This is a genomic window from Mycobacterium sp. IDUB_28, assembly GCF_055419285.1.
The window spans coordinates 115344-172309 of the sequence record NZ_JBVAXK010000010.1; the positions used below are offsets into that span (position 1 = coordinate 115344).

A 56966-nucleotide genomic window follows, 5' to 3' on the forward strand; every position below is an offset into this window, starting at 1 on the left:
GCACGACCGCGGCTGCCGACGAACTCGCGTAGGTGTACATGGCCAGGGCGTCTTGCGCCCACATCTGGGCGTAAATCGCCTCGGTGGCCGCGATCGCCGGTGTGTTCTGTCCCAAGAAATTTGTCGCCACCAGCACCGCCAGCAAGCTGCGGTTGGCGGCGATCTCTGGTGGGGGCACCGTCGAGGCGAACGCCGCCTCGTAGGCCGCGGTTGCCGTTCGTGCTTGGACGGCCGACTGCTCCGCCCGCGCAGCGGTGGCGCTCAGCCATTCCACATAAGACCCGGCCGCTGTTTGCATCGCCGCGGACGACGGACCCGACCAAGTCCCCTCGGCAAGTTCGGACACCACCGACTGATATCCGCTGGCCGCCGTATACAGCTCGTCGGCCAAGATGCCCCAGGCCTGCGCGGCGGCCAGCATCGGCCCCGGTCCCGGACCGGTATACATCCGACCGGAGTTGATCTCCGGCGGATAGATCCCGAAATCCATGACTAAGCAACCTCTTTCAGAAGACAACGTGTCCGACAAACGGCGTGGGCGTTTCACCGACCAAGCAGACGGTTCTTCTGCTCGGTGTATTCCTCGTCGGTCAAAATCCCGTCGTCGCGGAGCTTGGTGAATTCGCGGAGTTCCGCGGCCACGCCGGTCACCACCGCGCGTGAATTCTCCTGCGGCGCCTTATCTTTGTCGCCGGTGGCCGCGCTGTCGGCGCTGACCGCCCCGGCACCGGCCCGCGCCGCCGCACGTGCACCCCGCACCGCCTTTTTGGCGCCGGTGCCCACCACTCCGGCCATGGCCCGCCCGGCCATCCCCGCCAGCGCCATGTTACTGAGCGTGCTGCCGAGGCCGGCTTCTGCGGCTGGGACCGCAGTGGCGCTGACCGCGGCCCCCGGCAGCGCCGGCAGCGTGTAGGCGATGGGGCGCACCGCGGGGGTGGCAACGGTCCAGCTCGGTGGCACGGATAAGGCGCCGACGGAGCTGGCCTCGCCCAGACCAGCCTCGATGCTCGGCGCCGGCACCGTGCCCTCCGGCAAGTTGAGTAGCGGCGCCGGGAACGGCTTCACCGGGGCCGGTTCAGTGCCCGGAAACGGCTCCTCGCCCGCCCATCCGCTAATGATCTCGTCGGTGTGAATACCAGTCTCGGCGCCGATGATGGACACCGGCAGGCCAATCACTCCGATCACACCGGACGGTACGCCGATAAGAAAGGTCGCCAAAGCCGCTGCGATACCAAACGATATGGTGAACAGGTCGGCCAGCGTGCTCAGCGAGTCCACCGGGACCGCGGCGCCCGCTGCCGCGGGCGCCGCGGCTGCGCTCTGCAGCGCGCTGGGCACTGCGGAGAAGGCTTGCTGGATAACGCTTTGCGCGATGCCGGTAGTCTGACCGGCCACGGCCTGGTTGGCCAAACCGCTCGGGTTGGTGTTTTGCTGCGGTGGGTTGAACGGCGTCAGTGCCGTCGCCGAGGCAGACGAGGCTGCATAGCCGTACATCGCCGCGGCGTCCTGGGCCCACATCTCTGCGTAGTGAGCTTCGGTGGCCGCGATCGCCGGGGTGTTTCTTCCGAACACATTGGTCGCGACCAGAGTCATCAGCTGACTGCGGTTAGCCGCCACGATCGTTGGCGGAACCGTCGCCAAAAACGCGCTTTGGTAGGCTGCGGCAGCGGATTTGGCTTGAGCGCCGGTCTCTTCGGCCTGGGCGGCGGTGGCTCGCAACCACGCCACATACGATGCTGCCGCAGCGCTCATCGCCGCCGACGCCGGCCCCAACCAGGGACCAGCGGTCAATCCCGATACCACCGCCTGGTAGGCATTCGCCGCCGACTGCAGGTCGGCGGCGAGCACATCCCACGCCTCGGCCGCGGCCAACAACGGTCCTGACCCGACACCGGTATACATACGGGCCGAGTTGAGCTCTGGCGGATAGCTCGCGAAATCCATCTCGTTGCTCCTTATAATGCAGTGCGGTCGTGTTGAGGAACGGCACCGCTTGTGCTACTGCGACCCGAATTTGCGGCGCTGAACCGCCGCGGCGCTACGTGGTTATGTGTCAGTGGCGGCGCCGCGACCGCCCCCGTGCCAACCCCCGGTAGCACCCGGCAGCGAACAAGCCGCTCCTTGTTTGACGTGACCCTCCGATGCACCCCGGCTGAGCCGCATACTGCTGCGGGGGGGATAGGCCACCGGTAGCGCCTGGGGCTGCTGGACCGCATCAAACTTCGCGTCGGACTTCGAAAGTTGCTCGGGCTCGCTGCCGCCGCATTCAACGCGTTGATCGACCGTTACTTCATGCCGCTGCACCGGCACGCGCGACACACAGCGCCGACACAGCAGCACCGACACCCCGATCACCGTTGCCCCGCGCTCATCCATGAGCCCTCCCTGCATCAGCGGCAACCACCCCTGCCGTCGGTGAATTATAGTAGCATGCGCATGTGTGAATCTGAATGGGTTCCGTAGTGGCCGTGTTTTTCCTCGGCACGGGCGGGTTGCTGGGATGGCGGACACTTCATGTCCGCCCACGGGCCGTTTCAGCTGTCCATTGACAGACGACGACGCCGCGCTTCGGCTTGTTCCTTCGCCAAAGACGGCGCGCGCCACCCCCAATCGTCGCCAACAGCAGGCTGGTTTTGTGGTGTGTCAGCGCGCTGCTGTGGACATGGCATTCAGGTGATCGACGCGACCATCACTGTGTCGTTGTCATAGTTCGGTACGCGGACTGGCAGGGCGAGGCGCCACGGCAGGCCGAGAACCGCCAGCAGCCGCGATTTCAAGTAGTCGGTGTGTTAGCCGGGGTCGCAACGACTCCGAATGCCGCGTGGTTGCGGGGCGGGCCTCCCGACTCCTATCCATGGCGGTATTGCAATATACTTATGTTAAGATCAAACGCAGATAAGACGACTTCAGTGTCAACGAGGACCGAACAGGAGGGGTATTGATGCTTCCGCAGGCGCTAGTGGCCAAGGCGGCAGGAACGGTGTTCACCGGGCTGGTGGGTGTGGGCGCCTATGAGGTGCTGCGAAAGGCGGCAGGAAAGGCTCCTGTGCGTCGAACCGCGGTAGCGGTAACCGAACTGGGTCTGAGGGGAACCCGACGCGCCGAGGTGGCAGCGGAGTCGGCGCGGCTCAAAATTGGCGATGTGGTCGCCGAGGCCCGTGAACGCATCGGTGAGGAAGTGCCACCGCCGGCTGCCGCCGAGGTCCACGACCACGATCACTGACCGCTGACATGACTGTTGCCATCAACGCTGTGGAGGTCGTCTCGGACGCTGCAGGACGAATGCGGCTCCTCGTTCCTTGGGTCCGCTCCAATTCGCGCCGTGCGGTCGCGGTCGAAGATGCTGTGAACAAGCAGACTGGTGTGCGGGTGGTGCACGCATACCCGCACACCGGGTCTGTGGTCGTGTGGTACTCGCCGAAACGTTGCGATCGCTCGGCCATCGTGGCGGCTATCGCAGAGGCTCGTGAGGTGGCGGCTGAGCTGATTCCTGCGCGCACACCTCGCTCGGCCGACATCCGTAACGCCGAGGTGCTGCGCCTGGTGATCGGAGGGGTTGCGCTGGCGCTGCTCGGTGTGCGCCGCTACGTGTTTCGGCGACCGCCGCTGCTGGGCCCGTCTGGTCAGTTGATTGCCACTGGCGCAACGGTGTTTATGGGTTATCCGTTCTTTCGCGGCGCGCTGCGCGCTCTGCGTTCCGGTCGCGCTGGCACCGACTCGTTGGTGACGGTGGCCACGGTGGCCAGCCTGGTGTTGCGGGAGAACGTGGTCGCCCTGACCGTGTTGTGGTTGCTTAACATCGGTGAGTATCTGCAGGACCTGACTTTGCGGCGCACCCGCCGCGCCATCGCCGATCTGCTGCGCGGTACCGCCGACACCGCGTGGATTCGGCTAGACGACGGTAGCGAGGTGCAGGTGCCTATCGATACGCTGCAGATCGGGGACCAGGTCGTGGTTCACGATCATGTGGCGATACCTGTCGACGGCGAAGTGGTCGACGGCGACGCAGCTGTCGACCAGTCGGCGATTACCGGGGAAACGCTGCCGGTCAGTATGGAGGTCGGGTCCCGCGTGCATGCCGGATCGGTGGTGGTACGCGGTCGACTGGTAGTGCGCGCCAGCGCTGTCGGCAACGAAACCACGATCGGGCGCATTATCGCCCGCGTCGAAGAGGCGCAGCTCGATCGGGCGCCGATACAAACGGTCGGTGAGAACTTCTCGCGCCGCTTTGTCCCTATTTCGTTCATCGTGTCCGCGGCCACCTTGGTGCTCACTGGCGATGTTCGCCGCGCGATGACGATGCTGTTAATCGCGTGTCCGTGCGCGGTGGGATTGTCCACCCCGACCGCGATCAGCGCCGCGATCGGCAACGGGGCGCGCCGCGGCATCCTGATCAAGGGCGGTTCCCACCTGGAACAAGCCGGCCGGGTGGACGCCGTCGTGTTCGACAAAACCGGGACTCTGACCGTTGGGCGCCCCATCGTCACCAACGTCGTTGCGCTGCACAAAGACTGGCAGCCCGAAGAGGTTCTGGCCTACGCGGCCAGCTCAGAAATCCATTCTCGTCATCCGCTGGCCGAAGCGGTGATTCGCTCGACCACAGAACGCCACATCACCATTCCCCCGCATGAGCAATGTGAGGTGCTGGTGGGTCTGGGCATGCGGACCTGGGCCGATGGTCGGATTTTGCTGTTGGGAAGCCCGTCGCTGTTACGCGCCGAAAAAGTGCGGGTTTCCAAGAAGGCGACGGATTGGGTGACCAAACTCCGCGGCCAAGCCGAAACTCCACTGCTGCTGGCCGTGGATGGCAAGCTGGTGGGTCTGATCAGCCTGCGCGACGAAGTTCGGCCCGAGGCCGCCGAAGTCGTGCAGAAGTTGCGGGCCAATGGAATCCGGCGCATCGTCATGCTCACCGGCGATCATCCCGAGACCGCCGAGGTGGTCGCTCGAGAGATGGGTATCGAAGAGTGGCGCGCCGAGGTGCTGCCGGAAGACAAACTTCAGGCGGTGCGTCAACTTCAGGACGAAGGCTACGTCGTGGGGATGGTCGGCGACGGCGTCAATGACGCCCCGGCACTGGCTACTGCCGACATCGGGATTGCAATGGGACTTGCGGGCACCGACGTTGCGGTCGAAACAGCCGACATCGCACTGGCCAACGACAACTTGCAGCGCCTGCTCGACGTACCGGATCTGGGCGCACGCGCGGTCAAAGTGATCCGGCAGAACTATGGCATGTCCATCGCCGTCAACTCCACGGGTCTGTTGATGGGTGCTGCGGGTGCGCTATCACCTGTGCTCGCCGCGATACTGCACAACGCGTCGTCGGTGGCGGTAGTCACTAACAGCTCCCGGCTAATCCGCTACCGCTTGGCCAACGGGCAATCACCGAACGGTACTGGGCTCCCGTCGACGACACCTGCAGACATCGACAGCAGGGACTTGATGCCATCCGCTGCTGGTGAATGAAACGAAACTGCGTTCCGATCGATTGCTGGCTGCTCTCAGGACGAAGCCTCGATCATCGAGATGGGCGCAGCCGAGGAAGTTGCGCAGCCGCCGGTGCTGAGGGCCGATCCGCGAACACGCACGAGTTTCACCAATGCAATGAAGAGCGGCCGCAAGGCCTGGGTGGTTTCGGAGCTCCGGGCCGCGATTAGGGTCCCGTGTCGTGACTGATGTGGATATCCCCTCGCAATTACGAAACGACACAGCCCAATCGTAATGAGGTTTTTCGCGCACTACGCGGTGGTGGAGCGATGTGTTGGACCATGGGGGTCTTCACAATGCGCAGAGGCTTCGTGTGCGCCGGGCTCGCCGTACTCGGATCGCCGATAATCAAGCTGCAACGTACTGTGCGAAATGCCGTGCTGGTGGGACAGTAAGTGCGCAAGGTCGACCCGGGTGGTGTGGCAATCCTGGCCGTCAGCGACGATCACGTGTGCGGATAGGGCCGGTTGCCCAGAGGTGATTTCCCAGATGTGCAAGTCGTGGACCTCCACCACTGAATCGTGTGCAGCCATCGCTTGACCGATCGCGGCCGGCTCCACCCCCTGGGGAGCGGCCTCCAGGAAGATAAGGCTGGCCGCACGCACCAACCCCACTCCGGCCCTGATCATCAGGGCCACCACGATCAGCGTCGCGATCGCATCGGCTCGCGCGAACCCGGTGAAAACAATCACCACGCCGGCCACCGCAGTAGCGATGAATGCGAATAAGTCGTTGAGTATGTGCTGAAAAGCGCCTTCGACATTGAGGCTGGACCGGTCAGCTCGACTGATCATCCACGTCGCAGCCACGTTGACAACCGCCCCGGCCAGCGCGGTGATCAGCACCAGCACGCCGGTGACGGGCGGCGGATCGATCAGGCGACCGATTGCCTCGTAAGTCAGCCACGCCGCCAGCACCAGCAACGTCACCCCGTTGGCCTGTGCCGAGAGGATCTCGACGCGCTTCCAGCCGTAGGTCATCCGCCCCGCCGCCGGCCGCACCGCCAGCCGAATCGCCCACAACGCCAACGCAATCGAGGCCGCGTCGGTGAGCATGTGCGCCGCATCCGAGATCAACGCCAATGACCCGGCGAGTACCCCGACGATCACTTCGCCCAGCATGAACGTCGTAATCACCGCCAACGCTGCGCCCAGCCATCGCCGGTCAGCATCCGCCGAGGTGTGCCCATGTGCATGGCTGTGGCCGGCGCTCACGGCCGTGCCCTTTTCGACCAGACCATCTCCATAAGTTATGCGTACATTGCGATATATGCAATACCCCGGTAGCGATCGGCTGCACGCGCAGGACCGTGCCGTGCAAGCGCCGAGAGCCAACGCTTATCGTGCCCCGGTAAGTCCTCCCACTACGTGAGGCACAGGCCACCGGAATTGGCCTGCGGCGGTGGTACGCGCAATGCCTCGTCGCGCATCTGCCTGCCTGCCGATGAGGAAGATCTAAGCCGCGGCTCGACCCAGCCTGCACTTGCAACGCCGAGCTTCGAACCAAACTCCGAGCCAGCACCGACGGCCGATGAAAACGAGCCGCGTAGGGTTGGCCGCCGCGCCTTCATTGCTATATAGACGACCGTTAGTATGCCAGCATGGGCACGCGGCGGGTGGACTCTTGCGACCTGGTGTGCCTGAATTTGCATGATGCAGAGTCCATTCGAACGTCACTGCCCGGGTCGGGCCCGTGTCAACGGGCCGCATCCCAGGCGCGGGCCTTCGGTGACCCCACCCGGTTGACGATCGCGACGGCGCTACTGCGTGGCGACGAGTTGTGCGTGTGCGATCTGGCGTGGGTGGTCGGACAGGCACAAGGCTTAGTGTCCTATCACCTTCGCCAACTCAAGACCGCTGAGCTCGTGTCCTCCCGTCGGCAACGGCAGTTGGCGATGTATCGGCTCACCGAGCGCGGCCGCACATTGATTCAGGCGTTGGTCGGTGCCGACGCCGCTGCGCTCGACACGGAGTGAGCATGTGTGACACCTGCTGCGGCCCTTAGACCCCCCCGCCCGCGACCGCAATCAGGACCTTAGGCGAGTCTGGTAACTTCGCGAACTGCGACTCGCGGCGCTGCCCTCCTCCGTCTGACTTGGGGCGGCGTCGGCCCAATTAGGCGCGTCAGTCGCTGGAGGGTCATCTAGGGCAAGCCGTGGATTTTGCGAGCGGTTGCAGCGGCGGGCCTCGCGAGTGGTACGCCACGTCTTTGGACTTGACCGTCGGAGCAGTGCTCGACTGAGCTGCCCAGTGGCCACCTGTAGCGGGCAACACCGCGCGGTCGTGCCGCCCTCGGCCCGGCAAGGGGACTCCGTTTGTTCGATCGCCGCACGCTCGTCCCTGGCTTGACCTCACGCGGTCGGGATTTTGAGCAGGATTTCCGCAATCACCTCCTTATTCGAGCGATGTTTGCCCGGTTCGTCCCTACAAGCCTTTTGAGCGGTCTAGCATGACCGGAATCGGACCCCGGTGTTACGCGTTTGAGCCATTTCATCATCGCGAAAGCATCGTGGATAACTGGGATTATCCGTGTGCCCAGGCAACGGGGAAATTCTGACTCCCTGATTACAGCAGCCCCTGCATCAGTTTCGTTGCAGCACAGTGGGATTCGAGATGGAGTGTCCGTTGAGGCATAAATGAGCGACCGCGATCGAGGAAGTGCATTCGGGTCGCACAAGCCGGGATATCTGCCATTCGCAGTCGTTTCATCACAGTGACGGTCCGGCGCGGCCGCGGCAGCAACGGTCAGCTGTGTGGCGGCAAACCGACTTCGGAGGGCTTGCGCGTGGTAAGTCCTTTCCAGGCGGGATGGCGCAGGCGTCCGGGGAATTCGCGGTATTCGACCAGACCCACCAGCGAGGGCCGCACCCAGTGGGCGTGGCCCGACAGCGCATGGCCGGGTGGGCACGAAAGTGGTGGAGTGCGAGTTTCGATCTGCTGCAGCTGCGCGTAGATGGCTCGGTTGGCTGGCCGGCTCAGTCCGGAGCTGACCGCCCCGCAGTACAACAGTCGCCCGTCGGTGTCGTGGGCAGCGAGGAGCAACGCGCCGATCGGGTTCGCGCGGCCGTCGACCCAGCCGGCGACGACAAGCGGGGCTTTGCGTCGGATGACGGTCTTGATCCAGGAGCGAGACCGCCGCCCGGGCTGGTAGGTCGATGCCGCGCGTTTGCACACCACACCTTCGAGCGCCAGATCCGTTGTGGCGTCGAACAATAAGCGCCCGTCGAGGCCATGCCAGCACGGCGGTACGACGACGGTGCCATCGCGGGGCAATCTGAGGCCCTCGAGCGCTTCGCGTCGTTGCACGTAGGGCAGGCCGGTCAGATCTGTTCCGTCCAAGTGCAAGATGTCAAAGAGCAGGTAGCGCGCCGGCACCGTCGTGCGCAGCCGAGGGTCCGGTCGGGTGACGCGCAGGCGACGCTGCAGTCTGCTGAAGTCTGGTCGCCCGTCGTGGGCTAGCGCCACGATCTCGCCATCGAGGATCGCGGTGTGTCCGCCCATTGCGGTGTGTAGGCCGGCGAGAACATCGGGGAAGCGTGCGGCCAAGGTGTTTCCGGGGCGGCTCACGATCTCGATGTCGTGGCCGTGGATGCGGGTCAGGGCCCGGGCGCCGTCCCATTTGGCCTCGACGATCCAATCCGGTCCGCTGGACGGCGGGCCCGGCGTGGCCAGCATGGGCCCTGGCGGCAGGGCGGGAAGGACGATGCTCACCCTGCCAGTCTGCTCCCCTCTCGATCCGGGCGCCTGCAGAGGTGCAGCGACGCAACGCTTAGCGTCTCTGGGCGGGGCTGGGTGCGTCCCTGCACAGTAAAGCCGCTGAAAGCGGCCCCTCCGCGGGATTGACTGGTGGTGACGGGGCCATCGAGTGTGCGCTGGTTTCGCCAGTGCCGCGCCGTGCGCACCGTCTGCAGTTCGTCCGCGACCTGCAGTTGTGGGATCTGCTGCCCGTTGAGGGGAGCATCTCCGTTGGCCCAGACGGCCGGGTGCGGCATCAATCCTGGGGCTGTGCCGGTATGTGCGCGATCGGCGGTGGCGTGAGGCGCCTTGCCGTTCGCGCGTGTGTCTCGGCTCTCCGCCACGGGACGGCCGATCGAAGAGACCCGGTCCGATCGGCACGTTACGGGTTACGAAGATTGCGCCGTGCGCGTGTGGCCGGCGAGAGCGGCCCGGTGGGGGCGTCGGCGGATTGCTTGAGGAACTGACTTTGATCGGCGAAAGGGCTTTGGGTACGCCGGTCTAGGCGCTAAGCGATTCGCCGGGTAGGGGGGTCGCTAGGAGGTCCGCAACGGTCGATTCGAAGAGTGCGGCGACGTTGACGCCACGGAATTGGGCGAGGCGGGTCAGCTTTTGGTGGTCCTCGGGGCGCAGTCGCAGGCCGACCATTTTGGTGCGTTGCCGCGTTTCGGTGCCTTTGCGGGTGTGGGCGCGTCGTTCGGTGTGTAATGCCACGACTGTTCCTCTCAACAACCGGGTGGTGGGCTCGACCACCGTAATGGCGCTAGCTGTTGCCGTTAGTTTATGGCATCGATGTCGTTATTAGCGACATTGGCGGCCTGTGGCGGATCGTGATGCCGTTAATATGCCATTAGTTAACGGCATTGTGTTGTAATGGGACGATACGCTCGCGAGCGCGAATCGAGGCGATGGCAGAGCTCAAGCAGGTGCCTGACGGTGTGGAGACCACGCCGTCAGGTCCGCATGTGTCGTTGCGGGAGGCCGCGGCGGCATTGAATAAGGACCCCCGCACGCTGATCCGGGCCATTACCGCCGGGGAATTGCGCGGCGGCGCGATCCCCCGTCCGGAACGGCTGCGCTGGTATGTCTACCGTGATCAGCTACCCGGTGAAGCCGGGCCCTCCCCTACCCCCGCGTCGAGCACAGAAGTTGATGACTTGCGTGCCCGGCTGGTGACCCAGGTGGAGGTCAACCGGCTGTTGATCGCGGCGCAGCAGAACATGCTGGCCGGAGAAAGCACCGCGGAGCGCTATCGCGCGGTGGCGCAGAATTATCTGGATGCCCTCGCCCAGTTTGTGACGCCGGGGCATTTGGGTCAGTTGGCCGATCAACTCTGATCGCCCCCCGCATACAGTCCGCTGACCGATCGACGGGATGCGGAGCGCCGCGGCCGCAGCCTAGAGCAGTGCGCGGAGCTGCTTCATCCCCTCGTCACCGAGGTAGTTGCGTAGGGCGTCGACGAGTAAGTCGGGGCGGCTGTCGAATTGGGCTAAGGCGGCAGTGAGTGCCCGCGACTTCGGGGGGCCGGGTCGAGGTGCGGGGACATCGGTGTCGTTGTTCTGCTTGGCTAGGGCTGCGCGCCAGCGTGCGACTTGTTGTTCGCGCGGGACCTGCGCCAGGGCGCGGGCCTCGCGGATGGCGAGTTCGCCCCGACGCAGCGCGGTTTGGAGTTGAGGGTCAAGTTTGAGCAGGGCGCGCCGCTGCGATACCCAGCCTTCGGTGCGGTGTAGCCGCTGTGCGGCCGTGACGGCGCGCCCGCATTCGGCAACGAGTGCCTCCACGGCGCGCGCCTCTTCGATGACGTCGAAGTCTTCGCGGTCGACGTTCTCGGTAATGGCCGCGGCGACCAGGGTAATGCGGTCGCGCGCGAGAGCGTCGTTGACGACGATGTCGAGGTCGGTGCGGCCGTATTTGTGTGCTGCGGCCAGACGCCGGCAGCCGTTGATGACCACGAAGCGGGTGGCGATGGCGTCGTCGGGGTATAGAGCGCGGTAGGCGGCGGCGGTGACGACCACCGCCGGTTGCAGTTGCAGGTCGGCGATCGAGGCGAGGTTGGTCAGGTCGCCGACGTCTTCGCGCGGGTTGCGGGGGTTGGCGGTCAGATCCGCCAGCGCGACGCTGCGCGCCGGCGCCTCGCTCGCCGGTGGACGGTCGACGGGCGAGTTGTCGCCGACGTCGCCGGCCAGTTCGGCCAGGCTGGTGCGTCGTCCGCGTGGGGCCATCAGCGTCCTCCCCCGATGTTGAGTTCGAGTGCGAAGCGGTAGAAGTCTTCGCGTGCTTGCAGCGCCACGCGGTTAGTCGGGTATTCCGTGACCACCTGCCCGTCGGCGCTGGCCCGGGAGTGCAGTTTGTAGTGGCGGATAACAGTATTGGCCAGCGGCCATCCGTTGCGTTTGATGAATTCTTTGGTCTCGTTGAGGTCGTAGTGGCCGTCGCGCGGGTCCCAGTTGTTGATGACCACGGTGTAGGGCAGGCCTCGTGGTCTAACGACCTTGTTGATGGTTCGGGCCGTCGGATCGAAGGAGAGCGGTTCGGTCTCGATCGGGATGATGACCTGGTCGGCGACGTCGAGCACGGCGCGTAGGGCGTCTGCGGCGGGCCCCCTGCCGAGCGGGTCGGCGGTGGTGCCGGCGCCGGCGTCGAGGTCGATCCAGCCGGGGGTGTCGATGTAGACGTGCTTGATGGTCGGCAGCTCTTTGATGCGCGCTAGTCCGGCGAGGTCGTCGTGGGCCTGCACGATGTGAAACGGCAGGTCGTCGATTCGTGATGCCCACCAGACGGCTGAGCCTTGGGGGTCTACTGAGATGGCGGCGACCGGCGAGCTAGCGTCCGGATCATCGCGGTGATTGAGGACGTCAGCGGTCACGGCGGCCAGGTTGACCGCGATGGTGCTTTTGCCGACGCCGCCTTTCTGGTTCAAAAGGACGTGCACAGCCATCGAATGGCCTTCCGTATGCTTCCCCCGCACAGCGGGGTACTTCGGATGGGTCGCCATGATGCTAGTGGCACCGCCGCGATCTGGGCTGTCGGACACGCGGCCGGCGAGCGAGCATACGCACATCGCATGCAATTCCGCGCCCTCTCCCCCGGCGCTTCGCTGTCTCAAGGCAGAAACGAGCCGTTGGATCTTTACCGCGGTAAAGATCGGGCAAGTTCCGTCGCACCCGTCCGCCTGGCACGCTCACGCGATCTGGTTGGAATTCGGCTCTGACCTCGGCGCCTCGCGTCCCCCGCCAGCGTCGTCCGGTGATTGTGTGATCTGGCGACGCCGTCACGCGGTCATCGAGGCATCCGCACACCCGGCCGATGCGGTGACGGTGCGATCGGGTGAGTCGGTCACCGCGTCACGTGGTTATCGAGTAACGCGGAGATCTGGTGGCGGTGCGACTGAGTGATTCCCTGATCCGTTGATCGCATCACGGGATCGCCGGATCACGTGGTGCTGCGGTGTTTGGGCAACGGGGTCACTATGCGACCAGATCACAGGGTGCGGCGATGATCAGGTCACCGCGTGTTCGTGTGATCGGAACACGGGGTCGCGACGTCGCGGCATCACAGGATCACCAGTTGATTCGATCGCGGGGCGATGTCGTGAGCAGATCACCTGATCACTTCATCATTGCGTCACGGTGACACTACGCAACCCGGTGTTGCAAACACAGAATCGCTCACTTACTGCGTTGCTGCATCACCGAGTCACCGCAACACGCCGCGACCGCATCGCGCGAACACCCGGCGACCCCGTGTTGTAATCACAGGTGTGACGAATGGGACTTAAGGGGTCAAAGTGAAAGCCGATGTCATTGCTATTGCCAACCACAAAGGTGGGGTCGGGAAGTCGTTTACCGCGGTCAGCCTCGCGGCCGGGTTGGCGCACGGTGGTTGGCGCACTCTGTTAGTGGATTGCGATGCTCAGGCCAATTCCACGTCCATGTTCGATCCGGATGACGACGTGGATCTGGATCTGTATGACCTGATCGCCCAGCGGGCGCCGATCGCCGAGGTGATACGCAAGACGCGCATTCCCAACCTGGAGTTGATACCAGCCACGTTAGCGGTGGCCAAGCTCGACCAGGAACTCGTCATGATGCACCGCCGCGAGTACCAGATGGCGATGCGGTTGCAGCCGGTGTTCGACGACTATGACGCGATCGTCCTAGATCTGTCCCCGAACCTGGGGCAGCTGGTGATTTCGGCGCTGAATGCGGCCGACTGGCTCATCGTGCCGACCGACGCCAGTAAATGGGGCAGAAGAGGCGTGCACATGTTCTTGGAGTGGGCCGCCTCGCTGCGCGAACACGAGGTGTTGTCCGCAGAGCTGCTCGGCGTGTTATTGACCAAGTACGAGCCCGCGACATTGATCAGCCGCGAGACGTTAACCGCGTTAGGCGAAGACGGCTTGCCGATGTTCGATGCCCTGATCCCTAAGCGCACCGCGGCGGAGCGGATGGTCAGCGGGGGATTCGTGCTCGGCGACGCCGAGGCCGACCCTGATCTGGCCCAGGCATACGCCGCGTTCACCGTGGATGTGATGAAACGTGTCAATGAGGGCCGCGCCAAGCGAGGGAGACACCATGGGTAAAAAGACCTCCGAAGTCGTGATGGGCATGCTCTCTGATGCCGGTTCAGCCACGCGTCCCCCTGCGGTGGTGGCTGCACCCGCATCGCCCGCGCAGGCTCCGGTGCAACCCCCGGCGACCGTGCCGGCCCGCCCGGCTCCACCAGCGAATGCTCGCGTGGTTCGCTCGCGAGCCCCGGAACCGGCCGTCTCCGAACCGGACGCTCTGGGGGCTCCCCGCACATTGCGGTTGCGGTCCGAGGCCGCCGGCCACCTGCGGGCGGCGTGGTTGGAGGCCAAGCGCGACGATGTGTTGCTGACCGCGCAGGACTTCGCCTCCAACCTCGTCGAAGAGGCGCTGGCCGCTCGGCAGCGTCGCCGCCGCACGGCTTCTTCCGCCTAAGCATTTTCCACCGGCACCCCCCTTTCTTTCCGGCGCCCTGCACGTCGGTGGCGCAATCAGTCCGGGCAGCACCCGCTTCTTTACCGCGGTAAAGGAGCGGTTCGCGTCCTTATCTCGTCGTCTAGTTGTCCAGCCCTGCCGGAGTCAGGGTGGGGCAGCCCGCACCCTGGGGAGTCTCCCGGGGACGCGGATCCGGCTGCATTGATCTAGTTCGGGGCGCCGCGCGCATGGCCGGCGAGGATGCGCGCGCCGACGAGTTCAGCGAGCAGTTCAAGGGAGTGACCTTCGTCGTCGAGGGTGGGGGGCCCGGTGGCCAGGACAGCGCTGAGGTATTCCTGGCGATGCCGGTCATAGGGATCGGCGAGCACGCTGACTGGTGCCGTGTCCCCGATGTCATCGGGCGGGTTGCGCAGCTCTTCGCGCAGGGTGAGCCAGTCATGCCAGCTCTGCCGTTCGCGGCGGTGGCGGGCGATCCGCTGGGTTCGCAGGGCGTGGAGCTGGTGCGCGGCACCGATCTGATCCAGTGTCACCGTTCCGGGCCCCAGGCTTCCGCGACCGCGTGCGATGAGTCCCGCGGTAACCAAGGCCCCCAGGCTGGCGTATCCGGTGCTGGGGGAGACGTGGGCGGCCGCGAAGACGTCGCGGGGATCGGTGAGCCCTCGGTGGACGATCAGTTCGTAGATGCGTCGGTGCCGGTGACCGATGACTTTCCACGCCAGGTGGACATCTTCGATGCGGGCCGCGGCGATGGCCTCAGGGGCCCGATCCAGGCAGTGCTGCTGGGTCAGGGCATAGAAGTCAGGTTGGCGTCCTTGGGCAACCCGGGTACGGACCAGCGGTGACCCGGGTTGATCGCGGGTCTCGCGCAGGAATTGCCAGACCATTGTCTCGCTGAGCAGGCCGGTGGCGATCGAGAGCGAGCGGCCGCCCACTCCGACCACCGGGACCCCGTTGATGACCTCTCCGGTGCGCACGGCGTGCACGGCCAGCGCCTGATAGACCGCTGCTCCGATCCAGCGGTAGGGGTGAGCCGGGTAGTTCTGCTCCACCCAGGCCACGGCGTTGGTGAGCCACTGCCGGTGCAGGAGCGGTCCACGGGTGCCCCCCCGTGTGTGTAGTTCGTATTCTTGTGCACCGGCTGGTCGGAAATACTGGGCGTTGTCGGCCGCCCACTGTAAAGCCTTCGCGAAGTCGCGGCGCAGCGCGGTCTCGGCGCTGCGCTGATAGCGGGCATAGGCGCGGGCCAGCCCGCTACTCCAGGGGCGGCCCGGGGCGATGAGTGCGCGGATGGTGGTCAGGGTGTATCCGTGCAGGACTGCGTGGGCGAGCACGGACTGGCGGGCTTCGGAGTGGCTGCGCCAGGTGGTGTCTGTGGGCAGCACACCGGTGGTGGCATAGGCGGTGATTCGGGCCGGCAGATCTCCACTGCGGGTGTAGTCGGGCCGTAGCCGGGTGTCCTCGCCGCTACCGGTCAACGCGTCGCCGTCGGGGGCTGAGGAGGTGCGCGCCGACGGGGGCGGGGTCGACGCGCTCAGCGCGCCGAGCAGGACGTTGAGCCGGGGTAGCAGGGCCGGATGGGACCGTCGCGTGAGGGTGTCCACGGCGGTGTCCAGGGGGCCGTCGAGGATGCGGTGGCCTCCTTCGCGGCAGGCGGACCCGGGTACCGTGATGCATCCGGTCTTCGGGTTGGTCATCGGGGTCTTGTCGAGGCTGGGCAGCCGCGCTTCTAGGAGCCGCAACAGTGGGCTGAGCTCCTCGGCGGTCGCGGCGGTGCCGACCGCCAGCGGCACCAGCAGGTGCCGACCGCCGCTGGTGGAGCGATCGCTGATGGCGATGCCGCCGCAGTCGGTGATCCACCTCAACGCGCGCGTGAAGTCGGCGTCCACCGTGTGTTGCCCGTGGCGTTTGGTGTCGAAGTCCAGCACCAGGTACTGGGCTCGTCCGCGCAGGTAGAGCGGCACCGCGGCGGGGAGTCGGGGTAGTCGGGTGCTCAGCGCGGCGGTGCGATCGAATTTGGCGGTGTCGGGGTTGCAGACCCGTACGGTGGGGCGCGCCGCGATGAGATGGGCCAGCGCTTTCCAGACGACCGCAGGGGTGGCGGCAGGCGCGGCGGCGAGGGCTGTCATCGCGGGCTAGCGGGTAACGGGCTGCGCGGCGCCCTGGCACCGATGCAGCCGGCCGCGGGTGTCGAGGTAAACCCAGTGGTGTTGGCGCCACAGCAGCGCGACGGTGCTGGTGCAGCTGCGGGGGTCGACGATGTAACCGAGGTCCAGAGCTGTGGGGGTGGCGGTGTGCTCGATCAATTCAATGCAGTTGCGGCAGGCGGCCAATGCGTCTGCGGGGCTGCCCAGCGGCGTGCGTGACGCGGCGCGGCGGCGCGCAAAGATCGCCGACTGCTGATAGGTGCAGGCCGGCGCCATAATTTCGCAGTGCCCGGCGGCCCGGGCGGTGATCAGCGCGGCTAGCTGCGGTGGGGGAGCGCTGGTGCACAATGTGCCGACTCGGCGGTAGCGCGCGGGGCCGGGCGCTCGCGGCGACGGTCGCACCGGCGGGGTTTTTTGCGGTGGCGCGGTTTGCAGCGCCGTCGGCTCCTCTGTGGGGTTTTGACAGCCCAGCAGGTGTTTTTTGGCGGTGAAGTCACCGTTGATCCAGACGCCGGCCCACATGCCGTAGTCGGGGCGCTCGCGGTGGGCGGCCTGCGCGCACGCCTGGAGGCCCGGGCAAGTTAGGCAAAGCCGTCGGGTGAGGCCCGTACGGGTGGGGTCAAGCCAGTCGACAGGATGTCGCTGACAGGGAGTTAACGGCACCAAAATGCCAGTCTTGTGATTCACGAAGGCGTCCTCTATCGTGAAACCAGCCCGCTAGGCATGGTTTCTGAGTTCAGAGGCCAGAACCGGAGTCGCTAGCTCCGGGGCAGGTGTCCCCGCTTCGGCGGGGATTTCTGCGTTTGGGCCTGTATGCGGTTGTGCAATCTCGCGGCGCCCGCGAGCTCGGGCTGGGTTCGGGGGATGCGCTCCTGATTGTCGGGTCGGCTGTGTACTTGTGGGACAAGAGTGACACGAGTGCGCGGTTGAACCGCGCACGACACGCCGCGCGGTTCAACCGCGGCGTACTGCTGTGTGGCTTCGGCCAATCGTCGGCGTTGTCCTTAAGTCCGGCCGTCGATGCCGTTGGTGGAGCCGGTTCTCACACCGTAAGCGCGCCGCACCCGCCCCGACCACATCCGCGCCCGACAAATATTTCTAGCCACCGAGGGGGACCGCAGCGGTGCCGTCGTCAGCGTTCTGGGTCGGCGGCGGCCCGGCTGATTTCTTGCGACTCCCACCCGTACCTGCCGTGCTGGGCGATGCCGCCTGCGGGAGGAACGTCGGTGAATTGGTGTGCCTCGCCCGTCGCTTTGGGGTCGATCCCGGCGGTAGCGTTTTTTGCAGTGAGTGCTCGGGTTGTGTGATCGGCGGAAGTAGGGGAATCGGTGGGATTTCTGGAGGAACTAGAGGATCTTCTCCGCCCGGTTCTTGCTGGCGTCGACGCAATTTTCGGCGGCGACGACGATCGGCGGCCGCCACGTGAGCGGGCCCGGGATGTAGTGCCCCCAGCGCCGTGGCAGGGCGGGCCCCCGCGCGTTGTAGGGCCGTCTTGGAGTGGCTTGCATTCAGGCGCGGATCAGGCCGGGGGCACCTACCGCCAAACTAGCGGCGAGGTAGCGGCTACCGATGAGAAATTGGCCGAGCTGCTCAAAGAGATCTTCACTACCAACGACGAAACACGGGCTCGGGTCGGTGAGCTGGTCGCGGGCATCCAGGCTGCTCACCAGCAGATCATGACCGACCCGACGATGTCGAAAGACCCGCAGGCGCTGTCCTTGTTCAACACGATGCTGGATCACAATTTGGCGGAGATCCAGCGCCTGCTCAACAGTTCCAAGGTGGACAGCAAGAGGCAGGCCGAATTGCTGGCCGCGCTGAGCACTGAATACCGCGAGAGCAGTGGCGAGCATCACAAAGGCCCCGCCGATGCCGCCGGGTCCGGTGGCGCCGGGTCCGGCGGCGGTGGGTCCGGTGGCGGCGGAGATGGTGGCGGGGCTGGCGGCGGAGGCGGTGGTGTAGACCCAGGCGCCGGCGCCACCGGCGGGGTGACTGATCCTCTGGCGGGAATGGGTGGATTGCCCGCGATGACGGGTGATCCGACCTCAATGCTGGGTCCGGCCCTGGGGGCATTGGGTTCATTGCCCGGGATGTTGGGCAATGCAGGGGGTTCCTTGCCGATGGATGCGCTGGGTGCGTTGGCACCGCTGACCGGCGCAATGGGCAGCCACGGCGCAGGCGGTGAGGGGTTCAACGACGGCGAGGCCCGTGAGCGCGGTAAGCCTGCTGATTTCGTCGATGACCGTCATGGTCGCGACGAGTCGTCCGAGGCCGCAGAGGGCCGCGGCAAAGGCGACAGCGAAGCCAAGCCCGACCCCGCGGCTGCGGGCAGCGCGGGTGCGCAGCCGGTGGCCGCACAACCCGCTGCCGCGGCGGCCGCACCGGCCAGCGCACCGGGCGGGGATGCGAGCCTGGTGGTGCAAATGCCTGATGGCACGCCGGTGACCACGACCTCGGCCCAGCACGCCGCGGCGGTGCGGGCGGTACTCAACGGGGCTTCGGTGACGGATGCGTGGAAGCCGTATGCGCAGCTACCGCCTCCGGGGACGCCGGTCACCGTGCCGGTCGATCCCAGCCACCTGGTGCCCGGTCAGATCGCGCAGTGCAAGAGCCGCGAACCGATCATCTTCATGGGGAATGGCAAAATTTGGCTCGATGGCCAGCTTCAGCCGCAAAGCGCACTGCCCGCCGCGGAATTCCTGGGGTGGGAGGACCCGGCCCAATTCGGCGCGACCGCGCACGTCCCCGCAGCGGCGGCGCCGAGTAGTGTGTCGCCGCCGACTGTTGCCGCAGGCGCCTAGATGCATGTCGACGGAGCGGGGACCACGGTGATAAACGAGGTCGTCGAGTGGTCCCGCGATGGTGCGCTGATGGTCAAGATCGCCGACGTGTCGGGCCTTGATGTGCAGGTCCAGCTGGAGCCGGCGGTGGCGTCGTGGCCGGCTGAGGTGCTGGCGGATCGCATTGCGCGGCTGCACCGGTTGGCGCTGATGCAACTGCGCGCCCAGGTGGGGGTGCGCAGCGGTGAGGAGTCCGGCGCACAATGGTCGGTGACCGCGGGCTTTCCGAGTCTGGCCGAAGTGCAGCAGTACCGGCAAACTATCGATTTTTGAGTGTTCGCGGCCCGGACATGGGGCGGTGCGGCGCTTTATGGTTGATGAATACGCAGTTCAGAGCTCGGGAGGCAAGTTTCAGTGGCCAAGAACGTGTCGGTGAATTTCGACGAGTGGGACCAGCACGCGCAGTGGTGGGAGGGCGAAGCTCCCCGGGTACGGGAAATGCTGGACGCCTCCCCGGAAACCTTGGAGCGGGCCCGCTCGATGTTTGGGCGGATCGGTTCGTCGACGGTGGGGGCGGCGTTGCAGGAGGTGCTCCAGGCCCGCGCGCAGGCCGGCCACGCGCTGGGCCGCTACTGCGAGGATGTGGCCGGGCACATCCGCAGCAGCCTCGCCACGTACCGCGACGCTGAGGAGCACAACCAGCGCACGCTGAGCACCTAACCGAGGCTTTTCAGCGGTGGCGAACTCGGTACGGGTAGACACACCGGCGCTCACCGGCGCGGCCGGGCAGGCCTGTGCGGTCGCGCACGCGGCGGTCCCGCACGCTGACCAGGTGCAGCCGTGCGCGCCTGATCATGTATCGGTGGCCGCCAGTTTCCGGTTCAGTGCCGCGGTCAGCCTGGCTCGGCGCTACACCGCGATCGCCAACGCGCTGGCCCAGCGTTACGGGGTGATGGTGCAGACCAGCGCCGCGGACTTCGACGATCAGGAGGCGGTATCGGCGGCGACTTTGAGTGCCGGTGGCGGCGGGGCGATACCGGCACGCACACCGGCGCCGGCGGTGGATATCGATGCTGTCGCCGATCTTCTGGGCGGCGGGGTGTCGGCGCCGGCCGGTGAGGTCCCGGCCGCACCGCGTGACATCGCCCGGCTGATCGATACCGGCCGCGCCGGTGGGGGGACGCAGGCGTGGCAGGCGGTGCAAACCAGCATGCGCACCGAGGCCGCGCAGCTTGAGCGGGCGGGCTTGCAGCTGGGGGCGGTGATCACGGCGATCGAGGCCAGTTGGGATGCGGCCAGCGCACAGGCGGCGACAGCGCGGTTGCGCACGTTGCAGCGCTGGTATGAGGGCCACGCACGCCATGTTGCGGGCTTGGCGCAGCAGGCGGCGACTCACTTGCAGAATTTCCACCGCGCGAGTACCGCGATCCCGACTCACCGGCAAGTGGTGGCGGGGGAGCGCGAGTTGCAGACAGCGGTGCAGGCCAATATCGCCGCGCGCGGGATGCGCCGCGAAGCGGTGGTGCACGCCCAGGTGAAGGTTGCCGGCCTGTATCAGGCGTCGACGGCTGGGTTTAGCAGCTACAGCTTCGCTGAGGCGCTGCCCGGTCTCGGCCCGGGGGCGCCGGCCCCACCGCCGGGAGCCATACCGGACAGTCCTGATGTGCAGCGCGCCAAGGGCCCTGGTGGCACGCCGGTGACCAAACCCGATCCCGCGGCCACCGGCGCGCCGTTAGAGCCGGTGCAGCAAGGCCCGGGGTCGGGGGAGAGCCTGCTCCGTGGCGGGACGACGTGGCCGCCGGCCGACGTGGATTCGACCCCATTCGGTAACCCGTTGCTGGAAACGGTGACCGGTGCTAGTGCGGGAGCAGCGCCGATGCTGATCCTGGGAATCATCGGCGGGGTGGTCGGCGGCCTGGGCGGCGCGATGGGGGGTCTGGCGGGGGCGGGAGCCAAGGCCTTGCAAGGAGTCCAGCAGGCCGCGGCGCCGATGATGAGCGGCTTGGGTCAACACCCCGGCGGCGGAGCACCTCCCGGCGGGGAGTCGCCACCAGAATCTCCGGAATCCCTCGGCGAGCCAACGGCGGGCTCCAACTTCGGCGGCGGCGGGGACGGACAGACCGCGCCGGCCAGTGACGGCGGCGCGATGACCGCGCCCGCGCCGTTGGCTGCAGCCCCGGAGGCGGCCGCACCAGCGGCAGCACTAGCGGCGCCCGCAGCACCGCCGTCATCGGCAGGACCGGCCCCAGCGGTGGGGGCGATGGGACCGATGATGCCACCGATGGGTGGGCGTGGCGGCAGCGGTTCGGGGCCGCAGAATAAGCAGTTGTATCAGGACCGCACGCTGGCGGTGGTGGTGCCGCCGAACAGTGAGCCGGTCAAAAACCGTCGAGAAGGACGCAACAAAGACGATGACAGAGAGCGCAAACCGCGCGGGGAGCAACCCGATGCCCGCAAGTGATGCCCAGGCCGTCGCGGCGATCGAGAAGCAAATCGAGATGGTCCGCGCTGCGCTTGCGCAGTTCAACGCCGACTGCCAGCGCCGCGCCGACGACCTGGGGCCCTTCGGCGAGGAGGTCCAGGTGACTATCGAGCGAGATGGCTACATCGAGGACCTCTACATCGAACCGACCGCTCTTACTCGCTATACCCATATCGAGCTGGAAGATCTGATCACCGATGTGCTGCGCGGCGGCTCCGAACGGATGCTTACCGTCCTTAACGAGGCGTTTGACCAGCACATCGGGCCCGCAGATTCACCAGTGCGCGAACTGTTGCAGTAGCGCGCCAACCGGCAACCGCGCCACGCTGCAATTTACCTCGACAGATACTTCACCAACTATCTGGCGATCTGTCGCGGCCTGGGTGGGGTGCGCCGCGCCGCCACGTGCGCCTCGGACTGCGCGATCTGCGTGGCGATGTCCTTGGAGGCGCCGAGCTGGGACAGGCTGGATGCCTTACGCGGCGGCGTCGGCCTTTACTTCCTCGTAGACCTCTTCAGCGGGGCTGCACATGAGGAGTTTGCGTTGACCTTTGTGCGGCTGAGCCATGGCGCGATCCTCACGCGGCTATCTGATAGCGCGCCTCCGACCGCCGCGTCCCTGAGATGTTGTTGTGATCCGCACGCCTCCTACCAGCGGTTCTCGGTGATGGCGCCGAGACGTGATTTAGCGCGACGTCGCGGGGGCGGTTCCCGCTTCGGCGAGATGGGCGTAAAGGTGCCCGATGAGCCTCAACCATTGGCGGGCCTCTGCGCTCGTTGCGGGAGGCCGCAGCGGCATCTGCGCGGCGCGCGGTGAGCAGGTGCTGGGTGGCATCAGCGTCGCCGGCGAACGACACGGGCCAGGGTGGCACTATGTAGAGCCGCCAGTGGGTGTGGCCGGGCGGCTTGGAGGCCCCGCGCAGCACCGACTCACTCGATCCAGAAGCGTGATCCGTTGCGTGCCGTTCTCATCGACACTCGACACCACCGGGCACACCTTGATCGCCGCGGTACTCACGCCGCACCGGCGATGACTTTGATAGGAAAGTCCTGGACAAGTTGCTCGACGAGGAGCTCGGGTAGCGGCGCCACAGCGACATCGCCGATCTCCCCCCTGCGGCGCGCCTCGAACTGCTCAGCCAGGCGGGCGTAGACCGGCGCGAGCTGCGTTGGATAGTGACCGGGTAGCGACATCCCGCCCCAGATGCCGTGCGTTGCACCAGAGGCCACGGCGTTGTAGCTGCAGCGACCCCGAAATGGGCACTCCGCGCAGCGGGCCACCGCGCGCGACTTGCGGTTCGGATTGAAGAACAACTCCGGATCCTCGCGGCACGCCAGATCCTGCTCAGTGTGAAATAGGCGCACCTCAGCGCGTAGCCGAGACGAATCCGACGGTCGGGGGGTGCGGGCGCTGGGGGTGGTTGTCATGGGAAGTCCTCCTGTGCGTTCGGTGCGGAAGCCCTCCGGGCTCCAGCCGCGGGTTCTTCACCTGACCGTCCTACCGGTGAATTACCGGTAATTTAGCATATAATTACCGGTTGTCACCGCGAAATGCGATAACGTACCGATAGGATCGATCACGACAAAGGACCAGACGCCCGTGGCAACTGCGCGCACACCGACGCCATCGGCGCACGTCAGAAACAAGCTCGGCAGATGAACGCCCACGCGGACACCCGCCAACACCAGGCCCACCTCCTCGACCGACCAGCGGTGAGGATGCAGTTATTTACCGGGAAATCGGGCAAAATATCGCACATGTCTTGGGCCACGCTCGGTATCGCGGTGCGCGATCGCCGTAACGAGCTGGGACTCAGCCAAGCCGACGTCACGACCCAAGGTGGCCCGTCGGTAGAAACGTTGCGGGCCATTGAGAACAACCGAGCTGGCCGTCTGAGCCACAAATTGCGCCGAGCCCTCGAACGCGCCATCGAGTGGGAACCCGGCAGCGTTGAAGCCATTCTCGACGGCAACCCCCCGCGCCCACGGCCAACGGTCGCCGCGGCCGGAGTGGCCACGACATCACCGGCCAACGGACCAACGTCAGCAACCAACGCCGCCGAGCGTTTCACTATGGCCGAACACCTAATCAAAATGCGCCGCACGTTCGCCGCTCACCGCGACAACATGGGAAACACCGCGCGCGCAGCGATCGAGGAAGACTTCGCCAATGCGGCGCGCGAGATGGAAGACGCGTTGGTGTGGATGCTGCCGTGGCTAGGCGATGAGGAGCGGGCCGCGGCGATCCGCATCCTCGGCGAACTGCGCGGCGACTAAAGCGTGTCGGTACATCGAGATACCGTGCGGCCATGAACAACATCCCTGGTATGCCTCCTCCCGGAGGCACACCCAATCTGCCGGCCGCTCGACGCGCTTACGCACTCGTGCACGCTGAGGCCCGCCGTACACCTGGGTGCGCCGACGCGCGGCCACCGCAGGCGTGGCCGCAGTCCCTGTCAGAGCAGTGGTGGCACTACAGTCGCGGTTGCGCGACCGCGCTACGCGCGGGGCGCCCCCCAAGACCGATCGAGGTCTACGGCCCGGTCCTGGGACCGGCCGAGCACGCGCTACTGAGCACCGAGATCGGCTACAGCCGCTACTGCGACACCGACACACGCTATTCGCCGTTTTCGCTGATCGTCGCCGGCCGCCCCGCGCTCATGTTCGGAGCCCTTGCAGTGCAGGGCGCGATCAACCACCGCCGAAAAGCAAACGCGGAGCGAAAAGCCGCGCACCAGTGGCGCTTTCACCAAACCAGCTCCGTCATCGTCACCACCGACCGGCTGATCTGCACTACGGTCCCCCACGGGCAGATGAGTTTCTGGTTCGACTCGTGCACCGAATTCCACCCCGACCTACACCAGTGGACACTCACTCTCGGCTTCGATGAAGCAGCTCCGGTACGGCTGCATGGTCCCGCCGCACCAGCTCTGAGCCTGTGGAGCGCGCACGGCATCTTGGGAGACAGCGGGCTGTCCGACCCGCGTTTGGCGGCGCTGCTCAGCCGAAGCTGGCCCAATCCCGGTTAACTTCCGGGCAAAATGCGCGTATGTTGGTGGTTGTGGAGCTCTGGACGGCGGACCAAGCTGCCCGTCATTGGCATGTAACACCGTCGCGGGCCCGCAGCATCCTGTCCGACCGGGGAATCCGCCGAGTATCGGGCTATCCCGTCGACGAGGTACGTGGCGTGTCCCGCCGCCAGGGCGCCCGCACCGACCTAACACCTTCCGTCCAGGCCCACACCCTTTCCGAAACGGCCGAGGCGATCATTCGCGCCAGCGATGAACGGACAAGGCTTCGGATTTTTTTCGAATTCAGTCGCGGCGCAGACGAATCCGGACCCGCCGCCCTCTCACTGACCAGCAGCGAGCCGCCCCCAACCGGTGACTCCCGCTATGACGCACTGCTGGCTGCGATTGCCGAACACCTCGCCAGCCGCTACGGGTCGCCAGGCCCGCTGTGGAGCTGCACGCTCGAACGCTTCCTCGTCGAGGCGCCCTGGTGGATTTCACCCCTGCCCTCCGGCCGGCTCCACGCCATGTTGTGGACGCCGGCCTCGTTTCGTCGGCGCGGAATATACCTAGACCGCCACGACCTCACCCACGACGGAGTTAGTCCGATGCCTGAGCCGTTGTTTGACCTCAGCGAGCTGCGTCGCGCGTTTAGCGCTTTGGCGGAAAAGCTCGAGCGCCGCCGGATCGTTGGCCATGTCCATGTCCTGGGTGGCGCCGCGATGATCCTGGCTTACGACCAAACCCGCACCGCCACGCGCGATATCGACGGATTGTTTTCTCCCGACGGTCCGATGATCGCCGCGATCCGTGAAGTAGCGATTGAGCAGGGTTGGCCATCGACGTGGCTCAACAATCAGGCTGCGGTTTATGTCTCACGCAGTGCGGGTCAGGGCAGTTTGGTGTTCGACCACCCGCACCTGCAAGTCGCAGCGACCCCGCCCCGCCACCTGCTAGCGATGAAGGTCCTGGCTGCCCGGGCGGTCCGGGACACCGACGACATCCGCTTCCTGCTCGATCACCTGCGGATTACAGGGCGCGCGGAAGTGTGGGCCATTGTTAAACGCTATTTCCCAGACACAGCTATCCCGGAGCGCTCCAAGCAGCTCATTGAAGACCTACTGGACGACGTCTAGGCGGCAGCAGTGCGCTGAAGGGCAACGGGTCAATGGGAGCTACGGCTGGACAACACTAGTTCTGACTGACCGGCGGCACGGCGATCCTCGGTAGTTACCGCAGGAACTGCACAAAGCGTGAATCAAAGGCACGCGGAGCGGCCGAATTAATGCTGGTTGACCCATGTCTTGGGCTCTCATGCTCGGTAGGATCACCGCATGGCGCGAAATTTCGAGATGGATCCGCAGACGACGCAAGTGGGTTTGTCGAGCGCGGATGTCGTGTCCGCGTCACAGCCAAGCGCAACTGCCGGGGTTGTGCGAGTCGGCGGGTACACGACCGCGCTGATGAGCGCAATTAATGGCACGCGAACTGTGCACCGGGTCGAAACTGCAATCCGGGTGGCCGCCAACACGACGAGCCGTGAGACCAGTGTCGCTGCGGTCGAGACCGCGGAGGCAGCCAACCAAGGCGCGCTTAGCACGTAGGAGAGGATTTTGAGATGACGGCTACGACATCGTCGTCACCGTGGTCGCGGGAGGCTTCGCCGTCGGTGACGCTGCCTCCGCCTGCGACGCCGCCTCAGCCTCCGGAGGGATCACCTCAGCATCCACAGCCACAATCGGCGCAAGCGCGAGGCCGGAACTGGGCGTGGGCAATCCTGGCGCTGGTGGTGGTGGCAGTGTCCGGCGGCGTGAGCGCGGCAGTCACCTACTTCGCTCTAAACGGAGCACGGTTGTCATCGACTTCAACGCCACCGTCAGCTGTCGCGCCAGCTTCGCCGACGACACCGCCGCGATTCAGCGTGGCCGAAACATCTGCCGCAAAAGAACGTTTGTGTCAGGTGTTTGATGTGTCGGTGCGCGGCCAACAGGGAACGGGTGGTTTCCGGGTTGAAGGAAATCCCAACGTGCCATTACTCCTACGAGCATTGAACAGCGCGTCGGCCGTCCAGAATGCTCTCGTACCCGCGGTCCCAATCAAGGTCGCGGAGGCGGCACAGAATTACATCCGCAGCACGCTTGACGTGACTACCGCTGCGATGGGAAACACGCCGATCTCTGAGGTTAATCGGCTTACGGACGTGGACTCCGAAGCCATCAACTCGCTGGTGGACGCATGCGGGCTTCCGAGGTGATTAAGCGATGGGAGCAGTAGCCGGGTCCAGCGAAGTTCCGGAGTGGGTGTCTGAGCGCAATAACAAGCAGGCGGCGAAGCTGCTGACGCTGTTCGATCAGTCGGCGGCAAAGCCCTTGGAGCACATGAGCGTGCCGTCGCTTCCTCATGTGGGGGGCGATCATCCGATCCCGCAGGGCATGTTCGTCGGTTTGTTGTTCTCGCCGTTTGTGTGGCCGGTTGACTCGGAGACGGAGCTGGCGATAGAGGCCGAAGCTCTGTGCCGGGAAGAGCAATTCCATGAGCAGCAGGGGAATGAGGTGCACCGGCTTACCCAGCAAGTGTTCAATGATTCTTGGACCGCCGGCGAGGGGGCGGCGGCCGCGGAAGCGGCGTATCGGGCTGCGGCTGCGGCCAAGTTCAAACAAGCTGACGTGGCGGGCTTTGCCAAGAAACTGGTGGCCCGTGTGTCCAGCGATGTCGAGCGCACCAAGCGATGGATGCTTCGAGAAAGCAACGCCGCCCACCAGGAAGTGCAAGCGTTCTTGCGCAGCGGGACTGGTCAGTCAATTGCACAGATAGCGGTAATCCTTAGCAAGCACCGGGCGATGATTCACACGTACTCCGCCGACCTGCACACCGATGTGGCCAATGACACCCTGCTGTTCACGAACAAATTTCCGCCCAGCCACGATGAGGGGAAACGACCGAAGATCAGACAAGCGGGCAATGGGAATGGCTTGACTCCGGACGAGTCAACAGGTCCTCCCGAGAGGCCGGTTCCGGGTAAGCCAGGTGACCCGAGTGCTCGGCCAGGGTTGAACGGGACGAAACCGGACGCATCGTCGCCTAGTCCCGGGCCGAGTCCGCAAGCTCCGAGCGGTCGCCTACCTGAACACTCCACTGACGGTGTTTCTCCTGCACCGCCGAGACCGACTCCGAGTCCATTGTCGTCGCTTGGCGGCGGCGGTTTGCCGGGGTTGCCGAGTATGCCGGGTGGCGGCGGGGGTGTTCCTGGGTTTCCGATGTCGATGGTGCAGGGTTTGGGCAAGTTTCCTGGGGCTGCGGGTTTGCCGTCGACGGGTGGTTTGTCGTCGTCGGTGAGTCCTCCGCCTGCATTGTCGTCTCTTGGTGCCGATTTCGGGCGTGGTTTGGCGGCTGGGACGACAGCTGCGGGGGCGATGCCGGCTGCGTCGCCTCCTTCGGCTCCGCTAGCGCCGTTGATGGCGTCGCCGGTGGAAAGTACTGTTGCCGCGGCCGCGCCGGCGGCGGCTCCTGTTGCCGCGCCGGTATCTTCGGCGCCGGCGGCGGGTGTGCCTGGGATGGCGGCGGGTGGTTTGGCGCCGTACGGGTCGGTGTTGCCGCCGACGATGTCGACTGCGGCACCGGCCGGGGTGGGGGCACCGGCCGGGTTACCGGCGGAGGGTGTGGTTTCTCCGGCAGGGAGCGGGAGTACTGCTGGTTTGGTGCCGGTGAGTAGACGCAGTGTCGCCCGGGTGAGCCGGGATTCCGCGGAGACCGATTTGGCGTTGGCGCGCCTCGCGGTGGCGGATTTGGCCGGGGCGGCGTGTGTGACGGATCCGGGCTTGGATTGGGCGGTTGCTGTTGGCCACAATCGGTCGACGGGAGCGACGTCGCTGTGGGTGGCGAGCAACGATGGGGCTACCTATATTCCACCGGGTGTGTTTGTCCGTAAGACGATGCCGATAGCGGCCGCGTTCAACGATGAGTTTGATACGCGCTGGTTTGGCTGGGTCAATCCCGCCGACAAGGCGGTGCGGGCGGCGCGCGCGCTGGGCGATGAGGTGTCGGCGGTTGCCACGACGTGGGCGTGGCCATCGGAGTATCTGACGGATCATCCTGCGGTGCGTGAGATCGCGACCGGCGTGCCGCCGTCGGGTCTGGATAGCCCCGCTTCGAAGCTTTTGGCATCGCGCTCACACCGTTTGCAGACGGTGGATGCGGCACTGTATGCCAGTGTCAAGACAGCGGATGAGTCGGTGCTGCGCGATTATTGCCGAGAGTTAGTGCGGCGGCTGGTTTTTGGCGGCATCGACGATGAGCTGTCGCCGGTCGCCCAGTCGGTGGCGCGCGCGTTGGTCGGGCGGCAGTGGCCTCGCGTTGACGAGTGGGCGGCGTTGGGTGCGGAATATGACACCGCGGTGGTATTGGCCGGCGCGCAACGTCCAGGTCTCGACGGGCTGGAGAATCCTGACCAGATGACCAGCTATGCAAAGCTTTTCATCAATTGCCGTCGTCTGGAGGTGTTGCTGTGCTGGGAACGCTACGGCGGGGATCTGGCGAATGTGGTGTACGCGGCGTGGGTGTGCGGTGTGCGACTGGCATTGAGTGAGTTTGTCGCGGCCTAGGCCCTACGGGGGAGGGCCGCGAAAGGTGTTTCGGCGGTTAGGGAATCGCGAATCGAGAATACGTGCGTTCATGGTTTCTGTATTTGGTGCCTTCTGCGGCGGGCCGCGGTTAACGATAGGACGCCGTCGTGAGTTTTGGCCTGGTCGATCCCGAGTAGGTGATCGGCAATCTTGACAATGAAATTGTCGGTGACATAGGTTTTGGCGGCCTCTCGGCCGATACGCATCAATTCCGCTGTTGTGTCGAGGTGGTCGGAAATGAGCTGTCGCGCTACGTCTTCGGGCAGCGTCATCTCGTACTCGCCTAGCCGCGCTAGCAGGAGCGTCGTGCGCTCGTTCACCCAGGGGATCGCCGCGCCTTGGCCATCTAAAAAGGTTAACCGCTCGTTTACAGCCTGTTCGGTTCGATGCGGCGAGTGTGAATATGTTCGCATACACCTGGGGTCAGAGGGTGCCGCGTGTAGCTAGCCACTCGCTGGTGAATCGCAGGTCGGTCTTTTCCGCGAGGATGTCGTAGTCGTGGTCATAGTGCAGCACTCCTACGTTGTGCCGATCCGCTAGGGCGGCGATGAGGAGATCGACGGGCGGGAGGCGATGGTGTCCGGCGTGGGCGAGTTGACGCTGCGCGTCGAGGGCGCGTCGCTCAACTTCGGTGTCGATGTGCAGCATCGGCAGCGCCGCGAGCTCACGGAGGAGTTCGGCATGATCGGTGGCATTTCGCGCGGAATACCCAGCCTCGAGAAGGAACGGCAGGCAGGTACCGACGCGGCGCTGCTCGATTGCTTCAGCGATGTTCAGCACCCGGTGCTCGTCCAGCAGGGGGGCTGCGAGGCGCACGAACGCCGAATTGTCGAGCAGCAGTTGGATACTCACGCGCGCGACCATCCGGATCGGCGTACGCGTTCTGCCGCGTCTACCTCGACCGGAAGGCTGCGCGACCGTACCCGGTCGGCCAGTCGTCGTCTCAGGTCTGAGTCGCTATCGCGCTCAGCATGGATCAAGGCGAGCTTCGCAGCGGCGCCGAGGACGACAAGCTCGCCAAGCTCGACGTGATCGGTGCCTAGCTCGCGGCGTAGTTGTTCCAACGCCGCTTCGACGGGCGGTGTTTCGGTGATGGCATGACGACGGCGTTTGGTGGGCACAGACCAAGTGTAACACTGGTGTTGCACCGCTGGTTTCTGCTCAATAGCTCGCGGCGCGTTGTGGTCGGGGGGTTTTTCGGCGGTTAGTTTTGGTGGGTGAGTATTGGGGAGTTTGTGGCCGGGGTGGACCGGTTGCTGACTCGTGGGTATGGGTTGTTTCCTGCTGGCGGTCCGGAGGGTGGCGGGGTGTTCGCCGCGGGCGGCGGGGGTGCTTCGGTGCCTGAGGTCCCTTCTGGCGGTGGCGGTTTGGGCGGCGGGGCGGTCGCCGCTGACGGGCAGTATTCGCGGGCCCGGGCCGCGGTGGTGGGCCTGGATGTGGAGTCGGGGCAGGCCGCCGGTGAGGGCGGGGCGGTGGGTGCTTCCGGCCGCGCTGGTGCGGGGGTGATCCGCGATCAGGCGCGGGTGGCGGGGGCGGCGGCCAGGCCGCTGGCGTCGTCGCCGGCGGGGGTGCGGATGGTCGTGGCGACGATGGATGAGCATTTGGCGGCGATGCAGCGCCAGTTGCAGGTCACGACCGAGCAGAACCGGGTGTTGGCGACGCGGTTGCGGCAGTTGGCGATGGCGTATCGGGGGATGGGCGGCAGCGGGATGGGCGGGGTGTCGTCGATGCTGTCGGGGATGGGTTCGCTGCCCTCCCTTGGCCGCGGGGGTGGTTTGAGCGGTGCGAGTGGCCTGGTCGGGATGCCGACCTCACTGCTGGGCCGCGGGTTCGCCGGCGGTATGGCGGGGACAGGCCGGGGTGGTGTCGGGGCGTCGGGTCGGTTGGCGGCCGGTGCGGCGGGGGTCGCCCAGGCGGCGATCCCGGTGTCTGAGGTGTCGTTTGCGGGCAAGGGTGTGTGGGCCGGCGGTCGGGAGGCGGTCGGCCGCTATTTGGAGGAGGCGTTGGATCGGATGGGGATTTCTGATCCGCGGGCCCGGGCGCATTGGATGGCGGGGATGACGACGATCGCCGAGCACGAATCAGGGTTTCGTACCGATGCCATCAATTTGATCGACGGCAACGCCCATGGTGCGCGCCAAACCGACGGGGGCCCAGAGAATTCCAGCCGCGGGGTGTGGCAGCTGGTGCCGGGGACGTTCGCGCGCTATCACCAGCCGGGGACGTCGAATCATATTTGGGATCCGGTAGCCAATGCGTGCGCATCGATGAATTATCAGATGGCCCGCTACGGGGTAGCTGCGGACGGGCACAATCAGCGGGCGTTGGTGGGCCAGGCCAATCCGGGCATCCACCGGGGCTATTGAAAGCCCGCCCGGCGTTAATGTAGTTGTTGAACTACCCCAGGTTTTGTTCCTAGTCGGTTGCGAGGGCCGGGGTTGGCTGCTCGGCAGGATGTGAGGCGCCGGTCAGGGCGGCCTCGTACTCGGCGGGTGGAATGTAGCCGAGGGCTTCGTGCCGGCGTTCCTGGCTGTACCAGGCCACTCATTGGCGGTGGCGAGTTCGACGTCGTCGATGCATCGCCTCGGTTTGCCGCGGTTTATCAGCTCGGTCTTGTAGGCGGCATTGACCGCCTCGCCGGGGGCGTTGTCATAGCTATCGCCGCGCGAGCCCACCGAGGGTGCAATCCCGAGTTCGGCCAGCCGGTCGGTATAGGCCAGCGATAGGTACTGGACGGATTCAACTGGTTGACGCAACACCTCAACTTTTCGGAGGTGTGTGATGGCGTATGGAAGGCGCCAGTTCCACCGTGAAAACGTCTCGAGTTCGGCCACGAGGCGTTCGGCGGTGATCGAACGCTCCACGATAATCAGCCCTCCCGGGTGTGCTCGTCGATCATCGAGGCGATCTTGATGGCCTTGCCATCGATGGTCGAGTCGAACTGGAAATGGATCGCCCACAACACGTTCGGCGCATCCGCCACCACCGGCGGGACCGAGGACACCGCCATGACCGGCGTCGCCGCGATCCGCGACATCGCCCGACAACGTGCCTAAAGACTGGAGACCGAACAGGAATACCAGGAGCACAGAAAACCCTGCTCTACATCTCTTAAGGGCATCCCTCGCCGGCATAGCGGCACACAGCGGGCCGCTCGGGACAGCACCGGGTGCGCTGTCAGCGGCTGCCGGTCGACGCCCAGCGCCCCGGTCACGGTAGTGCTGCCCTCGGACTGCACGGCCGGATCCACGTACTCGACGAGCCACATTGCAGTGAATTCCATTGTCGTTTGCAGGCATTCGCCGTATGCCGCCGCCGCACTATTCCCGGGAAACCCCCAACCTGCGACTGCACTGCCAGGTGGGCGGCCCACGCATGTTTCGTCAGGATGGTTGCGCGCAACAACATTCCCTCCGCGGCAACCGCATGTTGACAGCGAGCGGTCACCCACAGTCCAGCGCACGGCGATGATGGCTCTGCGCCAGTGAGGTTTGGTGAGCGTGCGCTAAATAGCGGATGAAAAGAGCGAAGCCGCGACGTCAGGACCTGACCAATCTGTCCTGGAGTGCTAGCGTCGAAGAGTCATGAAATGTGAGGCCGTTAATCGAAACTCACGAATGCGCTACCTCGTCGCTGCAATGACAGCAGCATGGATGGCGTTGGCAGTCGTTGTCCTCGGCGCCCATGACGGCACCCACAGCAGCGTGCTTTGTTTGCAGCTCAGCGCCCGCCACGCACCGCAGGCGCCAGCGAGATCCCCGAGTGCTCACTCCGCCTACGGCACCGATAACCAGCATGTGCACAAGAGGTCGCCCACCGACCATCACGAGCCGCTGTCGGTGACGGCGATGCCACGATCGGCTGCGGCGTGGGTGATCGGCGGCGCAGCCGCAGCGCTGGGTGCGGTCGCGGCTGGATGGGCCCGGGCCGGCGCGTTGAGAGGGCGCGGTCCTCATGGCTCGGCGCTCGTGGACGCCGGGCAAGACATCTTGGCGCGGTTCTGCTTGTCGCGTCGCTGACCGGTCAGCGGCAGGTCGTCGTGCCTTGCGCCGACGGTCGGTGATCATTCACTTCTTTACGGACCCCCATTGCGGCGCTGGTGCTTACCGCTGATCCCACGATCGGCCGTTGACCTGGCAGGTCGCTAATGAGGCATCCGGTCAGACAACAAACCGCCTGGGTGAGCTGAATCCCCATCGATGGCGGTCCTATCACCACTCGAAAGGCCTCATGATGTTAACCACCCCAGTTAGTCACCCCGACACCACCAGCACGCACCCCGACCACGCGGTGTCCCTCACCGTGGTAGCGGCTGCCGCCGGCCGAATCCGCCTGCGCTTTAGCGGGTCGCGACTCGACCAGGCCTGCCCACGCAGGATCCAGGACACCGTCGGCAACCTCACCGGAGTACGGGACGTGCAGATTTACACCAAAACCGCATCAATCGTGATCTGGTATTCCTCGGCGCGGTGCACCAGCGCGGCCATCCTGTCCGCCATCGAAGACCAGGAACACATCTCAATCACGTCGGCGCCCCCCCGTGTCCCGCGGTCCGCGGACGACAGTGAGCCGGGGGCCTTAAAGCACCTCATCAACTGGACAGCGCAAGCGCTCGCCGGTCACCGCGATGACCCGACACCGGCCGCTCCTACGGTGCTGAGCAGCACAGCAGCTCAGCGTGACGCCGAGGACAGCACCGACGAGCCGCAATCGCTGTGGAAGAACGTCAAACTGCAGCGAGCCGCGTGCTCTGCGACGCTGTTGACCGCCTCCGCCCTGTCTACGTGGATCATTCCGCTCAAGCCCGTGACGCTGGGATTGAAAGTCCTCGCGCTGGCGCTAGGGGCATCGACGTTCGTGCCTCCTACCCTCAAAGGATTGAGCCAAGGCCGCGTCGGCGTGGACACCCTGACCGTTACCGCTGCGCTCGGTGCCGTCGGACTCGGCGACATCGGCGGCGTCGCCACGTTGGCATGTCTGCTGTCGATGAACGAGGGCTTGGATGAGTACTCCGCCGCACGCGAGCGCCGCAGCCTGCATGCACTGCTCTCGCTGGCCCCCGATCACGCCACGGTCGAGCGGGACGGCATGCAGACGGTGGTGGCTGCCGCGGATTTGCGCCTCGGTGATCAGATGATCGTCCAACCCGGGCAGCGCCTGGCCACCGATGGCATCATTCGCGCCGGGCGCAGCGCCCTCGATCTCTGTGCGGTCACCGGCGAATCGGTGCCCGTCGTCGCCGTCCCCGGGGACCTCGTACGCGCGGGATCGACCAATAGCCACGCAGCGCTGCGGGTCGAGGTCACCGCGACGGCCTCGACCAACTCCCTGGCACGCATCGTGCACGTTCTGGAAGCCGAACAGACCCTGGAAGCTGCAGGCAAGCAGCACGCCGACCGCGCCGCGCGACCGCTGATAGCCGGCCTCGTCGTCGCTGCGGCACTGGTCGCCGTCAGCGGAAGCCTCTACGGCTCCCCGACCGTGTGGATCCGACGTGCACTCATGCTGCTGGCCACTGGGGCGCCCTACGCGCAGGACGCCGCCGGCCTGCTCAGCCGGCTCACCGTGGACAAGATCCACACGCTAGCCGCTTCGCGGCCCATGATCATCGACGCCACCGAGCAGGAACGCCACATTGAGCAGCCCCCAACCGCCGTCGTCGCCTAACCCCCCAACCGAACCTCTGGCGCCCGGCCGCACGACCTCCCAGACGCCGACCTGACCGGCCGCCCCAGGTGCGACAACCAGCTGCGCCGGGGCGGCATGGGTAGGCCCACGCCGAGCCACGCCATGATTGCCAGGGATCACACCCGTGGCTGTAGGGCCACGGGTGCTCCCGCACAGAGCAGTGTGCTCGACGTCGGTGGCGCTGGCGATGGTCGGCAGCAGTGCGATGAAACAGACCTTTGCTCCCCGGCTGGCTCTCGGCGATACATCCAGGCGGACCAGGTCTATGCTCGAACTGTCAAGCGAGGCCGAAAGATTGCGTGCACGGCGCCCGTGTCTGGTTGCGAGGCACCACCTTTGACCCGACCACCATTTGCACGCGAAAGCGATGTAGGGGAACACTGCGGTGACCACATCACATCCGGCCCAGGCCCGTTCGGTCGAGCTGTCCGGCACACGGGCGGCGGTGTGGCTGGCGCTGACCGCTTTTCTGGCGCTGCTGATGCTGTATTTCGTCGATATCGATCAAGGCGTCACGCCGGAGTTCGGCGCCAACACCTACGTCCATGAGTACGTCCACGGCGCCCGACACCTGCTCGGATTTCCCTGCCACTAGTGCCCTCGAAGCAGGATCATCGGGCGTGGACTGGTGGCCGGAGCGCTGGCGGGAACGCTTGACTGTTCCTGAGCCAGTCATGGGGCATGCCATCGAATATGAGGCCGGCCGTGCAGCCGGCGGAGGCCGCACTCCGTGGTACCCACCCCCACGACAGCGAGCTGCTCAGCCGCGACGTGCAGTCCTGGGCCGGCATGGGTTTCGGGGTGCTGGCCTTCAGTGTCGCCATGGGCGGATTGTTCGGGCGTGGCGTTCGTCATCGCCCACTGCCGGTTTCCCGGTCTCTCGGCACGAATCAAGTCAGCTCTGCTGCTGCAGGTGCGTTCGCAACCGTGTATCTGGTGCCTTACCCCAAATAGCCGGGTATCTGGTGCCTCACCTCAAATACCCGGCGGCGTTCGGCGAGGCCGACACCATCGGCGAACGCGCCGAGCTCTAACTGCGACGAACAGCGGCATTCCTGCCACATCGACGGCGAAAGGTGGGGCAGCGGGCAACACGAGGGCGTCCGTCCTGGCATTCGTTCCGGACATGACCCGGATGCCGGCGCGTCAGTGCCCCGGCAGAGGCCACTCATGCCATCGATACCAGCATTGGGCGGAGCATGGCAGCCCATGCTTGCCTCGCCGTCAGCTCCGTAGCCGCGTAAAGGCGTTGCAGCGAGAATGATTCGGAATCAACCGCTCTTGCCCGATGGCCCTGGCCAGAAGTGTGGCGACGGGTTCAGCAGCAGTCGTCGCCCTGCCAGGATCGCCAGCCCTGCCGCACCGCCACCACGGCGATACTGAGGCCAATCACCGGGTCTACCCACCAGCCACCGGGCCAGATCCCGGTGATGGCCAGTCCAGCCAGGACTGCCGCAGCCTGGACAGCGCATAGGTAGTTCTGGGTTCCCTCACCGGAAGTGGCCGCAGATCCGAGTCGGGCGCCGAGTTTGTGTTTGGCCCGCCCCAACAGCGGCATCAGGAGTAGTGACGCGGCGGTCAACACCATCCCGATTACCGTCGTCTCCGATCGGTGATCGCCGAGCAGATCCCGGATCGACTCTGCGGCCACATACGGCGCCAGTAGCCAGAATGAGACCGCCACGGCGCGCCGGGCGGCGCGCTCGGAGGTCTCAGAGAGGGTTCGTGCACCCGTGAACCGCCAGACCACGATCAGGCTGGCCAGACCTTCCACCGCGCTGCCGAGCGCCCACCCGATCAGCGCGATGGAGCCGCTGGCATAGCCTTGCCACAGTCCGACCACACCTTCTGTGACCATCCAGGCCAGGCTGATCCATGCCAGCCACCGCGCCCAACGCGCCGCGCGATGCCACGCGTCGTCGCGCACTGGCGGTGCAGATTCCATGGTGCTGCAACACGAATCCGCCGCGCAGCAGTCATCGCTGGTGGCTGTGTCCGCCGCCGGAGCAAAGAGATTCTGGCGGCCAGCGTGATCAAAATCGCTCACGACGCGGCCTCCGCTGTGCAGGCGTCTGTCCCGCAGCACGGACACAGCACAATGGCGTTGCCCGTCACCCGCAGCACTGTCTCTGCCGCGGCCAGTACGTCCACCAGTTCGGGGTGCGTAAGGCGAAACAGCGAGGCTCGGCCCACTGGATCGGATTCCACCAGGCCGCAATCACGCAGACAGGCAAGATGTTTGGAGACTGTGGACTGGGCCAGTCCCACCGCGTCGACGAGATCCACCACCCTGGCCGGCCCTGAGGCCAACCGGCGCACGATCGCCAACCGCGCGGGATCACCTAACGACCGAAACAACTTCGCCGCCGGAGCCAGCTCGGACCGCGTCACTTCGACGTCCGGCACTATCATCGCCATACAGCGATGATAGTGGTGCCACCCGTCGATGCCAAGTGCGCTGGCGATGCGCCGCCAATTCAAGACGAGTTAATCGGGCGCTGTCGGCACACGGCAGCCTGGGCTTTGCTGCCGACCGAAATACGGTGCAACGGCTGATGGCCCGTTTGAGACAACGCCGGATTGGGCGGTCCGCGGCGGTATCGCCCCGGATGTGTACTGACCGTCGGACGCATGCATACGAGATCACGCAGACCTCGAGCCCGGTGACTGGCGCCCCAGCGCCGACCCCGCGACGGGGTAGCCGGCGCCCTTGACCGGTTCCGAAGAAACGAGCTGACTTGATGAACACATTGAAGTTCACTTAAGGCCCGCTGCCTTGGCCGCTGTGAGCGAGCCTCGCCACGACCCGCAGCAAACTTGGCAACTACCTGCCTAACATCGAGGACCAGCTAACTGCCCATTGCTGCAGAACCGTACAGTTATAGGATCCGCCACTAAGATGAGGAAGTCGCTTCCGCTATTGCGGTGAGAATTTTGCAAGCCTGCAGGTAGAGAGACCGCGATCCGCCAAGATATTTGAGAACCTACAGTGTGGTGGTGTGGCTGAAGTTGATCCGGGTCTGCGGTCGTTCGCCGAGGAGGTGATCGACAGGTTGTTGGCGGCTGGTGCGGAATTGTTCCCCGAGGGCGAGCAGGCCGGTGGGTTGATGACTCCGCTAGCGGGTGCGGCCGCACCGCCGGGTGGCGCGACCGCGGCGGAACGGCTGGGGGATGCTGTGGCCCAGTGGGGGCAGCGGCGCTCAGCGTTGCAGCGCCTGGATGAGCAGAGCGCCCAGATCGTGGCCAGGGCGGCCGCCGGGGCCGTTGAGGGGCGCGCGGCGGTGCAGCGATTGCGTGAGCGGGCGCGCGCTCAGGTGGAGGCGATCATGCCGGTGGCCGATACGCCGGCGGGTGCACGATTGTTGGTGGCCACACTGGATCAGGCCTTGGCCGAGCTTCAGCAACACGTCGCTGTCAGCAAGCAGGTCAACGCCGCCGCGGCAGCCCAGTTGCGCGATCTGGCGACCGCCTACCAGGGCAGCGTCTAAGCGCGCGCCATCGCTGCCTGTGGCCACCGCAAATTGGTGTTGTTGCGTTGTGGTCGGGGGTTTTTCCGGCGGTTAGTTTTGGTGGGTGAGTATTGGGGAGTTTGTGGCCGGGGTGGACCGGTTGCTGACTCGTGGGTATGGGTTGTTTCCTGCTGGCGGTCCGGAGGGTGGCGGGGTGTTCGCCGCCGGCGGCGGGGGTGCTTCGGTGCCTGAGGTCCCTTCTGGCGGTGGCGGTTTGGGCGGCGGGGCGGTCGCCGCTGACGGGCAGTATTCGCGGGCCCGGGCCGCGGTGGTGGGCCGGGATGTGGAGTCGGGGCAGGCCGCCGGTGAGGGCGGGGCGGTCGGTGCTTCCGGTCGCGCGGGTGCAGGGGTGATCCGCGATCAGGCCCGGGTGGCGGGGGCGGCGGCCAGGCCGCTGGCGTCGTCGCCGGCAGGGGTGCGGATGGTCGTGGCGACGATGGATGAGCATTTGGCGGCGATGCAGCGCCAACTACAGGTCACGACCGAGCAGAACCGGGTGTTGGCGACGCGGCTGCGGCAGTTGGCGATGGCGTATCGGGGGATGGGCGGCGGCGGGATGGGCGGGGTGTCGTCGATGCTGTCGGGGATGGGTTCGCTGCCCTCCCTAGGTGGCGGCGGGGGTGCTTTGAGCGGTGCGAGTGGCCTGGTCGGGATGCCGGCCTCGCTGCTGGGTCGCGGGTTCGCCGGCGGTGTGGGCGGGCTCGGCGGCACCGGCTCGGTGGGTGGTGTGGTCGGCCGTTCGGTGGGTGGTGAGCTGGGTCCGGGTGTGGCCTCGGAGAAGGGGCTGCAGCGGGACACCATTTTGGCGGCGCGCGCGGTGTCGGCGGCGTTTCCGGAGATCCGCACGATTGGCGGGGTCCGCCCGGATTCGCTGAAGTGGCATCCCAATGGCCAGGCGATCGACGTGATGATTCCCGATCCGACTTCGGCGCATGGCAAGGCGCTTGGTGATGCGGTGATGCGGTTCGCGATGGCGCACCGCGGCCCGTTCAACATCAATCATGTGATTTGGCAGCAGACGATCCACAACCCGGATGGTTCGTCGAGTCTGATGGAGAATCGGGGTTCACCGACGCAGAACCATATGGACCATGTCCACATCGCGACCAACGGGGGCGGGTTCCCGCACGGCGGGGAGTCCTACCGGCTGTGACTGTGTCGGAAGTGATCGAAAGGCGTTGCTGGGATGGCTGATTCGGCCGATGAAACGAAGTCGGCGGCTTCTGCGCGTGGCCGCGGGTTAGGGCTGTCGACACGCCTTCAGGTCTCGGGGCACATGTTCTTCGCGCGTCGCGCGGTGTCGGCGCTGACGCGCCGCCAGGTGCGCATGGAGACCGAGCCCGGCCGCCGGCAGTCGATGGCGGTGCTGGCGGGATTGACGTTGACGGCGGTGCTGTGCCTGGGGGCGCTGTTTTGGTCGTTTGTGCGTCCGGCGAGCTCGGCGGGGACGTCGCAGATTGTGGCGGATCAGAATTCGGGCGCTCTGTATGTGCGGGTGGGCGAGAAGCTGTATCCGGCGCTGAATTTGGCGTCGGCGCGTCTGATTGCGGGGGAGCCGGCGACGCCGGACCGGGTGCGCCGCAGCGAAATTGATGCGCGCCCGCGTGGGGCGCTGGTGGGTATTCCGGGTGCGCCGCAGGAGATGTCGCCGGTGTCGCCGACGCGTTCGTCGTGGCTGGTGTGCGATGAGATCACGAAGGCTTTCGGCGCCGGGGCGCCTGAGCCGGTGACGGTGACGGTCATTGATGGGCAACCGGATCTGGGTGGGCGGCGGCATGTGCTGGGAGCTGAGGAGGCTCTGGTGCGCCGCTACGGCGATCAGGTGTGGCTGATCCGCGACGGGCGGCGCTCGTTGATCAATCGCAGCGCGCGGGCGGTGTTGTTAGCGCTTGGGCTGGGCGAGGATGCGGTGTTGGCGGCGAGGCCGATGAGCCGGGCGCTCTTTGATGCGGTTGCGGTGGGTCCTGAGTTGTCGGTGCCGGTGATCCCGGCGGCGGGGTCGCCGGCGCGGTTTGCTGATGCGCCGGGGCCGGTGGGTGCGGTGGTGGCTACTCCCCAGGTGGGCGGTCAGACAGCGTATTCGGTGGTGCTGGCCGACGGCATTCAGGCGATCTCGCCGGTGGTGGCCCAAGTGCTGCAGAACGCGGGGGCTTCGGCGCCGGTGGTGGCCGGGACGGTGTTGGCGAAGTTACCGGTGGTGACGTCGCTGGATTTGTCGGCGTTTCCGCCGGCACCGCCGCATGTGGTGGACAGTGCGCTCAATTCGGTGGCGTGCTGGCAATGGCAGAAGGTGAGCGGGGAGTCCGCGGCGAGTACGTCGGTGATGACGGGGACCAGTATCCCGGTCGCTGAAGGGCGCGCGGATCGGGTGGTGGAGTTGGTGAAGGGTCCGGAGTCGGCGGTGCAGGCCGATCGGGTGTTCTTCGGGCCGGGGTTCGCCAATTATGTCGTGTCGACGGGTAGTGCGGTTTCGTCGTCGACGGCGGAATCGCTGTGGTGGGTCTCGGAGTCGGGGGTGCGGTTCGGGATACCGCGCGAAGAGGACACGTTGCGGGCGTTGGGATTGGACCCGAAAAGCTTTGGCCCCAGTCCGGCGCCGTGGCTGGTGCTGCGGCTGCTGGCCCAGGGTCCGGTGCTCTCACGCGCGGACGCATTGGTGCGCCATAACAGTCTGCCGGTCGATCTGAGTCCTGGACAGTTGGAGGTCCCGAAGTGAAGTTCGCGTTCGCGCGTCAGGAGCCGGCCACACCGCCCGTGCTGCAGCCAGTACCCATCGAGTTACCGACGCCGCTAAAAGTTCCTGCCCCGCAGGGCAAGCCGTTGTGGACGGTGGCGCTGATCATCGGGTTGATGGCGCTGGTGGGTGGCATGGTGTGGATGAGCTTTGCCAGCGGGGCGCGCTCGTTTACTGGTGCGGGGTCGCTGTTTCCGATCGTGATGGTCGGCGGGTTATTCGCGATGTTGTTCAGCGGTCGGGGCTCTGGGGACATGTCACGCGCGAAGCTGGATGCGCTGCGGGCCCGGTTCTGCCTGATGATCGATGGGCTGCGGGCAACTGCGGCCTCCGCTGCGGACAGCCTCGATGAGCATTACCGCTGGTATCACCCGGCGCCGGCGACATTGGAAGCCGCCTTGGGCGGGGTGCGGATGTGGGAACGCAAGGCTGATGGCTCTGATGGCTGGTTCGGGGTGGCCCGGGTCGGTGTGGGGATGACCAGTCTCGCCGAGGCGGGCGCCGCTCAGTTCAGTGAGCCTGCGGATATGCCGACCGATATCGAGCTTGAGCCGGTCACCGGCAAAGTCCTGCAGGAGTTCGTGCGGTATCAGACGGTGGCCTATGGGGTCCCGGCCTTGGTGTCGCTGATGGTCGAGCCGGGCTATGAGCTGCGCGGCCCGCGGGAGCGGGTGTTGGCGTTGATGCGAGCGATCCTGTGCCAGTTGGTGTTTGCCCATGGCCCTGATCATCTGCGGGTGGTGGTGGTCACTGGTGATGTCCACGAGTGGGATTGGGTGAAGTGGCTGCCGCACGCCGGGGATCGGCTGATCGAGGACGGTGCCGGTCCGGTGCGGATGGTGTACGGGTCGGTGAGCGATTTCGTGGAGGCGCAGGCTGATGCGATGGGGTTGCGGTCACGCGGAGAATTCGCGCTCAGACATGGCGCTGGCAAGGCCCCGATCGACCCGCTGCCGCACACGGTGATCGTGTGTGATGTGGCCGACGGCTGGGAGATGTTCGGCAGCTCCGGGGGGGTCAATGGGCTGACGTTCTTCGACATTTGCGGCTGCGGCCAGATTCCGGCGTGCGCGCAGCCCGCCAGGGTGCTGCATGTGCGCGCCGATGCGGTGGTGGCGGCGGTTCCGCGTGACCCGATGACCTGGGAAGCCGAGCCGGCTGCGGCCCGGTTTTTCGCGGTGGCCGATCAGATGAGCCGCGATGAGGCTGAGGTGTTCGCCGAGCGGATGGCGCGGTGGCGTCTGGCTGAGGCCTATGAGTCGATCGAGGTGAATTCGGGGGCCCGGTTCATGGCCCGAGACATCCTGTCCTACTACGGGATTGACGATCCGGCCAGCATCGATTTCGAGCAGTTATGGGGCGCGCGCAGCGATATTAATTCCGCCGGGCGGCTGCATGTGCCGATCGGTAACCGCACCGACAACAATGAGCTGCTGTTCGTCGACCTCAAGCAGGAAGCTGAGGGTGGGATGGGTCCGCACGGGGTGATGGCGGGCTGGACCGGTTCGGGCAAGACGACGATGCTGCGCACCCTGATCGAGTCGTTAATGCTGGGCCATCCGCCGCAGAACCTGCAATTTCTGCTCGCCGACCTCAAGGGCGGTGCCGGTGTCACACCGTTTGCCGGGGTCCCGCATGTCGCGCAGATCATCACCGACCTCGAGGAGGACCAGAACCTGCTGGACCGCTTCGTCGAGGCGCTGTGGGGTGAGATCGCGCGTCGTAAAGCGTTGTGCGCCAAGGCTGAAGTTGATGACGCGAACATGTACAACCGCAAGCGTGCCGATCAGCTGGCACGCGGGGATGCTGATGCGCTACCGCCGTTGCCGGTGCTGATGGTGGTTATCGATGAGTTCACTGAGTTGTACCGGATGTCGGTCGAGGTCGAAGAAGCGTTGTGGCAGATCTGCCGCCAGGGCCGCTCGCTGTGGATCCATCTGCTGATGGCCAGCCAGGAGATCGGTAACCGTGCCGAGAAGTTGATGGGACAGATGGGCTATCGGCTGGCACTCAAGCTCAAGACGACCAGCGCGGCGGTGCAGATCGGTGTGCCGAACGCCACGCGTCTTAAAGGCAATGGGCAGTGTTATCTGTCGGTCGGCGATGACGGTTCTCTGACGAAATTTCAGGGTGAGTATTTGTGGCGGGAGTACCGTAAGCCCGGCACCGAGGATTTCACCGACGACAGCGACGCCGGGCCATCAGAGGTGAATTACTTTGCGCCGCAACTGTTCGGCACCGACTTCACCCCGTTACCGCTGCCCGATGACCTCGACGACGAGGCGGCGGGCCCCGACGCCGATGAGGGCGAGCCGGCCCAGCCCGCACACGACGCCGCCGTCGAGGGCGTGCTGATGCGCCCGCAGGTGGGCACGGTCATCATCGATGCGCTGCGCCGGGTCAGCTTTGAGCCCTACCGGTTGTGGCAGCCTCCGCTGGATGCGCCGTGGAGCATCGAGCGGCTCGTTGATGCGTACCTGGGGCACCGGTGGGATAACCAGTACGCCGCGCGCCCGAGTTTGGTGTTCCCGATCGGGGTGGTGGATCGCCCGTTCAAGCATGACCAGCATCCGCTGCTCGTCGACGTCTCGGGGGCGGGTGCCAATGTGGTGATCCTCGGCGCTCAGGGGTCGGGGAAAACGACAGCGGTACAGGACTTGATCTGCGCGGCGGCGATGACCCATACCCCTGAGCAGGTGCAGTTCTACTGCTTGGCGTTCTCCTCGGCCGCGCTGGGCACGGTGGCGGGTCTGCCGCACGTCGGTGGGGTCGCGCCGGCTCTGGACAGCGACGGGGTGCGGCGCACGGTTGCGGAGATGGCCGAGCTGCTCGCGAGACGCAAACGCAGCTTCGAAGCGGCCGGGGTGATGTCGATGGAGGTGTTCCGACGCCGCAAATCCGGTCAGGAAGCCGGGAAGGTCCCCGACGACGGCTATGGTGACGTGTTTTTGGTCATCGACAATTATGCGGCCTTGGACAGTGCGTATGAGGCGCTGATGGACACGGTGGACCGGCTGATCGCCGAAGGCCCGACCTTCGGCATCCACGTGGTGGCCGCGGTGAGCCGGCTCGCCGAGTTGCGGGTCAAGGTGCGTGGCGGTTTCGGTTCGCGAGTGTGGCTGCGCCCCAACGATATTCACGATGTGACCGATTTACCCAAACCGCGGTTGGCTGCGGCCATTCCCGCGGACCGACCGGGACGCGGGATGATCGCCCAGAACTATGTGCGGGCCGGTGTGGAGCCGGTGGGTTTGCACACGCTGATGGCGCGTCCGGCGATACAGGCAAGTGCGGCAGAGAATTTTGATTCGCGTAGTGTCGCCGAGGCGGTGAGCCGGGTCGCGGCCGGGTTCACCCCGGCGCGCAGAGTGCGCCGCCTGCCGACACGGTTGGCGCCGGCCACACTGGGGGCGCTGGCGCGGGGCGATGACCGCTCGTCGACGTCGATCGTGTGGGCGCTCAGCGAGACCGAGCGTCCGGTGTTTTTGGCCCCGGACCGGCATCTGCTGGTCGCGGGCAAGGGTCAGTGCGGGCGCACGACGGTGTGTGCGACGGTGCTGGCTGAGATCGCCCGCCTGTACGACCTGGAGGACGCGGGCGTGGCGCAGGGACGGCCGGGTGCACAGGTATGGCTGGTCGATCCGCGCCGCCAGCTGCACGCCGTGCTGGGCCCTGCCGGTGTGCACCGCTTCGCCTCCACCGTGGACACCGTCAAGGCCAGGATGGTGGAGCTGGCGGGTGTGCTGACCGCGCGGCTGCCCCGCGATGATCCCGACGGCGGGGGCCAGATTGCGCAGCGCAGTTGGCAGGGGCCCGAGATCTTCCTGGTGATCGACGACGGGGAGCGCTTGCCGGGCGGATTTGATTCGCCGTTCGCCCCGATCGAGCCGTTTGTGCAGGCCGGCCGCGATGTCGGTTTGCACATCATCTACACCCATTCGTTCGGAGCGTTCAGCACGCAAATGGGAGCCAATCCGGTGCTGCGGATGTTGCGCACAGCGTTCGAACCGATGCTGATCATGGATTCCGATCCCGACCCCGGTTATGTGCAAGGCAGGTGGAAGGGTCACCCGATGGTGGCGGGCCGCGGATTCTTGATGAATAGCGCCGAATCGGGCGAAACGGGAATATACGTGCAGGTCGCGGACACTGACGTGCCTGGAATCGATTCTCGCCTGACCCGGACATAAGGCCAGGGGCACCGTTAGACTCAAGCCACTAGATTGGTCGCGTTTCGGGAGGGTGCATGTTTGTCACGGCGTTACCGGGGGGGCTGGAGTCCTCAGCCTCGGGACTGGCCTCGATCGGCTCGGCGGTGGCCGCGGGAAACGCCGCGGGCGCGGCCCCGACACTTGGCGTGGTGCCCCCTGCACCGGAGCCCACCTCGGTGCTGCTGGCCGCCGCGTTCGGTACCCACGCGGGTGTCTATCAGGTCACCCAGGCGATCGGCTCGGTGATTCACGAGATGTTCGTGGCCACGATGGGCACCTCCGCGGCCACGTACGCGGCTTCTGAGGCCCTTAACGCCGCGGCGATGATTTAAGCGCTGTTCGCGCCGTAGCACTGATGGTCGATTACGGGGGACCGCCTGAGTACAACTCGGGGCGCATGTATGCCGGCGTCGGTTCGGGGCCGTTGATGGCCTCTGCGGCGGCCTGGCAGTCCCTGGCCGCCGAGTTGGGTTCTGCCGGCGGCGCGTTCCAAGCGGTGATCGAGGCCTTGACCAGCACGGCATGGCTGGGTCCGTCGTCAATCTCGATGGCGTTGGCCGCCGCCCCGTATGCGGTCTGGATGATGGCCACGGCCGGACAATGCGAGGCGGCGGCCGCGGCGGCATCGGCGGCGGCGGGCGCGTTCGAAGCCGCCCGCGCCGGTGTCGTTCCCCCGCCGGTCATCGCCGAGAACCGGGCCCAGTTGGCCACCCTGATCGCCACCAACTTCATGGGCTTCAACACCCCGGCGATTGCGGCCAACGAAGCTCACTACGACCAGATGTGGGCCCAAGACAGCACAGTGTTGTACGGCTTCGCCGCCGACGCCGCCGGCGTGACCGCCACGCTGGTGCCGTTCACCCCGCCGCTGCCCAATTCCGACCCGATCGGGCTGGCCGCCCAGAGCGCGGCGTTGGGCCAGTCGACGGGCAACGCGGCGGGCCAGCAGCCGATGAATCTGCTCAGCAATGCCGCGGGTCTCCCCGCGGGACTGGACGGGCAGACGATGCTGTCGATGGGTCCGCAGCTGGTCAGCACCATCCCTCAAGTGCTGCAAGGGTTTTCCTCACCGTTGAGCAGCGGGATGTCGCCAGCCTCGGGTTTGGGCCAGTTCCAGTCGTTGCTGAGTCCGTTTATGTCGGTGCTGAGCAATCCCGGCATGCTCGGCGGCGCGACCGGGGCCGCGAGCAGCTTGGGCGGACCCGGCCTGGCGGGTTTGGGCGGGGCTTCGTCGGTGGGGGCACAGGTGGAGGCAATGGCCGGGCGGGCCGGATCACTGGGCGGATTGTCGGTACCGGCGACCTGGACGGCGGGCACCGCCGAATCGGTCGGTTCGGCGCGGGCGGTGACACCGGTGGCCGCGCCGGGCGGGGCGGCGGCTTCGACGGCGGTTCCCGCCTCAGCCCCCGCCGGCGGCATGTACGGGGGCGCTCCGATGGCGGCCGGGATGGGTGCGCGCGGCACCGACGCAGCCGGTGGTCCGCGCTACGGGACGCCGATCAAGGTGCTGCGCCGTCAATAATTCGCGTCGGGCAGAAATTGCTCACCGCCGCCGTTGCCGGAGGCTAAAAACCGCTCATAGAATTAGTGTCGCAGTGACCGCAGACCAATTCACACAGCAAATATAAGGGGATTCCCAATATGGCTTCGCGATTCATGACCGACCCGCACGCGATGCGTGACATGGCGGGCCGATTCGAGACCCACGCCCAAACGGTGGAGGACGACGCCCGCAAGATGTTCGCGTCCTCACAAAACATCTCCGGTGCCGGCTGGAACGGTCAGGCGTCGGCGACCTCGCTGGACACCATGGGCCAGATGAATCAGGCCTTCGGCAACATCGTGACCATGCTGCACGGAGTTCGCGACGGCCTGATTCGCGACGCCGCCCACTACGAAGAGCAAGAGCAGGCCTCTCAGCAGGTCCTGAGCAGCTAGCCCCACGAACGCTTCCATCAAGATCAGGAGAAACTTTCACCATGTCGATCAACTACCATTTCGGCGACGTCGACGCCCACGGCGCCACGGTTCGGGCCCAGGCTGCGGCGCTAGAGGCCGAGCATCAGGGGATCGTGCGTGATGTGCTGGCGGCCGGTGACTTCTGGGGAGGTGCTGGATCAACGGCCTGCCAAGAGTTCATCAACCAGCTCGGCCGCAATTTCCAGGTCATCTACGAGCAAGCAGGCGCCCACGGCCAGAAGGTGCAGGCCGCAGGCCACAACATGAACAGCACCGACAGGCAGGTCGGCTCCTCGTGGATGTCGACCTAGGCCGGTCCCGAGACGAGCGCGGCACTCGACGGTGCCGCCGCGCTGTGGTGAGGCGACCGCGACGAGGCCATAGACCGCGATGAGCGCCGCGAACACCTCACCGACCGACATCACCGTCAACGTGGACGGCCTGTGGTTCCTGCAGGCGCTACTGGGTATCGAACGCCTGGCGCCCGAACTGCGGGCCCACCCCTACGGCCAGCCTCGTTCGCTGGATTGGCTGAGCACACATCCCGGGCTGGATGTGCTGGTCGGGCAGGGCATCTGTGACGAGGCCGCGGTGGTGCGCGCCGATATCGCCGCCCGAATGAGAGTGCTGGCCGACCCCGACGTCGAGGTCGTCGTATTGGTGTCGCGCGGGCCGATGAACTGGGCGCCGACGGTGGTGCTGGAGGACCCCTCAACGTGGCGGGCGATCCCCGACGAGCAGCTGCGCATCGTCGCGGCACGCTGCGGTGGTCGCTGGGCCTCGGCGGTGCGCGCCGGCGGACACATCACTATCGACGATTGCACGCCGGTGGACGAAGACTCCTTAGCGCACTTGGTCATCGGCGCACTGGACTCGGTGCACCAGGTGGCGCCCGCGCGCATCAACGCGGTGAATGTGCCCCTGGAAGACATGGTGGCAGCGGTCAGCGCGCACAGCCAGGCGCCCACGGCGGTGCGCAAACAGGCCGCGCTGCGCGCGGTGGGGCTGCGCGGTGCGGCGCTGACCGAGCTGGAGCACGCCCTGGCCGAGCCGGTGGCCGAAGCGGTGGTGTACGCGAGAGCCTATGTGGATGCCAGCACCACCAACAGCGAGTCCGTGCTCAACCTGCGCGACACCACCGCGGGGCGCGTCGCGCTGTATCGGCTCAACCCGGCGGCGGGCAGCCGCCAGGAGTGGATGGCGATCGCCCCGGCCGGTCCGGCGCAGATCCGCCACGGGCTGGCCACGATGCTGGCCAGTGTGGCGATACGCTCCTGGGCCACCCACGAACGAATGTAGACAACGCCTTTTACGGACCGAGAGAATGTCACTCGCTTCTACAGCAAACATCGATATTGTTTCCATAAAAATGTTGATTGGGCGTGGTTCAGCGAGAAGTTGGCCCTAGGATAAGAAGAACGAGACCCACGAAAAGGCCAAAATGACGGACAATTCCGATTTCCGGTCGCGCTATCTGTCGCCACCCGCCAGCGAGCACCCCGAGCCGGCCCCACCGGCCTCCGATCCCGGCAACGCGGTATGCCTGCCCGACCCGCAACTTCCCGAGCCAGACGTCTTTCCGCCGCCGCGCGGACCTCAGCCGCCCAACGATTACGCCCCGCCCGGGCGGCCCCCGATGTTCGCGCCTCCGCCCGTGTCGCACCATGCCCCGCCGCCGACGCAGGCCTCAGCACCACCGAGGCCCTCAGGAGCGCCGTCCTCCGGCGCTGGGGCTCCGTATGCGGCCCCTGACAGTGCCCCGTTGGGTTCAGACGGCGGCGGGGGGACATGGAACGCACCGCAGCCACACCGACACATCGGCGAGCTGCCCGCCGCTCCGGCGCCGATCCCGCCCATGCCGCGCCTAGAAGAGCGCTTCGCGCCGCCGCCACCGCCGCAGCAGTGGACCCCGGCGGTCGACCCCACGGAACGGTGGACGCCGCGTGCAGATCCGCACGCGCCGAGCGACGCATTTCGCCATATCGAAGCCCGCCAGGTCGTCAAGCCTCGCCGCGAACCGGCGACGATGGGGTGGCGCAAGGCCGTGTATACGGCCACCGGGACGCTGGTGAACCTGGGTGCGGGGAAACACGAACGCAACCTGCGGGGCTGGAAGGCCCGGATCACCGCCAACATCCCTGGCAACTATCAGATCACCGCGATATCGATGAAGGGCGGGGTCGGCAAGACCCGGCTGACCGCAGCGGTGGGGTCGGTGTTTGCCTATCACCGCGGCGGCGGGGTGATCGCGATCGATGCCGATGACACCGCGGGCCGGCTGGGTGAGTTCATCGATCCCGATACGACGGTCGGGGTGCGGGAGTTCCTGGCCGATGCTGAGGCAGTCACTCACCCGAAGGCCCGGCCCTACACCGGATGCAACCGAGAACGCCTGGAAGTGCTGGCCAGCCATCAAAACGTCGCCGCAGATTTCCCTTTCGACGAACAAGCGTTCTTCGACACCATCAGCCGCACCCGCTGGATCTACCAGCTGGCGATGGTGGACTGCGCAGCGATGAAAGGCGATGCGTTCAAAGCGGTGTTGTCGTCCTCGGATGCATTGATGATCATCGGATCGTGCACCGTCGAAGGCGCAAAGATGATCGAAAGGACGCTGAATTGGTTGGCGGCCCGGCGCGGCCATGAGCTGCTCAAGCGGTCGGTGATCGTGCTCAACGACGCCAACCGCAGCGCAACACCGAAGTTCATCGCCTACGTGAAAGAAACCCTGGGTGAGCGCGTCAAGGCGGTCCTGACGGTGCCCTGGGATCCGCACCTGCGCGACACGTCCACCCTGAATTTCCCGGCGTTGCGCAAGGGCACCCAGGAAGCGTTGATGGAATTGGCGGCCGAGTTGAGTGATGGTTTTGCGACCGCCGGAGCGCTGCACAGATGACGGTGGAACGGGCCCGGGAGGCGACGTCGGGGGCCTCGGCTGGCGCGGCGCTGCCTGACCGGATCCGGGTGGCGATCATCGCCGAAGCCACCAAGATCGGGGTGGTCCTCGACGCCGGTGCGCCGGTCTCGGTGCAGCTCTCGGCATTGGTAGATCTGATCAGCGCGCGCCTGGAGGAACTGGGACAGCCGCGGCTGGTAGCGCCGTCGCGGGGCCGGTGGACCTTGTGCCGCATGGATGGCAGCGCGCTCAAACCGGCCCTGTCGCTGACCGAGCAGGGCGTAGTCGACGGTGGGCGGCTGTGGCTGCGCTATGCCGCCGACACCGAGGCCCGCATCAACGTCGTCGAGCACGTCACGTCCGCGCTGTCCGGGGAACTGCGTGCACGCTGGCCCGGGGTCACCGCCGCGTGGGCGACGCAGGTGGGATCGGTCATCGTGGTCGCCGGTGTGGCGGTGGCTTCGGCACTGATGGCCCGGTGGCGCTACGGGCATCTGGACTGGGTGGCGGCGCCCTACTGCGCGGCGCTGGCCGCAATGTTGATCATCGCTGCGGTGATCGTCGTGGTCCGCGGGCGCGACAGCGCCTCTGCTCGCGCCGTAGGGGACACGCTGCTGTGGACGGGAACAGTGCCCGCCGCGGTGGGCGCTGGCGCGGCGGTGCCGGGCCCGGTGGGGGCACCGCATGCCGCATTGGGTCTGGCCGCAGTGGCGGCCGCCGCGGTCTTGATCATGCGGTTCACCGGCCGCCATATCGCGCTGGGCACCGCAGTCCTCACGATGGGGCTCGCCGGCGCGGTGGTGGCCGCGGTGCGCATGACGCTGGTGACCTCTGCGCCGATCCTGCTGGCGGTGCTGCTGCTGGTGTCGATCGTGGCGATGCATCTGGCGCCCACCGCCGCGCGGCTGGCCGGCGGGATCCGGTTGCCGGTGTTCCCCTCGGCCACCGGCCGCTGGATTTTCGAGACCCGCCCGGACCTGCCGGCTGAGAAAGTGGTGGCCAGCGGCGAGTTGGCCACCCTGGACGGTCCGGCCTCGGTGCGTGACATCGCCGTGCTCACCGACCGCACGCGCGCATATCTGAGCGGGCTGTTGGTCGCCACCGCGGCGCTGATCGTGCTGAGTTGTGTGGGGTTGTGCGATCCGCACGCGCCGCGACGGGCACTGCCGCTGGTGGTGGCGGGCCTGGTCGCGGTCGCGGTCCTGCTGCGGGGCCGCTCCTTCACCGACCGGTGGCAGGCGACGATCCTGGCGCTGGCCTCTGTCGCCGTGGCGATTGGTGTGGCCGGACGCTACGTGGTGGGTCTGTGGTCGTTGCCGGCACTGCTGATCGGGGTGTCGGTGATTGTGGTCGTTCCGGTCGCCGGTTTGATCACCGCGGTGGTGGTGCCCCGGCGCTTTTACACCCCGACGTTTCGCAAGGTGGTGGAGTGGGTCGAGTACGTGTGTTTGACCGCGATCTTCCCGTTGGTGTTCTGGCTGATGGGAGTCCTGGCCGCGATCCGGTACCGGTAGCGGTGGAGGTGAGATGGTTGAGATCCGACACGATGATCGCGGGGGCCGCGGCCTTGGCGGTGGCAGGTATGGCGGCATTGTGGGTGGCCCCGCCCGGTGCAGCGGTCGCACCGCCCGAGATCGACCTGGGGGCGCTGCCCGGCGATGGACCGCCGGGCCCGGATCAGCCGATGCGCCAGGGCACCTACTGCACACGGGTCGGCACCCTGCCCGGCACCGACTACCGGGTGCAGCCGCATTTCCTGGACATGCTCGATGTGGCCGAGTCGTGGCGCTTCGGGCGCGGTGCCGGGGTGAAAGTGGCAGTCATCGACACCGGTGTCAGTCCGCATCCGCGGCTGACCAACCTGACCGGCGGCGGCGACTACGTGGAGCCCAGCGGGGACGGGCTGACCGACTGTGACGCGCACGGCACCATCGTGGCTTCCCTGATCGCCGCCCAGCCCGCCGACGGCAAAACCCCTCTGCCGCCGCCGCGCCAGCCTCGCCGCCCTGACACGGTCCCGACTATCGAAGCGCCACCGCCTCCTCCACCGCCGCAGACGGTGACGGTGCAGCTGCCTCCGCCGCTGCCTCCGCCGGAAGGGGCCGCCTGGCGGCCGGCACCAGCGACAACACCGGCCCTCGTGCCGGCCGGTGTCGGCACCCGCACCATGCCGGGCGCCCCGGCACCCCAGGACCCGACGCCGACCCCGGGACCGCCCGGGCCGCCGCCCCCACCGGCGCCGCCGGCGGCGGATGGTTTCTCCGGTGTGGCCCCCGATGTTGAGCTGATCTCGATCCGACAGAGTTCCAGAGCGTTCAGCCCCAAGGATGCGTTCGCCGGCAACCAGGACCCGGCCACCCGGCGCAAGGCCGGGGATATCCGCACGATGGCGCGTGCAATCGTGCACGCAGCCAACGCGGGCGCCCAAGTCATCAACATCTCCGAGGTGTCCTGCATGCCGTCGACCAACATCATCGACCAGCGTGATCTAGGTGCGGCGATCCGGTATGCGGCCGTGGAGCGTAACGCGGTGATCGTGGCCGCGGCAGGCAACGTCGGAGAGGAGGGCGGCAACGATTGCAAACAGAATCCGATCTATAACCCGTTGACTCCGGGCGATCCTCGCGACTGGGCGCAGGTCTCCACCGTGGTGGCCCCGGCGTGGTTCTCCGATTACGTGCTGACGGTGGGTGCGGTGGATTCCAGCGGCGCGCCGGTGGGATCCAGTGTGGCCGGGCCGTGGGTGTCGATCGCCGCGCCGGGCACCGACATTGAGAGCCTGTCGGCGCGCGACGACGGCCTGATGAACGCCCTGGAAGGCCGCAATAATTCACTGGTGCCGCAAGCGGGGACCTCGTTCTCGGCGGCCATCGTCTCCGGTGTGGCCGCCTTAGTGCGCGCGAAATACCCGCAGCTGACCGCCCATCAGGTGATCAACCGGCTGCTGGCCACCGCGCGGGCGCCGGCGCGCGGGGTGGACAACCAGATCGGCCACGGCATCGTCGACCCGGTGGCCGCGCTGACCTTCGATATCCCTGCGGGCGAACCTGTTGGCCCGCAACGCTTGTCGGCGCCGCTGGTGCTGCCACCTCCGAAGGTGGGCCGCGATTTGACCCCGGTGTGGGCGGCTGCTGCAGGGATGGCCGGGATTGCGATGCTGTGTTCGGTGATCCTGGGTTCGGCGACGCTGATCCGCAAGGGGCCGCGGTCATGACCCCCACGTTGCCTGTAGGGCTGGCGCTGGGGTGGGGTCGGCTGGTGTGTGTGTTTGTCGTCGACGTGGCCCTGTTGGGCGCTGGGGTGGCCGCTGCGGGCCGGCCCGGCTGGTGGACAGCTTTGGCGGTCGCAGTGCTGGCCAGTGTGGCGGCGCTGCTGTGCTGGCGCGGAGCCCCACTGTTGACCTTGGGGTGGCGGGCGCTGTGGGCGCACCGGACCCCCCTGGGCGCCCCGGCGGGGCAGCTCGACGATCACGAACGCACTTTTGGTGGCGGGCCGGTCGGAATCCGCGCGGTGGGAACGCATCTGGTTGCGGTGATAGCTGTTGACGGGCAGCCGCACAGTCCCTCGGTCTTGGATTATCCGCGTGCGGTGTCGATGACGTCGCTGCCGCTGGCAACACTTGCCGGCGCGCTGCGCCAATTCGATGTCACCCTAGCCGGCATCGATGTCCTGAGCGCGGGATCGCGGCGCGCGGGCAAAACGCATCACCCGTACGCCGAGGCGTATTCGGGTCAGGTGGGCGATCATCCCGCTGTCGGGCAACGCCAGACTTGGGTGGTGGTACGCCTGGACGCCACCGCGAGCGCGCGCGCGATCCTGTCGCGGGAGTCGGTGGCCGCCACCCTGGCGGCCGCGGCGGAGTGGGTCGCCCACGAGCTGGGCAATCTGCGCATCGGCGCACGAGTACTGAGCGCCGAGCAAATCCGGGCCGCCGATGAGGCGCTGCTGGCCGGGGCCGACGCCGCGGCGCTGCATTCCGGGTGGCGCCGGTTACATCACGCCGGCGGCTACGTGCACACCTACTGGATGTCACTGGCCGACATCACCACCGCCAGCATCGACCGGCTATGGGCTCCGGACAGCGAGGCGACGGTCGTCAGCATTCAGCTGCGGCTGACTCCCGAGGGCGCCCCCACCGTGGGTGTGGCGGTGCGCTACCACACCGGCTACCCGCTGGCCGAGGCGCCGCTGACGGGTTTGAACCCGTGGACGGGGCGCCACGACCTCGCACTGGACACCGGACTGCTCATCGCGACCTCGCCGGCCGCGGTGCCTGCCCGAACGTTGTCTGCCGACGAAGAGTTGCGCGCCCCGATCGGCGCCACCGGCATCATCATCGGCGCCACGGCCACCGGTCATCCCCTCCTGGTCGACCTGAACGCCCCAACCGGGACAGCGACGGTCACGCTCGCCGGGGAGCCGGCGTTGACGGTGGCGATCGCGCGCCGCGCGGCCGCTACCGGATTCCAGGTTCTGGTGCGTACCTCGCACCCGCAGCGTTGGCAGGAAGTCACCGCCGCGGGCCTACAGGTCATCGACGCCGCTGCGCTAATGCAGCGGTCCTGGTCGCCGGGCCGGCGTGTCCTGGTCATCTTCGACGACGTCGACGAGCCGGCACCCGAGGGCGCTGCGGTCGTGGTGTCCACGGTGTCGGCGGATTCGACAAGTAGCGCCGACGTTCATCTCAAACAGGACGGGCCCGATCATGCGGTGCTGCGCACCTGGGCGATCGCTGACCGGCTGCGCATCGACATCACCGGCGAGCGCCGCCTGCTCAGCCCATGGCCGAGGCGCGCCGCCTAGCATTGACTCGCCCCACATCACCATGCCCCCATACCCCCGCGGGAGCCCCCGATGACAGCGACTGAGTCAGAGACGGCGGCGCGCAACGCTTTTCGCCGCGGGCTGCTGGCCTCCGGTATCGCCGTCGGCGGGTTGGTGCCCAGCCATAACGCGACGGTGGCCGCGGAGATGTTCCGGTCCGCGACCCAGGCCGACCCCGGCATTTGTGACGGCTGGCTGGGCCGACGGCTGGCCGGTGAGGACAGCCTCGACGTGCTGGCCGGGGCGTGGGCGGCCGCGGAAACCTTCGGCTGGGAGGTGCGCCGCCTCGGTGTGCTGGGGGCCTGATTTCCGGCCGGCGGTCTTCGAGGGCTGTTCCTGCAGCTGCGGTGTCTTAGGTGTTCTCGCTGCGCTGCGCCTACGCCGCCGCGCTGATCGGTGCCCAGCACTACGGCCAGGCCGATGAGCTGCTCAGCGCGGCACGGGTACCGGCCGATCCGTTCGAGGCGAACACCCACACCTATGTGGCGGGGTTGCTGTACTTTCGCACCCAGCGCTGGACCGATGTGCTGCACCTATTCCCGGTCGAAAACGGTGGATGCTCCCGGCATACGAGTGCGCGGCCACCGCGATGGCCACCACGGCGCTGGCATCTCTGGGGGTGTTCGAGGACGCCTTTCGGCGCGGACAACAGGCTGCCGCCGAGGACCGGGTGCCCGCCGCAGCCACGGTGGTGCTCTACACCCAGGCGATGTGCCTGCGCCATGTGGGCCGCGAGGACGAAGCCTCACAGCTGCTGCGCCGGGTGTATTCACGCGACCCGAAGTTCGCGCCCGCCCGCGAGACGATGGACGACCTTACCCGGCGGCTGGTGCTGACCGACCCCGAAACCATCGAGGCACGCACCGATCCGTGGGACCCCGCCAGCGCCCGGAACCGGGTCGACGCGGAGATCGCCCGCGACGCCGAGAAGGCCTCGCAGTACACGCTAGAGGGCCAGGGCGGTGATCGAGTTCCACAGCTACACCCCGCCCGAGTTGGTCGAACTGACCAAACTGATGGTCGCCGAGGACGACGACACTACTACCGACGCGGCGGTCGAGGTCCTGCGCGGCGACTTCGAACGGTTCTACACCGACGAAAAGCTCACCGAGGACGGTGATCTCATCCGCGGCATCGACGTACTCGGTAATGCCGGATTCGTGCGCAAACTCGTGGAAAAGGCGCGCGATCACCGCAACGACCGCCTGGACAACGCCGAACTCGATGAGCTGCTGGCCGCCGAGGACCTCGACGTCACTGATGAGCAGCTGCAACGGTTACGCGAGTTGACCGCGCAGGATCTTGCCGAAGGGTTACGGGCGGCGGTATCGGAAAAGCGGAGCGACTGAGACGGCGGCCCGCGTGCCCCTCAGGGTCCATGGGAACGGGTCAATGGTCGTCCAACGTGGCGGATTGGTATAAATCGCGCACCCGCAGGCCTGGGCGGCCGACGCTGGTGCGGGCTAGGTGGAACATCGAATCAAGCTTGGAGACTGGCAGGTATTCGTCGCGGTCGTGGACGCAGGGAAACAGCAGCGACTCGGGCCATGCGTGAACGTGAGTGCGCAGATGCGCGGTGATCGTCGGCAGTAGGTGAGCGGGGATGGCAATGTCTCTGATGCCTTGGGGGCTTGTGGGCGTTGTCGCAATATAAGTGCCGCTGTGGGTGCGCGCGACGGCGCGCCGCACGCGGACGACGCGCCGCGCGAGATCGATGTCTTTGCGGCGCAGTTCACGCAGCTCGCTGAAAGGCATGGCCAGCCATGCGGCCATCAGGATTACCAGCTGGTACGCCTCAGGCATTGCCGCGGTGATGGCCGCGATTTCGGCGCCGGTGATGAGGTGCGTGTGCGGGTCGGGGTGCGAGGCGGCGTTGGTGATTTGACAGGGATTCGTCTGAATGATTTCCGCGGCCGCGGCG

At 66.4% G+C, this 56966-nt stretch carries 53 protein-coding genes and 2 pseudogenes (2 of these 55 cut by a window edge); 36 read left to right on the forward strand and 19 right to left on the reverse strand.

Annotated features, from left to right (window positions below; translation table 11 throughout):
- Together ACZYZ9_RS20535 and ACZYZ9_RS20540 are read right to left on the reverse strand one after the other, a co-directional pair.
- Positions 1–490 carry the start of a PPE domain-containing protein gene (locus ACZYZ9_RS20535; RefSeq protein ID WP_463828106.1) on the reverse strand. Its footprint begins 878 nt before the window's first position, so only the first 490 of its 1368 coding nucleotides appear in the window; it begins with the start codon at positions 488–490; its stop codon lies off the left edge, out of view.
- A gap of 53 nt (positions 491–543) precedes the next feature.
- Positions 544–1944: a PPE family protein, SVP subgroup gene (locus tag ACZYZ9_RS20540; RefSeq protein WP_463828107.1), complete on the reverse strand. Its 1401-nt coding sequence runs from the start codon at positions 1942–1944 to the stop codon at positions 544–546.
- Between the two features lie 997 nt (positions 1945–2941).
- Between ACZYZ9_RS20540 and ACZYZ9_RS20545 the strand changes: the two genes are divergently transcribed.
- Together ACZYZ9_RS20545 and ctpC are read left to right on the forward strand one after the other, a co-directional pair.
- Positions 2942–3223: a DUF1490 family protein gene (locus tag ACZYZ9_RS20545; protein WP_463828108.1), complete on the forward strand. Its 282-nt coding sequence runs from the start codon at positions 2942–2944 to the stop codon at positions 3221–3223.
- Between the two features lie 8 nt (positions 3224–3231).
- Entirely contained in the window at positions 3232–5469 is a 2238-nt protein-coding gene (gene ctpC, locus ACZYZ9_RS20550) for a manganese-exporting P-type ATPase CtpC (RefSeq protein WP_463828109.1), read from the forward strand.
- Positions 5470–5741: 272 nt separating this feature from the next.
- Here ctpC and ACZYZ9_RS20555 read toward each other — a convergent pair whose 3' ends face one another.
- Entirely contained in the window at positions 5742–6704 is a 963-nt protein-coding gene (locus tag ACZYZ9_RS20555) for a cation diffusion facilitator family transporter (RefSeq protein ID WP_463828110.1), read from the reverse strand.
- Between the two features lie 386 nt (positions 6705–7090).
- On the opposite strand from ACZYZ9_RS20555, the gene ACZYZ9_RS20560 reads away from it, so the two are divergent.
- A complete protein-coding gene (locus ACZYZ9_RS20560; protein ID WP_463828111.1) occupies positions 7091–7465 on the forward strand; it encodes an ArsR/SmtB family transcription factor in 375 nt (124 codons plus the stop codon).
- 769 nt (positions 7466–8234) lie between these two features.
- Here the strand turns inward: ACZYZ9_RS20560 and ligD are convergent.
- Together ligD and ACZYZ9_RS20570 are read right to left on the reverse strand one after the other, a co-directional pair.
- Positions 8235–9200 (reverse strand): non-homologous end-joining DNA ligase, encoded by a 966-nt coding sequence (gene ligD, locus ACZYZ9_RS20565; RefSeq protein ID WP_463828112.1) that lies wholly within the window; start codon positions 9198–9200, stop codon positions 8235–8237.
- A 525-nt stretch (positions 9201–9725) separates the two neighbouring features.
- Positions 9726–9938, reverse strand: a complete 213-nt coding sequence (locus ACZYZ9_RS20570) for a hypothetical protein (RefSeq protein WP_463828113.1) — start codon at positions 9936–9938, stop codon at positions 9726–9728.
- 194 nt (positions 9939–10132) lie between these two features.
- Between ACZYZ9_RS20570 and ACZYZ9_RS20575 the strand changes: the two genes are divergently transcribed.
- Positions 10133–10561, forward strand: a complete 429-nt coding sequence (locus ACZYZ9_RS20575; protein ID WP_463828114.1) for a hypothetical protein — start codon at positions 10133–10135, stop codon at positions 10559–10561.
- A gap of 60 nt (positions 10562–10621) precedes the next feature.
- On the opposite strand, the gene ACZYZ9_RS20580 is transcribed toward ACZYZ9_RS20575, so the two are convergent.
- Positions 10622–11446: a ParB/RepB/Spo0J family partition protein gene (locus tag ACZYZ9_RS20580; protein ID WP_463828115.1), complete on the reverse strand. Its 825-nt coding sequence runs from the start codon at positions 11444–11446 to the stop codon at positions 10622–10624.
- Complete coding sequence (locus ACZYZ9_RS20585) at positions 11446–12162, reverse strand: nucleotide-binding protein (protein ID WP_463828116.1); 717 nt, start codon at positions 12160–12162, stop codon at positions 11446–11448. Before ACZYZ9_RS20585 ends, ACZYZ9_RS20580 begins: the two co-directional genes overlap by 1 nt.
- Positions 12163–13011: 849 nt before the next feature.
- Here ACZYZ9_RS20585 and ACZYZ9_RS20590 point away from each other — a divergent pair.
- Positions 13012–13806, forward strand: coding sequence for a ParA family protein (locus ACZYZ9_RS20590; RefSeq protein ID WP_463828117.1), 795 nt, complete (start codon positions 13012–13014; stop codon positions 13804–13806).
- Positions 13799–14185, forward strand: a complete 387-nt coding sequence (locus ACZYZ9_RS20595; protein WP_463828118.1) for a hypothetical protein — start codon at positions 13799–13801, stop codon at positions 14183–14185. The genes ACZYZ9_RS20590 and ACZYZ9_RS20595 overlap by 8 nt, the downstream gene beginning before the upstream one ends.
- A 206-nt stretch (positions 14186–14391) precedes the next feature.
- Here the strand turns inward: ACZYZ9_RS20595 and ACZYZ9_RS20600 are convergent, their stop codons facing one another.
- The 3 genes from ACZYZ9_RS20600 to ACZYZ9_RS20610 form a co-directional block, all read right to left on the reverse strand.
- Positions 14392–16311, reverse strand: a complete 1920-nt coding sequence (locus tag ACZYZ9_RS20600) for a hypothetical protein (protein ID WP_463828119.1) — start codon at positions 16309–16311, stop codon at positions 14392–14394.
- Between the two features lie 6 nt (positions 16312–16317).
- The gene (locus ACZYZ9_RS20605; RefSeq protein ID WP_463828120.1) at positions 16318–17016 is read right to left on the reverse strand and encodes a WhiB family transcriptional regulator; all 699 of its coding nucleotides are present in this window, start codon (positions 17014–17016) and stop codon (positions 16318–16320) included.
- A gap of 659 nt (positions 17017–17675) precedes the next feature.
- Entirely contained in the window at positions 17676–17837 is a 162-nt protein-coding gene (locus tag ACZYZ9_RS20610) for a hypothetical protein (protein WP_463828121.1), read from the reverse strand.
- Here ACZYZ9_RS20610 and ACZYZ9_RS20615 point away from each other — a divergent pair.
- From ACZYZ9_RS20615 to ACZYZ9_RS20635, 5 genes are all read left to right on the forward strand, one after another.
- Complete coding sequence (locus ACZYZ9_RS20615; RefSeq protein ID WP_463828122.1) at positions 17832–19130, forward strand: DUF4226 domain-containing protein; 1299 nt, start codon at positions 17832–17834, stop codon at positions 19128–19130. The two genes, ACZYZ9_RS20610 and ACZYZ9_RS20615, sit on opposite strands and share 6 nt — an antisense overlap.
- On the forward strand, positions 19131–19442 hold the full coding sequence (locus ACZYZ9_RS20620) for a hypothetical protein (protein WP_463828123.1): 312 nt from the start codon (positions 19131–19133) through the stop codon (positions 19440–19442).
- An 81-nt stretch (positions 19443–19523) separates the two neighbouring features.
- Positions 19524–19829 carry a type VII secretion target gene (locus ACZYZ9_RS20625; protein WP_463828124.1) on the forward strand — a complete coding sequence of 102 codons (306 nt, stop codon included), beginning with the start codon at positions 19524–19526 and terminating at the stop codon, positions 19827–19829.
- Between the two features lie 16 nt (positions 19830–19845).
- Entirely contained in the window at positions 19846–21570 is a 1725-nt protein-coding gene (locus tag ACZYZ9_RS20630; RefSeq protein ID WP_463828125.1) for a PPE domain-containing protein, read from the forward strand.
- Positions 21557–21892, forward strand: coding sequence for a hypothetical protein (locus ACZYZ9_RS20635; protein WP_463828126.1), 336 nt, complete (start codon positions 21557–21559; stop codon positions 21890–21892). Before ACZYZ9_RS20630 ends, ACZYZ9_RS20635 begins: the two co-directional genes overlap by 14 nt.
- Positions 21893–22605: 713 nt before the next feature.
- Here the strand turns inward: ACZYZ9_RS20635 and ACZYZ9_RS20640 are convergent.
- Positions 22606–23019 (reverse strand): WhiB family transcriptional regulator, encoded by a 414-nt coding sequence (locus ACZYZ9_RS20640; protein ID WP_463828127.1) that lies wholly within the window; start codon positions 23017–23019, stop codon positions 22606–22608.
- Positions 23020–23247: 228 nt separating this feature from the next.
- Between ACZYZ9_RS20640 and ACZYZ9_RS20645 the strand changes: the two genes are divergently transcribed.
- From ACZYZ9_RS20645 to ACZYZ9_RS20670, 6 genes are all read left to right on the forward strand, one after another.
- Positions 23248–23868: a helix-turn-helix domain-containing protein gene (locus tag ACZYZ9_RS20645; RefSeq protein ID WP_463828128.1), complete on the forward strand. Its 621-nt coding sequence runs from the start codon at positions 23248–23250 to the stop codon at positions 23866–23868.
- A gap of 32 nt (positions 23869–23900) precedes the next feature.
- Positions 23901–24620 (forward strand): hypothetical protein, encoded by a 720-nt coding sequence (locus tag ACZYZ9_RS20650; protein WP_463828129.1) that lies wholly within the window; start codon positions 23901–23903, stop codon positions 24618–24620.
- A 20-nt stretch (positions 24621–24640) separates the two neighbouring features.
- On the forward strand, positions 24641–25738 hold the full coding sequence (locus ACZYZ9_RS20655; protein ID WP_463828130.1) for a hypothetical protein: 1098 nt from the start codon (positions 24641–24643) through the stop codon (positions 25736–25738).
- A 198-nt stretch (positions 25739–25936) separates the two neighbouring features.
- A complete protein-coding gene (locus ACZYZ9_RS20660; protein ID WP_463828131.1) occupies positions 25937–26206 on the forward strand; it encodes a hypothetical protein in 270 nt (89 codons plus the stop codon).
- 182 nt (positions 26207–26388) lie between these two features.
- Entirely contained in the window at positions 26389–26856 is a 468-nt protein-coding gene (locus ACZYZ9_RS20665) for a hypothetical protein (RefSeq protein ID WP_463828132.1), read from the forward strand.
- A 46-nt stretch (positions 26857–26902) separates the two neighbouring features.
- The gene (locus ACZYZ9_RS20670) at positions 26903–29203 is read left to right on the forward strand and encodes a hypothetical protein (protein WP_463828133.1); all 2301 of its coding nucleotides are present in this window, start codon (positions 26903–26905) and stop codon (positions 29201–29203) included.
- A 68-nt stretch (positions 29204–29271) separates the two neighbouring features.
- Here ACZYZ9_RS20670 and ACZYZ9_RS20675 read toward each other — a convergent pair whose 3' ends face one another.
- The 3 genes from ACZYZ9_RS20675 to ACZYZ9_RS20685 form a co-directional block, all read right to left on the reverse strand.
- A complete protein-coding gene (locus ACZYZ9_RS20675) occupies positions 29272–29544 on the reverse strand; it encodes a hypothetical protein (RefSeq protein ID WP_463828134.1) in 273 nt (90 codons plus the stop codon).
- A gap of 103 nt (positions 29545–29647) precedes the next feature.
- Positions 29648–30076 carry a PIN domain-containing protein gene (locus ACZYZ9_RS20680; protein WP_463828135.1) on the reverse strand — a complete coding sequence of 143 codons (429 nt, stop codon included), beginning with the start codon at positions 30074–30076 and terminating at the stop codon, positions 29648–29650.
- Positions 30073–30345: a hypothetical protein gene (locus ACZYZ9_RS20685; protein WP_463828136.1), complete on the reverse strand. Its 273-nt coding sequence runs from the start codon at positions 30343–30345 to the stop codon at positions 30073–30075. The genes ACZYZ9_RS20680 and ACZYZ9_RS20685 overlap by 4 nt, the downstream gene beginning before the upstream one ends.
- Before the next feature lie 96 nt (positions 30346–30441).
- On the opposite strand from ACZYZ9_RS20685, the gene ACZYZ9_RS20690 reads away from it, so the two are divergent.
- Positions 30442–31590 (forward strand): transglycosylase SLT domain-containing protein, encoded by a 1149-nt coding sequence (locus ACZYZ9_RS20690; protein ID WP_463828137.1) that lies wholly within the window; start codon positions 30442–30444, stop codon positions 31588–31590.
- A 174-nt stretch (positions 31591–31764) separates the two neighbouring features.
- Here ACZYZ9_RS20690 and ACZYZ9_RS20695 read toward each other — a convergent pair.
- Positions 31765–31956, reverse strand: a pseudogene (locus ACZYZ9_RS20695) (hypothetical protein); the annotation flags it as partial.
- 137 nt (positions 31957–32093) lie between these two features.
- Positions 32094–32261: a hypothetical protein gene (locus ACZYZ9_RS20700; RefSeq protein ID WP_463828138.1), complete on the reverse strand. Its 168-nt coding sequence runs from the start codon at positions 32259–32261 to the stop codon at positions 32094–32096.
- 616 nt (positions 32262–32877) lie between these two features.
- On the opposite strand from ACZYZ9_RS20700, the gene lpqS reads away from it, so the two are divergent.
- The 4 genes from lpqS (at position 32878) to ACZYZ9_RS20720 (ending at position 35866) form a co-directional block, all read left to right on the forward strand.
- On the forward strand, positions 32878–33243 hold the full coding sequence (gene lpqS, locus ACZYZ9_RS20705) for a putative copper homeostasis (lipo)protein LpqS (protein WP_463828139.1): 366 nt from the start codon (positions 32878–32880) through the stop codon (positions 33241–33243).
- Positions 33244–33457: 214 nt separating this feature from the next.
- Entirely contained in the window at positions 33458–34891 is a 1434-nt protein-coding gene (locus ACZYZ9_RS20710) for a P-type ATPase actuator domain-containing protein (RefSeq protein ID WP_463828140.1), read from the forward strand.
- Between the two features lie 406 nt (positions 34892–35297).
- A complete protein-coding gene (locus ACZYZ9_RS20715; RefSeq protein ID WP_463828141.1) occupies positions 35298–35507 on the forward strand; it encodes a CbtB domain-containing protein in 210 nt (69 codons plus the stop codon).
- Between the two features lie 98 nt (positions 35508–35605).
- Positions 35606–35866, forward strand: a complete 261-nt coding sequence (locus ACZYZ9_RS20720; RefSeq protein ID WP_463828142.1) for a CbtA family protein — start codon at positions 35606–35608, stop codon at positions 35864–35866.
- A gap of 364 nt (positions 35867–36230) precedes the next feature.
- On the opposite strand, the gene ACZYZ9_RS20725 is transcribed toward ACZYZ9_RS20720, so the two are convergent.
- Both ACZYZ9_RS20725 and ACZYZ9_RS20730 read right to left on the reverse strand, forming a co-directional pair.
- A complete protein-coding gene (locus ACZYZ9_RS20725; RefSeq protein ID WP_463828143.1) occupies positions 36231–36857 on the reverse strand; it encodes a cation efflux transmembrane domain-containing protein in 627 nt (208 codons plus the stop codon).
- 98 nt (positions 36858–36955) lie between these two features.
- Positions 36956–37330, reverse strand: a complete 375-nt coding sequence (locus ACZYZ9_RS20730; RefSeq protein ID WP_463828144.1) for an ArsR/SmtB family transcription factor — start codon at positions 37328–37330, stop codon at positions 36956–36958.
- A gap of 581 nt (positions 37331–37911) precedes the next feature.
- Between ACZYZ9_RS20730 and ACZYZ9_RS20735 the strand changes: the two genes are divergently transcribed.
- The 14 genes and pseudogenes from ACZYZ9_RS20735 (at position 37912) to ACZYZ9_RS20800 (ending at position 56394) form a co-directional block, all read left to right on the forward strand.
- Positions 37912–38400 carry a DUF4226 domain-containing protein gene (locus ACZYZ9_RS20735; RefSeq protein WP_463828145.1) on the forward strand — a complete coding sequence of 163 codons (489 nt, stop codon included), beginning with the start codon at positions 37912–37914 and terminating at the stop codon, positions 38398–38400.
- Between the two features lie 85 nt (positions 38401–38485).
- Positions 38486–39574, forward strand: coding sequence for a hypothetical protein (locus ACZYZ9_RS20740; RefSeq protein ID WP_463828146.1), 1089 nt, complete (start codon positions 38486–38488; stop codon positions 39572–39574).
- Positions 39575–39607: 33 nt separating this feature from the next.
- Positions 39608–41137: a type VII secretion protein EccB gene (gene eccB / locus ACZYZ9_RS20745; protein ID WP_463828147.1), complete on the forward strand. Its 1530-nt coding sequence runs from the start codon at positions 39608–39610 to the stop codon at positions 41135–41137.
- Positions 41134–45345, forward strand: coding sequence for a type VII secretion protein EccCa (eccCa, locus tag ACZYZ9_RS20750; protein ID WP_463828148.1), 4212 nt, complete (start codon positions 41134–41136; stop codon positions 45343–45345). Before eccB ends, eccCa begins: the two co-directional genes overlap by 4 nt.
- A 56-nt stretch (positions 45346–45401) precedes the next feature.
- Positions 45402–45698 (forward strand): PE family protein, encoded by a 297-nt coding sequence (locus tag ACZYZ9_RS20755; protein ID WP_463828149.1) that lies wholly within the window; start codon positions 45402–45404, stop codon positions 45696–45698.
- Between the two features lie 23 nt (positions 45699–45721).
- Positions 45722–46888 carry a PPE family protein gene (locus ACZYZ9_RS20760; RefSeq protein WP_463828150.1) on the forward strand — a complete coding sequence of 389 codons (1167 nt, stop codon included), beginning with the start codon at positions 45722–45724 and terminating at the stop codon, positions 46886–46888.
- A 119-nt stretch (positions 46889–47007) separates the two neighbouring features.
- Positions 47008–47304 carry a WXG100 family type VII secretion target gene (locus ACZYZ9_RS20765; RefSeq protein WP_463828152.1) on the forward strand — a complete coding sequence of 99 codons (297 nt, stop codon included), beginning with the start codon at positions 47008–47010 and terminating at the stop codon, positions 47302–47304.
- A 41-nt stretch (positions 47305–47345) separates the two neighbouring features.
- Positions 47346–47636, forward strand: a complete 291-nt coding sequence (locus ACZYZ9_RS20770) for a WXG100 family type VII secretion target (RefSeq protein ID WP_463828153.1) — start codon at positions 47346–47348, stop codon at positions 47634–47636.
- A 79-nt stretch (positions 47637–47715) separates the two neighbouring features.
- Positions 47716–48624 carry an ESX secretion-associated protein EspG gene (locus ACZYZ9_RS20775; protein ID WP_463828154.1) on the forward strand — a complete coding sequence of 303 codons (909 nt, stop codon included), beginning with the start codon at positions 47716–47718 and terminating at the stop codon, positions 48622–48624.
- Between the two features lie 556 nt (positions 48625–49180).
- On the forward strand, positions 49181–50221 hold the full coding sequence (locus tag ACZYZ9_RS20780; protein WP_463828155.1) for a MinD/ParA family ATP-binding protein: 1041 nt from the start codon (positions 49181–49183) through the stop codon (positions 50219–50221).
- On the forward strand, positions 50218–51735 hold the full coding sequence (gene eccD, locus ACZYZ9_RS20785) for a type VII secretion integral membrane protein EccD (RefSeq protein ID WP_463828156.1): 1518 nt from the start codon (positions 50218–50220) through the stop codon (positions 51733–51735). Before ACZYZ9_RS20780 ends, eccD begins: the two co-directional genes overlap by 4 nt.
- Positions 51736–51767: 32 nt before the next feature.
- The gene (gene mycP / locus ACZYZ9_RS20790) at positions 51768–53435 is read left to right on the forward strand and encodes a type VII secretion-associated serine protease mycosin (RefSeq protein ID WP_463828202.1); all 1668 of its coding nucleotides are present in this window, start codon (positions 51768–51770) and stop codon (positions 53433–53435) included.
- On the forward strand, positions 53432–55024 hold the full coding sequence (gene eccE / locus ACZYZ9_RS20795; RefSeq protein ID WP_463828157.1) for a type VII secretion protein EccE: 1593 nt from the start codon (positions 53432–53434) through the stop codon (positions 55022–55024). The genes mycP and eccE overlap by 4 nt, the downstream gene beginning before the upstream one ends.
- Positions 55025–55075: 51 nt before the next feature.
- Positions 55076–56394: pseudogene (locus ACZYZ9_RS20800) on the forward strand (EccA family type VII secretion system protein).
- 40 nt (positions 56395–56434) lie between these two features.
- On the opposite strand, the gene ACZYZ9_RS20805 reads toward ACZYZ9_RS20800, so the two are convergent.
- Positions 56435–56966 carry the 3' portion of a tyrosine-type recombinase/integrase gene (locus tag ACZYZ9_RS20805; RefSeq protein ID WP_463828158.1) on the reverse strand. The gene runs 275 nt beyond the window's last position, so the window shows 532 of its 807 coding nt (coding positions 276–807); the start codon falls outside the window, past its right edge; its stop codon occupies positions 56435–56437.

Excerpts from the sequence above, each read along its gene's own strand:
- ctpC (WP_463828109.1), top strand. The coding sequence starts at position 3,232 with ATGACTGTTGCCATCAACGCTGTGGAGGTCGTCTCGGACGCTGCAGGA.
- ACZYZ9_RS20780 (WP_463828155.1), top strand. The coding sequence starts at position 49,181 with ATGCCGCGCCTAGAAGAGCGCTTCGCGCCGCCGCCACCGCCGCAGCAG.
- ACZYZ9_RS20720 (WP_463828142.1), top strand. The coding sequence starts at position 35,606 with ATGAGGCCGGCCGTGCAGCCGGCGGAGGCCGCACTCCGTGGTACCCAC.
- ACZYZ9_RS20585 (WP_463828116.1), bottom strand. The coding sequence starts at position 12,162 with ATGGCTGTGCACGTCCTTTTGAACCAGAAAGGCGGCGTCGGCAAAAGC.
- ACZYZ9_RS20640 (WP_463828127.1), bottom strand. The coding sequence starts at position 23,019 with ATGACAACCACCCCCAGCGCCCGCACCCCCCGACCGTCGGATTCGTCT.
- ACZYZ9_RS20725 (WP_463828143.1), bottom strand. The coding sequence starts at position 36,857 with ATGGAATCTGCACCGCCAGTGCGCGACGACGCGTGGCATCGCGCGGCG.
- ACZYZ9_RS20600 (WP_463828119.1), bottom strand. The coding sequence starts at position 16,311 with ATGACAGCCCTCGCCGCCGCGCCTGCCGCCACCCCTGCGGTCGTCTGG.
- ACZYZ9_RS20700 (WP_463828138.1), bottom strand. The coding sequence starts at position 32,261 with ATGTCGCGGATCGCGGCGACGCCGGTCATGGCGGTGTCCTCGGTCCCG.
- ACZYZ9_RS20775 (WP_463828154.1), top strand. The coding sequence starts at position 47,716 with ATGAGCGCCGCGAACACCTCACCGACCGACATCACCGTCAACGTGGAC.
- ACZYZ9_RS20760 (WP_463828150.1), top strand. The coding sequence starts at position 45,722 with ATGGTCGATTACGGGGGACCGCCTGAGTACAACTCGGGGCGCATGTAT.
- ACZYZ9_RS20770 (WP_463828153.1), top strand. The coding sequence starts at position 47,346 with ATGTCGATCAACTACCATTTCGGCGACGTCGACGCCCACGGCGCCACG.
- ACZYZ9_RS20660 (WP_463828131.1), top strand. The coding sequence starts at position 25,937 with ATGGCGCGAAATTTCGAGATGGATCCGCAGACGACGCAAGTGGGTTTG.
- lpqS (WP_463828139.1), top strand. The coding sequence starts at position 32,878 with ATGGCGTTGGCAGTCGTTGTCCTCGGCGCCCATGACGGCACCCACAGC.
- ACZYZ9_RS20645 (WP_463828128.1), top strand. The coding sequence starts at position 23,248 with ATGAACGCCCACGCGGACACCCGCCAACACCAGGCCCACCTCCTCGAC.
- ACZYZ9_RS20730 (WP_463828144.1), bottom strand. The coding sequence starts at position 37,330 with ATGGCGATGATAGTGCCGGACGTCGAAGTGACGCGGTCCGAGCTGGCT.
- ACZYZ9_RS20710 (WP_463828140.1), top strand. The coding sequence starts at position 33,458 with ATGTTAACCACCCCAGTTAGTCACCCCGACACCACCAGCACGCACCCC.
- ACZYZ9_RS20755 (WP_463828149.1), top strand. The coding sequence starts at position 45,402 with ATGTTTGTCACGGCGTTACCGGGGGGGCTGGAGTCCTCAGCCTCGGGA.
- ACZYZ9_RS20575 (WP_463828114.1), top strand. The coding sequence starts at position 10,133 with ATGGCAGAGCTCAAGCAGGTGCCTGACGGTGTGGAGACCACGCCGTCA.
- eccB (WP_463828147.1), top strand. The coding sequence starts at position 39,608 with ATGGCTGATTCGGCCGATGAAACGAAGTCGGCGGCTTCTGCGCGTGGC.
- ACZYZ9_RS20765 (WP_463828152.1), top strand. The coding sequence starts at position 47,008 with ATGGCTTCGCGATTCATGACCGACCCGCACGCGATGCGTGACATGGCG.
- mycP (WP_463828202.1), top strand. The coding sequence starts at position 51,768 with ATGATCGCGGGGGCCGCGGCCTTGGCGGTGGCAGGTATGGCGGCATTG.
- eccE (WP_463828157.1), top strand. The coding sequence starts at position 53,432 with ATGACCCCCACGTTGCCTGTAGGGCTGGCGCTGGGGTGGGGTCGGCTG.
- ACZYZ9_RS20655 (WP_463828130.1), top strand. The coding sequence starts at position 24,641 with ATGTTGGTGGTTGTGGAGCTCTGGACGGCGGACCAAGCTGCCCGTCAT.
- ACZYZ9_RS20595 (WP_463828118.1), top strand. The coding sequence starts at position 13,799 with ATGGGTAAAAAGACCTCCGAAGTCGTGATGGGCATGCTCTCTGATGCC.
- eccD (WP_463828156.1), top strand. The coding sequence starts at position 50,218 with ATGACGGTGGAACGGGCCCGGGAGGCGACGTCGGGGGCCTCGGCTGGC.
- ACZYZ9_RS20545 (WP_463828108.1), top strand. The coding sequence starts at position 2,942 with ATGCTTCCGCAGGCGCTAGTGGCCAAGGCGGCAGGAACGGTGTTCACC.
- ACZYZ9_RS20620 (WP_463828123.1), top strand. The coding sequence starts at position 19,131 with ATGCATGTCGACGGAGCGGGGACCACGGTGATAAACGAGGTCGTCGAG.
- ACZYZ9_RS20560 (WP_463828111.1), top strand. The coding sequence starts at position 7,091 with ATGGGCACGCGGCGGGTGGACTCTTGCGACCTGGTGTGCCTGAATTTG.
- ACZYZ9_RS20610 (WP_463828121.1), bottom strand. The coding sequence starts at position 17,837 with ATGCAAGCCACTCCAAGACGGCCCTACAACGCGCGGGGGCCCGCCCTG.
- ACZYZ9_RS20540 (WP_463828107.1), bottom strand. The coding sequence starts at position 1,944 with ATGGATTTCGCGAGCTATCCGCCAGAGCTCAACTCGGCCCGTATGTAT.
- ACZYZ9_RS20580 (WP_463828115.1), bottom strand. The coding sequence starts at position 11,446 with ATGGCCCCACGCGGACGACGCACCAGCCTGGCCGAACTGGCCGGCGAC.
- ACZYZ9_RS20650 (WP_463828129.1), top strand. The coding sequence starts at position 23,901 with ATGAACAACATCCCTGGTATGCCTCCTCCCGGAGGCACACCCAATCTG.
- ACZYZ9_RS20635 (WP_463828126.1), top strand. The coding sequence starts at position 21,557 with ATGCCCGCAAGTGATGCCCAGGCCGTCGCGGCGATCGAGAAGCAAATC.